At 44.1% G+C, this 45,467-nt stretch carries 50 protein-coding genes and 8 tRNA genes (1 of these 58 only partly in view); 6 read left to right on the forward strand and 52 right to left on the reverse strand.

Annotated elements, in window-relative coordinates; genetic code table 11:
• From JQM81_RS04160 to JQM81_RS04295, 29 genes are all read right to left on the reverse strand, one after another.
• Positions 1-348: the beginning of an aspartate ammonia-lyase gene (locus JQM81_RS04160; RefSeq protein WP_235232282.1), read on the reverse strand. Its footprint begins 906 nt before the window's first position; only the first 348 of its 1,254 coding nucleotides appear in the window; the start codon lies at positions 346-348; the stop codon falls past the left edge of the window.
• A 10-nt stretch (positions 349-358) separates the two neighbouring features.
• Positions 359-1,084 carry an NAD-dependent protein deacylase gene (locus JQM81_RS04165; RefSeq protein WP_235232283.1) on the reverse strand — a complete coding sequence of 242 codons (726 nt, stop codon included), beginning with the start codon at positions 1,082-1,084 and terminating at the stop codon, positions 359-361.
• A gap of 11 nt (positions 1,085-1,095) precedes the next feature.
• Complete coding sequence (locus JQM81_RS04170) at positions 1,096-1,758, reverse strand: HAD family hydrolase (RefSeq protein WP_235232284.1); 663 nt, start codon at positions 1,756-1,758, stop codon at positions 1,096-1,098.
• Between the two features lie 3 nt (positions 1,759-1,761).
• Complete coding sequence (locus tag JQM81_RS04175; RefSeq protein ID WP_235232285.1) at positions 1,762-2,217, reverse strand: MarR family winged helix-turn-helix transcriptional regulator; 456 nt, start codon at positions 2,215-2,217, stop codon at positions 1,762-1,764.
• Between the two features lie 62 nt (positions 2,218-2,279).
• On the reverse strand, positions 2,280-3,353 hold the full coding sequence (locus JQM81_RS04180; protein WP_420370567.1) for an NAD(P)H-dependent flavin oxidoreductase: 1,074 nt from the start codon (positions 3,351-3,353) through the stop codon (positions 2,280-2,282).
• 4 nt (positions 3,354-3,357) lie between these two features.
• On the reverse strand, positions 3,358-5,112 hold the full coding sequence (locus JQM81_RS04185; RefSeq protein ID WP_235232287.1) for an acetyl-CoA carboxylase carboxyltransferase subunit alpha: 1,755 nt from the start codon (positions 5,110-5,112) through the stop codon (positions 3,358-3,360).
• A gap of 12 nt (positions 5,113-5,124) precedes the next feature.
• A complete protein-coding gene (locus JQM81_RS04190) occupies positions 5,125-6,459 on the reverse strand; it encodes an acetyl-CoA carboxylase biotin carboxylase subunit (RefSeq protein ID WP_235232288.1) in 1,335 nt (444 codons plus the stop codon).
• 14 nt (positions 6,460-6,473) lie between these two features.
• Positions 6,474-6,902: a 3-hydroxyacyl-ACP dehydratase FabZ gene (fabZ, locus tag JQM81_RS04195; protein ID WP_235232289.1), complete on the reverse strand. Its 429-nt coding sequence runs from the start codon at positions 6,900-6,902 to the stop codon at positions 6,474-6,476.
• A 92-nt stretch (positions 6,903-6,994) separates the two neighbouring features.
• Entirely contained in the window at positions 6,995-7,537 is a 543-nt protein-coding gene (gene accB, locus JQM81_RS04200) for an acetyl-CoA carboxylase biotin carboxyl carrier protein (RefSeq protein WP_235232331.1), read from the reverse strand.
• Positions 7,538-7,677: 140 nt separating this feature from the next.
• Positions 7,678-8,916, reverse strand: coding sequence for a beta-ketoacyl-ACP synthase II (gene fabF, locus JQM81_RS04205; protein WP_235232290.1), 1,239 nt, complete (start codon positions 8,914-8,916; stop codon positions 7,678-7,680).
• 53 nt (positions 8,917-8,969) lie between these two features.
• Entirely contained in the window at positions 8,970-9,722 is a 753-nt protein-coding gene (gene fabG / locus JQM81_RS04210; protein WP_235232291.1) for a 3-oxoacyl-[acyl-carrier-protein] reductase, read from the reverse strand.
• Positions 9,716-10,636, reverse strand: coding sequence for an ACP S-malonyltransferase (fabD, locus tag JQM81_RS04215; protein ID WP_235232292.1), 921 nt, complete (start codon positions 10,634-10,636; stop codon positions 9,716-9,718). Before fabD ends, fabG begins: the two co-directional genes overlap by 7 nt.
• Positions 10,629-11,567 carry an enoyl-[acyl-carrier-protein] reductase FabK gene (gene fabK / locus JQM81_RS04220; protein ID WP_235232293.1) on the reverse strand — a complete coding sequence of 313 codons (939 nt, stop codon included), beginning with the start codon at positions 11,565-11,567 and terminating at the stop codon, positions 10,629-10,631. Before fabK ends, fabD begins: the two co-directional genes overlap by 8 nt.
• Positions 11,568-11,585: 18 nt before the next feature.
• Positions 11,586-11,813, reverse strand: a complete 228-nt coding sequence (acpP, locus tag JQM81_RS04225; protein WP_268826441.1) for an acyl carrier protein — start codon at positions 11,811-11,813, stop codon at positions 11,586-11,588.
• A gap of 141 nt (positions 11,814-11,954) precedes the next feature.
• Positions 11,955-12,941 carry a beta-ketoacyl-ACP synthase III gene (locus JQM81_RS04230; protein WP_235232294.1) on the reverse strand — a complete coding sequence of 329 codons (987 nt, stop codon included), beginning with the start codon at positions 12,939-12,941 and terminating at the stop codon, positions 11,955-11,957.
• 227 nt (positions 12,942-13,168) lie between these two features.
• Positions 13,169-14,200, reverse strand: coding sequence for a 3-deoxy-7-phosphoheptulonate synthase (locus JQM81_RS04235; protein WP_235232295.1), 1,032 nt, complete (start codon positions 14,198-14,200; stop codon positions 13,169-13,171).
• Positions 14,201-14,220: 20 nt separating this feature from the next.
• Positions 14,221-14,700 (reverse strand): low molecular weight protein-tyrosine-phosphatase, encoded by a 480-nt coding sequence (locus tag JQM81_RS04240; RefSeq protein WP_235232296.1) that lies wholly within the window; start codon positions 14,698-14,700, stop codon positions 14,221-14,223.
• A 314-nt stretch (positions 14,701-15,014) separates the two neighbouring features.
• Positions 15,015-15,572 (reverse strand): M48 family metallopeptidase, encoded by a 558-nt coding sequence (locus JQM81_RS04245; RefSeq protein ID WP_235232297.1) that lies wholly within the window; start codon positions 15,570-15,572, stop codon positions 15,015-15,017.
• 43 nt (positions 15,573-15,615) lie between these two features.
• Entirely contained in the window at positions 15,616-15,939 is a 324-nt protein-coding gene (locus JQM81_RS04250; RefSeq protein WP_235232298.1) for a cupin domain-containing protein, read from the reverse strand.
• A gap of 17 nt (positions 15,940-15,956) precedes the next feature.
• Positions 15,957-16,397: a DUF4186 domain-containing protein gene (locus JQM81_RS04255; RefSeq protein ID WP_235232299.1), complete on the reverse strand. Its 441-nt coding sequence runs from the start codon at positions 16,395-16,397 to the stop codon at positions 15,957-15,959.
• 15 nt (positions 16,398-16,412) lie between these two features.
• A complete protein-coding gene (locus JQM81_RS04260) occupies positions 16,413-16,883 on the reverse strand; it encodes a DUF1653 domain-containing protein (protein WP_235232300.1) in 471 nt (156 codons plus the stop codon).
• A 76-nt stretch (positions 16,884-16,959) separates the two neighbouring features.
• A complete protein-coding gene (locus tag JQM81_RS13575; RefSeq protein ID WP_268826442.1) occupies positions 16,960-17,094 on the reverse strand; it encodes a hypothetical protein in 135 nt (44 codons plus the stop codon).
• Between the two features lie 65 nt (positions 17,095-17,159).
• Positions 17,160-17,825 (reverse strand): hypothetical protein, encoded by a 666-nt coding sequence (locus JQM81_RS04265; RefSeq protein WP_235232301.1) that lies wholly within the window; start codon positions 17,823-17,825, stop codon positions 17,160-17,162.
• A 54-nt stretch (positions 17,826-17,879) separates the two neighbouring features.
• Positions 17,880-18,041 carry a hypothetical protein gene (locus tag JQM81_RS04270; protein WP_235232302.1) on the reverse strand — a complete coding sequence of 54 codons (162 nt, stop codon included), beginning with the start codon at positions 18,039-18,041 and terminating at the stop codon, positions 17,880-17,882.
• A 12-nt stretch (positions 18,042-18,053) separates the two neighbouring features.
• On the reverse strand, positions 18,054-19,022 hold the full coding sequence (locus JQM81_RS04275) for a Gfo/Idh/MocA family protein (protein WP_235232303.1): 969 nt from the start codon (positions 19,020-19,022) through the stop codon (positions 18,054-18,056).
• Positions 19,023-19,025: 3 nt separating this feature from the next.
• Positions 19,026-19,829 carry a pyrroline-5-carboxylate reductase gene (proC, locus tag JQM81_RS04280; RefSeq protein ID WP_235232304.1) on the reverse strand — a complete coding sequence of 268 codons (804 nt, stop codon included), beginning with the start codon at positions 19,827-19,829 and terminating at the stop codon, positions 19,026-19,028.
• A gap of 32 nt (positions 19,830-19,861) precedes the next feature.
• The gene (locus JQM81_RS04285) at positions 19,862-21,418 is read right to left on the reverse strand and encodes an ABC-F family ATP-binding cassette domain-containing protein (protein ID WP_235232305.1); all 1,557 of its coding nucleotides are present in this window, start codon (positions 21,416-21,418) and stop codon (positions 19,862-19,864) included.
• Between the two features lie 9 nt (positions 21,419-21,427).
• Positions 21,428-22,267 carry a serine hydrolase gene (locus JQM81_RS04290; protein ID WP_235232306.1) on the reverse strand — a complete coding sequence of 280 codons (840 nt, stop codon included), beginning with the start codon at positions 22,265-22,267 and terminating at the stop codon, positions 21,428-21,430.
• 19 nt (positions 22,268-22,286) lie between these two features.
• Positions 22,287-23,309 (reverse strand): aldo/keto reductase, encoded by a 1,023-nt coding sequence (locus JQM81_RS04295; protein WP_235232307.1) that lies wholly within the window; start codon positions 23,307-23,309, stop codon positions 22,287-22,289.
• Positions 23,310-23,486: 177 nt separating this feature from the next.
• Here JQM81_RS04295 and JQM81_RS04300 point away from each other — a divergent pair, with 177 nt between their 5' ends.
• A complete protein-coding gene (locus tag JQM81_RS04300; RefSeq protein WP_235232308.1) occupies positions 23,487-23,909 on the forward strand; it encodes a bacteriohemerythrin in 423 nt (140 codons plus the stop codon).
• A 99-nt stretch (positions 23,910-24,008) separates the two neighbouring features.
• On the forward strand, positions 24,009-25,403 hold the full coding sequence (locus JQM81_RS04305) for an alanine/glycine:cation symporter family protein (RefSeq protein ID WP_235232309.1): 1,395 nt from the start codon (positions 24,009-24,011) through the stop codon (positions 25,401-25,403).
• A 10-nt stretch (positions 25,404-25,413) separates the two neighbouring features.
• On the opposite strand, the gene JQM81_RS04310 is transcribed toward JQM81_RS04305, so the two are convergent.
• Genes JQM81_RS04310 through JQM81_RS04330 form a run of 5 tightly spaced genes read right to left on the reverse strand, consistent with a single transcriptional unit; the run spans position 25,414 to position 31,802 of the window.
• Entirely contained in the window at positions 25,414-27,252 is a 1,839-nt protein-coding gene (locus JQM81_RS04310; RefSeq protein ID WP_235232310.1) for an alpha-amylase family protein, read from the reverse strand.
• Positions 27,253-27,304: 52 nt separating this feature from the next.
• Positions 27,305-28,648 carry a glycoside hydrolase family 32 protein gene (locus JQM81_RS04315; RefSeq protein WP_235232311.1) on the reverse strand — a complete coding sequence of 448 codons (1,344 nt, stop codon included), beginning with the start codon at positions 28,646-28,648 and terminating at the stop codon, positions 27,305-27,307.
• Between the two features lie 28 nt (positions 28,649-28,676).
• The gene (locus JQM81_RS04320) at positions 28,677-29,537 is read right to left on the reverse strand and encodes a carbohydrate ABC transporter permease (protein ID WP_235232312.1); all 861 of its coding nucleotides are present in this window, start codon (positions 29,535-29,537) and stop codon (positions 28,677-28,679) included.
• Positions 29,537-30,409 carry a carbohydrate ABC transporter permease gene (locus JQM81_RS04325; RefSeq protein WP_235232313.1) on the reverse strand — a complete coding sequence of 291 codons (873 nt, stop codon included), beginning with the start codon at positions 30,407-30,409 and terminating at the stop codon, positions 29,537-29,539. The genes JQM81_RS04320 and JQM81_RS04325 overlap by 1 nt, the downstream gene beginning before the upstream one ends.
• A 16-nt stretch (positions 30,410-30,425) precedes the next feature.
• On the reverse strand, positions 30,426-31,802 hold the full coding sequence (locus JQM81_RS04330) for an ABC transporter substrate-binding protein (protein ID WP_235232314.1): 1,377 nt from the start codon (positions 31,800-31,802) through the stop codon (positions 30,426-30,428).
• Between the two features lie 277 nt (positions 31,803-32,079).
• On the opposite strand from JQM81_RS04330, the gene JQM81_RS04335 reads away from it, so the two are divergent.
• Complete coding sequence (locus JQM81_RS04335) at positions 32,080-33,126, forward strand: LacI family DNA-binding transcriptional regulator (RefSeq protein WP_235232315.1); 1,047 nt, start codon at positions 32,080-32,082, stop codon at positions 33,124-33,126.
• Between the two features lie 91 nt (positions 33,127-33,217).
• Here JQM81_RS04335 and sdaAA read toward each other — a convergent pair whose 3' ends face one another.
• Together sdaAA and sdaAB are read right to left on the reverse strand one after the other, a co-directional pair.
• The gene (sdaAA, locus tag JQM81_RS04340) at positions 33,218-34,087 is read right to left on the reverse strand and encodes an L-serine ammonia-lyase, iron-sulfur-dependent, subunit alpha (RefSeq protein WP_235232316.1); all 870 of its coding nucleotides are present in this window, start codon (positions 34,085-34,087) and stop codon (positions 33,218-33,220) included.
• A gap of 23 nt (positions 34,088-34,110) precedes the next feature.
• Positions 34,111-34,785, reverse strand: coding sequence for an L-serine ammonia-lyase, iron-sulfur-dependent subunit beta (gene sdaAB, locus JQM81_RS04345; protein ID WP_235232317.1), 675 nt, complete (start codon positions 34,783-34,785; stop codon positions 34,111-34,113).
• A 163-nt stretch (positions 34,786-34,948) separates the two neighbouring features.
• On the opposite strand from sdaAB, the gene JQM81_RS04350 reads away from it, so the two are divergent.
• The 3 genes from JQM81_RS04350 (at position 34,949) to JQM81_RS04360 (ending at position 37,176) form a co-directional block, all read left to right on the forward strand.
• Positions 34,949-36,070 (forward strand): DUF4317 domain-containing protein, encoded by a 1,122-nt coding sequence (locus JQM81_RS04350; protein WP_235232318.1) that lies wholly within the window; start codon positions 34,949-34,951, stop codon positions 36,068-36,070.
• A gap of 76 nt (positions 36,071-36,146) precedes the next feature.
• Positions 36,147-36,229, forward strand: a tRNA-Leu gene (locus JQM81_RS04355).
• 164 nt (positions 36,230-36,393) lie between these two features.
• Entirely contained in the window at positions 36,394-37,176 is a 783-nt protein-coding gene (locus JQM81_RS04360) for a hypothetical protein (RefSeq protein WP_235232319.1), read from the forward strand.
• Here the strand turns inward: JQM81_RS04360 and JQM81_RS04365 are convergent.
• From JQM81_RS04365 to JQM81_RS04440, 16 genes are all read right to left on the reverse strand, one after another.
• Complete coding sequence (locus JQM81_RS04365; protein ID WP_235232320.1) at positions 37,114-38,031, reverse strand: hypothetical protein; 918 nt, start codon at positions 38,029-38,031, stop codon at positions 37,114-37,116. The two genes, JQM81_RS04360 and JQM81_RS04365, sit on opposite strands and share 63 nt — an antisense overlap.
• Positions 38,032-38,056: 25 nt before the next feature.
• On the reverse strand, positions 38,057-38,983 hold the full coding sequence (locus tag JQM81_RS04370) for a SufB/SufD family protein (protein ID WP_235232321.1): 927 nt from the start codon (positions 38,981-38,983) through the stop codon (positions 38,057-38,059).
• A gap of 18 nt (positions 38,984-39,001) precedes the next feature.
• Entirely contained in the window at positions 39,002-39,721 is a 720-nt protein-coding gene (locus tag JQM81_RS04375; RefSeq protein WP_235232322.1) for an ABC transporter ATP-binding protein, read from the reverse strand.
• Positions 39,722-39,900: 179 nt separating this feature from the next.
• Positions 39,901-41,064 carry a MerR family transcriptional regulator gene (locus JQM81_RS04380; RefSeq protein ID WP_235232323.1) on the reverse strand — a complete coding sequence of 388 codons (1,164 nt, stop codon included), beginning with the start codon at positions 41,062-41,064 and terminating at the stop codon, positions 39,901-39,903.
• An 82-nt stretch (positions 41,065-41,146) separates the two neighbouring features.
• Positions 41,147-41,527, reverse strand: coding sequence for a hypothetical protein (locus tag JQM81_RS04385; protein WP_235232324.1), 381 nt, complete (start codon positions 41,525-41,527; stop codon positions 41,147-41,149).
• A gap of 142 nt (positions 41,528-41,669) precedes the next feature.
• Positions 41,670-41,749: transfer RNA gene (locus JQM81_RS04390), tRNA-Leu, on the reverse strand.
• Positions 41,750-41,802: 53 nt separating this feature from the next.
• A tRNA-Lys gene (locus JQM81_RS04395) sits at positions 41,803-41,875 on the reverse strand.
• A 7-nt stretch (positions 41,876-41,882) separates the two neighbouring features.
• A tRNA-Gln gene (locus tag JQM81_RS04400) sits at positions 41,883-41,954 on the reverse strand.
• A 14-nt stretch (positions 41,955-41,968) separates the two neighbouring features.
• Positions 41,969-42,042 (reverse strand) — tRNA-His (locus JQM81_RS04405).
• A 69-nt stretch (positions 42,043-42,111) separates the two neighbouring features.
• Positions 42,112-42,185: transfer RNA gene (locus tag JQM81_RS04410), tRNA-Arg, on the reverse strand.
• 53 nt (positions 42,186-42,238) lie between these two features.
• A tRNA-Gly gene (locus JQM81_RS04415) sits at positions 42,239-42,309 on the reverse strand.
• Positions 42,310-42,317: 8 nt separating this feature from the next.
• Positions 42,318-42,392 (reverse strand) — tRNA-Pro (locus tag JQM81_RS04420).
• 122 nt (positions 42,393-42,514) lie between these two features.
• Positions 42,515-42,994: a metallophosphoesterase family protein gene (locus JQM81_RS04425; protein WP_235232325.1), complete on the reverse strand. Its 480-nt coding sequence runs from the start codon at positions 42,992-42,994 to the stop codon at positions 42,515-42,517.
• A gap of 16 nt (positions 42,995-43,010) precedes the next feature.
• Positions 43,011-43,640, reverse strand: a complete 630-nt coding sequence (rdgB, locus tag JQM81_RS04430) for an RdgB/HAM1 family non-canonical purine NTP pyrophosphatase (RefSeq protein ID WP_235232326.1) — start codon at positions 43,638-43,640, stop codon at positions 43,011-43,013.
• Between the two features lie 17 nt (positions 43,641-43,657).
• A complete protein-coding gene (locus JQM81_RS04435) occupies positions 43,658-44,821 on the reverse strand; it encodes a THUMP domain-containing class I SAM-dependent RNA methyltransferase (protein WP_235232327.1) in 1,164 nt (387 codons plus the stop codon).
• 200 nt (positions 44,822-45,021) lie between these two features.
• Entirely contained in the window at positions 45,022-45,204 is a 183-nt protein-coding gene (locus JQM81_RS04440) for a hypothetical protein (RefSeq protein ID WP_235232328.1), read from the reverse strand.
• Positions 45,205-45,467 lie beyond the last annotated feature (263 nt).

Below are 45,467 nucleotides of genomic sequence, written 5' to 3' on the forward strand. Positions count from 1 at the left end.
CACATCATCCAGTGGATGAATCACATCATAATCTGTGGCATCCTTTCCCAGAGATACCAGCGCACAGCCTGCCACCGTCTCACACACATTCATATTCGTAGAAGTTCCTGCACCGCCTTGAAGTGGATGAATGCAGAAGTTTTCCTGATACTTTTCCTGCTTCAGATCGTCGCATGCCGCCATGATGGCATCTGCTTTCCACCCTTCCATCAGTCCCAGTTCCTTGTGAGACATGGCCGCAGCTTTTTTGACATCCAGCATTGCATAGATTAACGGAAGGCGGGTTCGCTCTGTCCCCAATGCAAAATTCTCACACGCCTTCTTCGTTTCCTTCCCGTATAACACCATGCTCATCCTCCTAGCAGACAATCTGAGCCATAATCTGACCGATCGGAGCCGCAATCGTAAGCTCTGCTCCAACCTCTCTGGCTGTAGCACTCTTATTGATCACGACCAGATGTTTTCCGCGAAAATAATCGATGAATCCGGCAGCCGGATATACCACCAATGAAGTTCCGCCAATGATCAGTGTATCCGCCATACTGATCGCATGAATGCTCTTTTCAATAATGGAAGAATCCAATCCTTCTTCGTACAACACCACATCTGGCTTGATCACACCGCCACAAGAACACTTCGGAATCCCTTCTGCATTCTTTACATAAGCCGCATCATAAAACTGATGACACCGCTGACAGTAATTGCGATGGATACTTCCATGAAGTTCCAGTACATTCTTGCTTCCCGCCGCCTGATGAAGCCCGTCAATATTCTGCGTGATCACCGCCGATAACTTTCCCGCCGCTTCCAATTCCGCCAGCTTCTTGTGTGCCGGATTCGGTTTCGCATCCAGGAACATCATCTTACTTTTGTAGAATTCATAGAATGCTTCCGTATTTCGCACAAAAAAGCTATGGCTGACGATCTGTTCCGGCGAATATTTATATTGTTGCTGATACAATCCATCCGCACTTCGAAAATCCGGAATATTACTTTCTGTAGATACTCCCGCTCCGCCAAAGAATACAATATTCTGGCTGTCATCAATAATGTCCTGCAGTTTCCTTACTTCCTCTTCATACATTGCGCTTCCTCCTATACAGACTGGTTTGCATGTTCTATCCAAGAGATCACTTCCTCCAGACTCTCCATCTCAGCAGTAATTCCTACCTTCACTTCTTCGGGTACTACAATAATATCCGGAATGTGGATGATATATCCACCCGCTCTCTTTCCAGCCTCCACCCCGGCAATACTATCCTCCAGAACCAGGCATTCTTCCATAGGAAGATGCAGTTCTTCTGCCGCTTTCAAGAAAATATCTGGATTCGGTTTGCTCCTTTCGACTCTGTTTCCGTAAACAAATGTATCAAAATAAGCAGATACCTGTGCCATCTCCAGCATCCAATCTGCCAGTTCCTGGTTGGTAGATGTCGCTACCGCCATCTTAATCCGCTTCTCTTTCAAATATTCCAAAAGCACCAAAAGTCCCGGTTTTATCGGGACTCCATTTTCTTCCATATATTGAATTTGCGCCTGTGTCTTATATTTTTCAAAAAGATCAAAGTCAAATTCCGGACCATAGATATCCAGAATCTCCTTCCCGATCGATGCACGATTTCTTCCGCGAAATCCTTCCACCATCTCTTCGGGAATCTCATACCCAATCTTCTCTCCTGCCTGTTTCCAGAATCGAAAGGACAGTCGCTCTGTGTCAAACATCAGACCATCCATATCAAAGATTACACCTTTTATCATAAATTATGGCTCCTTCTTCTCACTGTATCCGGCAAAGAAATCCGACAATGCATCCAGAGTCTTCATCAGTACCGGCAATTCCTTCTTATCTAATTTGTCCAGAATTGCCTGAGTCATCTGTCGGTGATAGTCCTCATGATGATGGTATGCTTTTATTCCCTTAGACGTCAGCTTCACAAATACGACTCTGCGGTCTTCTTCGCTTCTGTGACGCTCAACATATTTCTTGTTTACAAGACTATTCATCGCTGTCGTAAGAGAACCCACGGTAATATTCAACTGTCTGGCAATGGAAGACATATTTTTTCCTTCTCCCAGTCCAATTGCCTCAATCACATGCATATCATTATTCGTAAGATCTTTGAACTCATCGGTTATAATGGCCTTTTCTTCCAATTCCCAGATCTCGTTGATCAACTTGACCAGAACATGATTAATTGTCATATATGCATCTTCCATTACCCGCTACCCCTTCGCTCGGCTATTCTTTCCAACTCGGGACTTATATCCCTTATCATGTATTATACTATTTCCGGCAGCAAGGAATCAATAACTTCTTGCACCGTTTCCAGACAATCCGCCCGATATGCATAAGCACCACAGAATAACAGCGCATCTTCTACTTCTCCCTTGGCCGCATGAATCAATGCGTCCGTGATACAGTATGGAATCTCATTCGGTCTACACCTGTGAAGGCAGTGGTGACAAGGACTGTGAGGAATCTGCTCACCTGCCATGACCTTTTCCATAAATGGATTTCGGATTGCACGTCCCGGCATTCCTACCGGACTTTTTACAATCACAATATCCTCTTCTTTTGCCTTTAGATATGCTTCTTTATAACGGATATCTGCATCACATTCTTCCGTTGTCACAAACCTGGTCGCCACCTGGATTGCATCTACTCCAAGTGAAAATGCATGTTCTGCCTGCCTGCGGTCTGCAATTCCTCCTGCTAACGCGACTGGTATCTTGCGGGAATACTTCGCTTCATATGACCGAACTGTGTCAAGAATTGTCCGTATCTCCTGATCATATGCCTCTGACTGATATTCCTCCAGCTGATCTTTCGTAAACCCAAGATGACCACCGGCTTTCGGTCCTTCAATTACCAGAAGATCCGGCATACGATGATATTTCTTATCCCAGTACTTCAATATCACTTTCGCAGACTTATCTGTGGATACGATAGGTGCCAGTTTCACATCCGTGCCATCTGCAATCTTCGGAAGATCCGTTGGAAGACCTGCCCCGGAGACAATCAAGTCTGCCCCCGCATCGATAGCTTCTCTGACATAATCTTCATAGTCCTGCATTGCCACCATTATATTGAATCCTATGATTCCTTCCGACGCAATCTCTCTTGCTTTCTGATATTCTTTTCTAATGGCTCTTAGATTCGCTGCCTTTGTATTGGTATCAAAATCTGGTTCCTGAAAGCCAATCTGGGCGGCAGAGATGATTCCTATGCCGCCCGCCTTTGCAACCGCTCCTGCAAGGCCTCCCAGACTGATACCTACACCCATGCCGCCTTGTATAATCGGAACTTTTACTTCTTTTTGTCCCAATCTCAATGAATTGATATTCATATGCATTCTCCTACATCTTACGAAATCTGTTATACCGATGTGCAGATAACTCTTCCTGAGTCAAATCCCCGTAATCTCGCAAGAATCGTTCCATTTCTCTTGCTAACATCTGTGTCATCTGCTTCAAATTCTGCACGGTAAAATGTGGCGGTTCTGGGAATACCTTTTCTACAATTCCCATGTGATACAGATCTTCTGCCGTCAGGCGCATGACCTCAGCCGCTTCTTTTGCTTTCGTACTGTCTTTCCACAGAATACTTGCAAATCCTTCCGGCGACAGAATAGAATAAATAGAATTCTCTAACATCCATACTTCATCTGCCACAGCCATAGCTAACGCGCCACCGCTTCCACCTTCTCCAATAATCATAGACAAGACTGGAACCTTTAAGCTGGACATTTCATAGAGATTTCTTGCAATAGCCTCTCCCTGTCCCCGCTCTTCTGCCTCCAGTCCACAGAAAGCTCCCGGGGTATCCACAAAGCAGATAACTGGACGTTGGAACTTTTCAGCCTGTTTCATCAGTCTCAATGCTTTGCGATATCCTTCTGGTGAAGGCATCCCGAAGTTTCGCTCGATATTTTCCTTCGTATTGGTTCCTTTCGCCTGCGCAATCACGGTAACCGGGATGCCATGGAATCTTGCCACACCACCGATGATTGCCTTATCATCCCCATAATAACGATCCCCGTGAAATTCAACAAAGTCTGTAAATAATGCCTGAATATAGTCGCTTCCTACCGGGCGATCATTCATTCGGGAGAGTAAGACACGATCCCATGCTCCCGCCAGATGATTATGAAGCGGAAGATCCTCATCTGTCTTCATTTTGCCAATTTCATTCATATCCTGCGATTTGTTCTCTGCCAGATTCGACTTCATCTTCTCAGGATTCGATGCATCCTCTTTTTCATGCAGCTTCAGAATCTGAGACAAAGTTTCCTTCAACTGTGGACGTTCCACAATGGCATCAATAAATCCATGCTCCAGAAGAAATTCTGAACGCTGAAATCCTTTCGGAAGCTTCTGTCCAATTGTCTGTTCAATCACTCTTGGACCCGCAAATCCGATCAATGCTTTCGGCTCTGCCAGAATCACATCTCCGAGCATCGCAAAACTTGCGGTCACGCCACCAGTCGTCGGATCCGTCAGCACACTGATATACAGAAGGCCGGCATCACTGTGACGCTTTAACGCTGCAGAAGTCTTCGCCATCTGCATCAGGGATACGATTCCTTCCTGCATTCTGGCACCACCAGAACATGCGAATAAGATTACCGGTAGCTTCTCCTGGGTGGCACGCTCTACCATTCTTGCAATCTTCTCGCCCACAACTTCACCCATACTGGCCATCAGAAACCGTCCATCACAGACACCAACAGCCGTCTCTGTTCCGTTGATGCTTATTTTCCCTGTAACCACAGCTTCTTCCAGCCCTGTCTTTTCCTTCAGACCTTCCAACTTCTCTTCATAGCCTTTATAATTCAACGGATTGCGAGTGGTAAGTCCCTGATCCCATTCTTCAAAGGTTCCCTCATCCGCAATCATTTCAACCCTATGATATGCATGTACACGGAAATATCCTCCACATTTTGGACAGATATAATAACCGTTTTTCACATCTTCCGTAATGATTGCTCCGCCACATTTATTACATTTACGCAAAAGTCCTTCTGGAACTTCTGGTCTTGATGCGCCCAGATCAATATAATTTTTCCTTCCTGAATGTAATCTGGTCTTCTTAAACATGTTATCTAACTTCATAGAACGTCACCTTTACATCTTTTCGATAAACTCAATATCTATATTGCCGGCAAGATAATCCGGATGATTCAATATCTCATACTGATAATCCACGTTGGTATCGATTCCTTCAATAATCACTTCTCCTAATGCACACTGCATCTTGCGGATTGCTTCATTACGATTCTTCGCCCATACGATCAGCTTCGCTACCATGGAATCATAATACGGCGGAATGGTGTATCCGCTATATATAGCAGAATCAATACGGATTCCCTTTCCTCCCGGCAGATACATATCCGTGATAGTCCCTGGGGAAGGGCGAAATCCTTTCTCGGGATTCTCTGCATTAATTCGGCATTCAATCGCATGACCGCTCAGGTGGACTTCATCCTGTGTATAAGATAATTTTTTGCCGGACGCGATACGGATCTGCTCTTTGATCAGATCAATTCCCGTCACCCATTCCGTCACCGGATGCTCTACCTGAATTCGTGTATTCATTTCCATAAAGTAAAAATTTCCATTCTTCTCCAGCAAGAATTCTATGGTTCCCGCATTGACATAATTAGCTGCTTTTGCCGCCTTTACTGCCGCCTCGCCCATCCTGGTCCGTAATTCTTCGGTCAGGGCTATGGATGGTGATTCTTCGATCATCTTCTGATGATTACGCTGAATCGAACAGTCACGCTCACCCAGATGAATCACATTTCCATAACTGTCTGCCAGGATCTGGAACTCAATATGCCTCGGATGCTGTACAAAATGTTCGATATACATGGTGTTATCGCCAAAGGCCATCTGCGTTTCCTTCTGTGCTGTCTGGAAACTCTGCTCGAATTCTTCCGGTGTATTCGCAACTCGCATTCCTTTTCCACCGCCGCCAAGAGCCGCTTTGACGATGACTGGATAGCCGATCTTAGCTGCGATTCGAGCTCCTGTCTGGGCATCATAGATTGGTTCTGTACTGCCCGGAATCACTGGGACACCTGCTGCTACCATGGTATTTCTTGCTTCCTGCTTGTTGCCAAGTTTTGCGATGACCTGTGAACCCGGTCCGATAAACGTTATATTGCACTGTTCACACAATTCTGCGAACTTGCTGTTCTCTGATAAGAAACCAAAGCCCGGGTGGATGGCATCTGCCCCCGTCACGATCGTAGCACTTAAGATTCGATCCATGCTCAGATAACTCTCGCTGGATGGAGCAGGCCCGATACAGACCGCCTCATCCGCCAGTTTCGTATGCAAGGCTTCTCTATCCGCCTCCGAATACACCGCCACCGTCTCGATTCCCATCTCTCTGCAGGCACGGATAATGCGCACTGCAATCTCACCTCGGTTAGCAATTAATACTTTCTTGATCATGCTGTCCACCTCGACTATCCAATCATAAATGTCAGTTCCGCACTGACAACCATCTTGCCGTCCACACTGGCAATCGCCTCACCAACACCGACGGGCCCCTTCTGCTTAATAATTCTCGTCTCCAGACGCACCTTGTCCCCAGGGACAATCTTCCCTTTGAACTTACACTTATTAATTCCGCCAAAATACGCGATCTTGCCCTTGTTCTCTTCCATACTCAAGATTGCAACCGCACCAGCCTGTGCCAATGCTTCCACCGTCAGAACCCCCGGCATCACCGGCTCCTGCGGAAAATGCCCCGCAAAAAACTCCTCACGGTAAGATACACATTTATAACCAACCGCATACTGCCCCGGCTCATAATCCTCAATATAATCCAATAATAAAAACGGATGACGATGCGGGATAATTTCCTTGATCTGATTAATATCCAAATGCTTCATACTACCTCCTGGGGACGTAGTAAAATTGAAGTATACTACGTCCCTAATTAAAAAATGTGGTGTACCTATTTGACTTTTGCCCTGTACCCAAATTAACGAATTTTGAAAATTGGCTGGCCATATTCGACTGGCTGGCCGTTTTTGACGAGGATTTCTTCTATGATTCCGTCGTATTCGCTTTCGATTTCGTTCATTAATTTCATTGCTTCTATGATTGCCAATGTCTGGCCTTTTTTGACGCTGTCTCCTACAGCTACGAATGGTGCTGCGTCTTCTGCCGGTGCTGCATAGAAGGTTCCTACCAGTGGAGATTCTACAATTTTTCCTTGTGGTGTTGTCTCTGTCGCAGCTGTTGTGTTTCCAGTGTTTTCTTCGGAAACACCAGATGGATTACCGACTGCTGTCATAGTGGCTGCCAGGGTTGCAGGATCGGTTGCCATCATGGTAGTTGTTACGTTTGCAGCTTCTCCCGTACTGATGGCTGCTGCCGGAATCGTCATTGGCGCGGATATGACCTGTACCTGATCTTTTTTCTTAGTCATATGCAGTTTCATTCCGTTTTCTTCGTATTTTAATCCGGTTAATTCGGACGCAGATACAGCTTCTATGAGTTGAATAAGGTTTTCCAATTCCATAAATCTCAGGCCCTTTCTATCTCTTTCTATGCTTTTCTTCTTCAATTATGCTTCCCTCCACCTATGGCTTTTCGCCAATTTGGATTCTATCGACCTACTATGTTATGCTTCACAAGCTATGATTCTCTTCGTCAGCTTTGTTACCCCTCATATTTTTTCAGCAGAAGGGTTGCATTATGCCCGCCAAATCCCAGGGAGTTGGTCAACACGTAATTCACGTCTTTTTCGACTGGAGCGCCGATTGCGTAATTCAGGTCGCATTCTTCGTCAGCAACTTCCGTGCCTACAGTCTGGTGAATGAATCCATCCTGGATGGATTTGACACAGGTGATAAATTCGGCACCGCCGGCTGCACCGAGCAGATGCCCAATCATAGATTTGGTAGAGTTGATGACTACGTCCTTTGCCGCATCTCCCAACGCCACTTTGATGGCTCTGGTCTCGAACAGGTCGTTGTGGTGCGTACTGGTTCCGTGTGCATTGATGTAATCCACCTGAGATGGTTCAATTCCGCCTTCTTCCATTGCCAACATCATTGCTTTTGCTGCACCGCTGCCGTCTTCTGCAGGGGATGTGATATGGTAAGCATCTCCTGTTGCACCGTAGCCGGCAACTTCTGCATAGATCTTGGCCCCTCTTGCTTTCGCATGTTCCAGTTCTTCCAGCATGACTACGCCAGCACCTTCACCAAGGACAAATCCATCTCTGTCTTTGTCAAATGGAATGGATGCGCGCATCGGATTCTGAGAGGTTGATAATGCAGTCAGGCTAGTGAATCCAGCAACTCCTGTCGGGCAGATACAACTCTCTGTTCCTCCTGCCAACATCACATCCGCATCCCCATACTGAATGGCACGGAATGCATCCCCGATACAGTTTGTTCCAGACGCACATGCAGTCACGACATTCGTGCATTTTCCTCGGAACCCTAACTGAATAGAAATATTTCCGGCTGCCATGTTGGATATCATCAACGGCACCATCAGAGGATTCACTCTTCCCGGTCCCTTAGTCAATATCTTCTCATACTCGCGCTCTACCGTCTGCAGGCTTCCGATACCAGAACCAACGATCACACCCGCGCAAAACGGGTCTTCCTTCTCAATCTCCAGGCCGGAATCTTCATAAGCCTCCTTTGCGGCTGCGACTGCATACTGGGAGAATAATTCCATACGCTTTGCAGCTTTGAAATCCATACGCTCTTTTGCCACAAATCCTTTGACTTCTGCTGCCAGTTTCACTTTATAATCGGTCGTATCGAATTTGGTAATCTCCCCAATTCCCACTTTTCCTTCTTTGATACCTGTCCAGAACTCTTCCACCGTATTTCCGATTGGTGTCACAGCTCCAAGCCCAGTCACTACAACTCTTCTCTTCATACTCTCTGTCTCCTTCTATCCTGAAACACAACATTCTAGCTAACTGTTGACTGCTACATTACCATGCCACCGTCTACGTGTAGCACCTGTCCGGTGATATATGCCGCATCTTCTGATGCAAGAAATGCAGCTGCTGCCGCTACCTGTTCTGGTTTTCCAAACTTTCCTAACGGAATCTGCGCAACAGATGCTTCTTTCACTTTTTCCGGCAATACTTGTGTCATATCTGTCTCAATAAATCCCGGAGCAATCGCATTGACCGTAACTCCACGAGATGCCAGCTCTTTTGCTGCTGCCTTTGTAAGGCCGATCACACCGGCCTTAGATGCCGCATAATTTGCCTGACCGGCATTTCCTGCCACACCGACAACCGAAGATAGATTGATAATTCGTCCGCTTCTCTGCTTCAACATCTGGCGGCTGGCAAAACGAATGGTGTTAAATGCGCCTTTCAGATTCGTATTTATCACTTGATCAAAATCTTCTTCTGACATCTTCATCAAGAGACCATCACGAGTAATTCCTGCGTTATTAACCAGAATATCCAGATGACCATATTCTTTGATCACATTTTGGATAAATGTCTCACATGCCTCATAATCAGACACGTCACACTGGCAGATTTCTGCCTTTCCCTGTGCTGCCTCAATTTCGGCTTTCACTTCTTCGGCCCTTTCTCTGGAACCGTTATAATTTACGATGACCATAGCTCCCAGAGATGCAAGCTTCTCTGCGATTGCCTTGCCAATTCCACGGGAAGCGCCCGTTACAACAGCAACCTTCTTTTCCAATCCATTTTCTAACATAATTCACCTACTACTTTTTCAACGTCATCCCAGGACGCGATATTGTAAACTTTCACATTACGGTTAATCTTTTTCATAAAGCCTGCCAGTGTTCTTCCCGGTCCAATCTCTACAAATGTATCGACGCCATCTTCTATCATAGCCTCCATACTCTGCATCCAGCGTACCGGAGAACTTACCTGCTCTGCCAAAAGTGCTTTGGTCAGTGTAATATCTTCTACTCTGGAAGCAGTCACATTGGTCACATATGGCACTTTCAGCGGATACACTTCTGTGCGCTCCAGTTCTTTTGCAAGTTCTTCTCCTGCAGGAACCAGAAGGGGTGAATGAAACGGACCGCTGACATTCAACATGACGGTACGTTTCGCCCCTGCCTCTTTCAATCGTTCTGCCGCTTCTTCAACGGCTTCTTTCTTGCCTGTAATTACAATCTGTCCCGGGCAGTTATAATTGGCAATGGTCACTCCGTCTATGTCTTCAATGACACGTTCAATCTCTTCTGCATCCATTGCCATGACCGCACACATTGCTCCCACCCCAGCAGGGACAGTATTCTGCATCAGGATTCCTCGCTTACGCACCAGGCGGATGGCATTCAGATCCTTCATCCCGCCTGCTACAGCGATTGCACAATACTCTCCCAGGCTTAAGCCTGCGGTGCAATCCGGTGTAAGTCCTCTCTTTTCCACAACTCTGGTCATCGCAAGGCAAGTGGTAACCAGCGCTGCCTGTGTATATTCTGTAATGTCAAGCTTCTCATTTTCTTCAAAGCAAAGTGCCTTCATATCCAGATTCAACGCATCACTTGCCTGATCAAAGATCTCTCTTGCAATCTCGCTCTTCTCATAAAAATCTGCACCCATTCCAGCTTTCTGGGCACCCTGTCCTGGATAGATAAATGCAATCTTACTCATAAAAACCTGCTCCTTTTATCATTGCATCTGTCTCGCTTACCAACTTAGTAATCAATTCCTCACAAGACATTCTTTCTTTTACCATACCGGCAATCTGTCCTGCCATGACACTTCCGTTCTCCACATCTCCATCTACTACAGCTCTTCGAAGTCCGCCCAGTGTCAGCTGCTCCAGTTCTTCAAAGCTTGCTCCTTTATTTTCCAATTCCAGATACTTCTTCGTCATGTCGTTGCGAAGGGCACGGACCGGATGTCCTGTGGTTCTTCCAGTTACCCTGGAATCGATATCCTTCGCCTTGATAATCCTCTCTTTATAATTCTCGTGAACCTGTGATTCATCTGTCACGACAAAGTGAGTTCCCATCTGAACTCCCTTCGCACCCAGCATAAATGCTGCTGCGATTCCTCTTCCATCAGCGATACCACCAGCTGCAATGACCGGAATATTTACCGCATCCACGATCTGCGGAACCAGGACCATAGTCGTATTCTCTCCGATATGTCCTCCTGCCTCACATCCTTCTGCCACTACCGCATCGGCACCACAACGCTCCATACGCTTTGCCAACGCAACAGAAGCAACCACAGGAATCACCTTTACTCCTGCCTCTTTCCACATCTTCATATATTTCTCAGGATTACCAGCTCCGGTAGTCACAACTTTAACGCCCTCTTCTACGATTACCTGTGCCACTTCGTCTGCATAAGGACTCATAAGCATAATGTTGACGCCAAAAGGCTTATCCGTTAACTTCTTCGCTTCCTGTACCTGCTCTCTTACCCATTCTGCCGGAGCACTGGCAGCTCCAATTAAGCCAAGTCCTCCTGCTTCCGATACGGCTGCCGCCAGATGATATTCTGCGACCCATGCCATACCTCCCTGAATAATTGGATATTCGATTCCTAATAATCTGGTTACTTCTGTCTGCATATTAAAACCCCACTTCTATTATTCTTTGTGTTCGTTGATATATTCCATAACATCCCCTACAGTTGCAATCTGTTCCAGATCTTCTGTTGGGATCTCAATTCCATACTCATCCTCCAAAGCCATTACCAATTCAAACAGATCCAGAGAATCTGCTCCAAGATCTTCTTTAAATGAAGACTCTTCTGTAATATCAGCTTCGTCTACTCCCAGATTTTCTGCCACTAATTTTTTGATTGTTTCCAACATACAATTAATCTCCTTTTCTTGATTTGTTCTTTGCAGAAAAGTAGCCACTGGCATTTTCTGCATCTTATAATATGATATCTATATAAACTGGAACTTGCCAGTTTATCTCCGCTTTATCATCGCTATGATGCCATTCCTCTTCTAAGAATGCCACTCAATGATCGTCGATCCCCAGGTAAGTCCTGCACCGAATCCTGCCATCATGATCTTCTGTCCAGCCTTCAGCTTACCGGTACGGTTCATTTCATCCAACAGAATCGGAATACTTGCCGATGAAGTATTGCCATACTCCTGCAGATTCATCGGAAACTTTTCGATTGGTTCCTCCAGGCGCTTTGCCACGGCTTCTACAATCCTTCGGTTCGCCTGATGTAAGATATACCAGTCAATTTCTTTCTGAGTCATCTCATTTCTTTTCAATGCTTCGCGAATGACTTCCGGTACTTTTTTTACCGCAAACTTAAAGACCGCCTGCCCATCCATTTGCATAAAATGTGCTTCATCCACCAGGGACTCTGCAGCTATCTCTGAAGTCAGACCATTACAGTCATGTCTGCTCTTACAAGTAAGTGCCACTCCCTTTAATCCATCGGAATGAGTGACTGGCAGATAAAACTTCTGATCTTCTGCCTTCAACACTGCAGCTCCAGCACCGTCTCCAAATAAGATACAGGTTCCTCTGTCCTTCCAATTGGTCAGATTTGAAAGGCTCTCACTTCCGATAATCAATGCCGTCTTATATATTCCCCCGGCAAGATATGCTGCTGCGGTATTATAAGCCAACACAAACCCCGTACACGCCGCACTCAAGTCAAAGCAGGTGGCATTCATTGCCCCGAGTTCCTTCTGCACTTCACATGCAACACAGGGAAGAATCACATTCGAAGAGATGGTCGATACCAGAATCAGATCTATCTCTTCTGGCGTTACTTCTGCATTATCCAACGCACGTTTCGCCGCTTCACAGGCCATAGAAACCGTTGTTTCTCCCTGAATGATGTGTCTTCTTACCACACCCGTTCTTTCCTGAATCCATTCATCACTGGTCTCCACCAGCTTCGCAATATCGTTGTTATCCATTGTATACGACGGTGCGTATGACCCCGTCCCACATATTATTCCTGTCATATGCATTCCTCTGATTTATTTTGACTTTAAATTATTTTGACTTTCAAAGTATATATCTGGTAAGCGTATTTGTCAAGTACTTTGATATTCAAAGTATTATTTTTCTATAAAAAGATATGTCAGAAATCAACATTTGCTATCGATTTCTGACATATCTTTTCATATTATACACGTCATATCTTATCTTCTATTCTTATATGCCAACTTCACTTCTCTATCCTCTGTGATTAGCATTTCTCCGCGATATCGTAGATCAATCGTTCCGTATCTTCCCATCCAAGGCACGGATCTGTGATAGATTGCCCATAAGTCAGATTGTCACAGATATCCTGTCTGCCTTCCACCAGATAGCTCTCAATCATAATCCCCTTGACCAGTTTCTTAAGTTCCGGATTATAATTTCTGCTGTGAAGGACTTCACTGGTAATCCGGATCTGCTCCTTGAACTTCTTCCCTGAGTTTGAATGGTTCACATCTACGATGACCGCCGGATTTTTCAAATCCTTCTTTGCATACATATCTGCCAGACGTGCAAGGTCTTCATAGTGATAATTCGGGATGGTTGTGCCGTATTTGTCAACGCCGCCTCTTAAAATCGTGTGCGCCAGTTCATTTCCGCTGGTGGTCACATCATTTCCGCGATAAATAAAACGATGTGGATGCTGTGCTGCAGTTACGGAATTCAACATCACTGCCAGGTCTCCACTGGTCGGATTCTTCATTCCCACCGGAATGTCCATGCCGCTGGCTGTCAGACGGTGCTGCTGATTCTCAACGGAACGGGCACCGACTGCCTCATAAGACAATACATCATCCAAGTAACTTCTATTCTCTGGATACAGCATCTCATCTGCAGAAGAAAGCCCCGTCTCTTCCATAACACGGATATGCATCTTGCGGATTGCCACGATACCAGCCAACAGATCCGGCTCCTTCTCCGGGTCAGGCTGGTGCAGCATTCCTTTGTACCCATCTCCCGTGGTACGCGGTTTATTCGTATATACTCTCGGAATAATCATTAATTTATCGGATACTTTATCTGCAACCTTTTTTAGACGATTGACATATTCACACACCGACTCTTCATTGTCTGCAGAACAAGGTCCTACCAGTACAACAAACTTATCAGATTCTCCGGTAAATATCTTACGGATCTCATCATCTCGTATCTTCTTAATCTTCGTTACCTCTTCCGGTACCGGGTACTGAGCCTTCAACACATCCGGCAGCGGTAATTCATGGTTCAATCTCATTGACATCTCTCTATCTCCTCCTGTTTTCACCTTATCTGCTCTGACACAAGTCCTTTTCCAATCAGATCATTCAGGAAACCTTCGCATCCTTCTACAATGTCATCGTATGTCCGGTCAAAATTCCCGGTATACCAGGGGTCTGCGATATCTCTTGGATTCTCTGAGAAGTCCAGAAGCTTGCATACCTTGTGCTCCGGGTCGGAACCAATGATCCTGTCTATGTTACGAATATTACGGTATTCCATCCCAATCAGATAGTCATACTTCTGATAATCCTTCTTCTGAAGCTTCACGGAATATTTCCCTGAGGTACTGATTCCATATTGTTTTAATTTATTCACCGTTCCATAGTGAACCGGATTGCCAAGCTCTTCTGAACTTGTAGCAGCAGAGGCGATATGAAACTGGTCACCCAAGCCACGTTTCTCTACCATGTCACGAAAGACGAACTCCGCCATCGGGGAACGGCATATGTTTCCATGGCAGATGAATAATACATGAATCATATAGTCAAACTCCTTTGATGATCATCTCCTCTGGAGACTGTATCTAGTATAACACCACCGCCCCAAAACTTCAACACTTTAAAGTGTTGATATTTTCTTGTCAATTTTCTGAACAGAGCGATACTCAATCCTCCCCGCCTGCCACCGTATGTCAACAGCTGTATAAAACTGAACCTATCATATCCATTCGGAAGCTTTCCGGCAAATAAAGTAGAGATACCTATACTTGAAAATCGACCAATCAGATTAAAAAGGGATTCTCCTTCCATCAACAAAATTTATACGTGAAACTTCTTTTCCAGTAATATCAATTTTCATACGCATCTCTGCATCAGCTGACCGCCATTCTCCTTCAGCCACCTGTTCCATTTCCAATAATCTGGGAATACCCGAAGCACCTCTGCATAGAATCTGTCTGAATGATTCATCTCTTTTCGATGGCAAAGCTCATGAACCACAACACTATCAATGACTTCCGACGGCGTCAGCATCAGAAGACAGTTGAAATTCAGATTCCCATTCGCGCTGCAGCTTCCCCACCTGGTCTTTTGATTACGGATTGTGATTCTCCCATAATCGACACCTATCTTTGGCGCATAATATGCCACCCTCTGTGGAATCACTTTCACTGCCTGATCCGCAAGTTCCTGAATCTCTTGCATGGTAAGCTTCTCAACCGGCGGTCGTTCTTCTAATCTTTGTCTGGCAATCTCCTGGTGCTTCTGAATCCATTCTTCATGCTTATGCACAAACTTACAAATTTCTGAATCAGGAAGTCTTATGGGTACACGGACAATCACCTGCCCATCTGGTTTTACTTCCAATCCTATCGTTCTTCTATTGCTCCTGATCACGGTATACTCTAACTTCATATTGCCTGCCCCATTAGTTCAATCAATAGGATAGATTCCCAAATTAAAATGACACGATTAATTGCATTTTAAATCGTTCTTCTCCATAAACCGCATGCGGGATTCCCTTTGGCATGATTAGTGTATCGCCCTCCTCAAGGTAGAACACATCATCCGCCACCGTAAAGCGACCTTTTCCTTCAAGCACCGTCACCATTGCATCTCCACCGGAAGAATGAGTGGAAATCTCTTCCCCTTTGTCAAAGGAAAATAAAGTCATGCTGACAGAATTGTTCTGAACAAGCGTCTTGCTGACAACCTGCCCCTCCAAATACTCTACCTGATCCTTTAATGCTAACTTTACTTGCTTCTCAATGTTCTTATACATCTTTCTTTTCCTCCTAATTATAAAAACGGCAGTGTCATCTGTTCATACTTTTCTTCCATCTCTATTTCAGAGACTTCGTACCCCTCCATCTGACGACCGACCCATTCCATCAGCACATCTACCACATAATCCTGCTGCTCTTCGGTAAGTTCCTTTCCTCTGGGAAAATGATGCCATTTCTCCAGACAGCCTCTGCAGCAGCAAGCCGTAGCATGCTGCGCAATGAAAATCGGATGGCCTTTCATCGGTGTTTGTTTACCATCATTAGGAATCACCGCTGGCGCCAGACGCTGACTGACAAAGTCCTTGGCATGCTCCCGAATCTTGTCACCGCCTTTATCAAGCACATATTTCTTATCCTTTTCTTTTAGATGAAACCCACTGCGAAACTTCGACTGGGATAAACGTTCAAACAAATCTTCCAGATTCCTTTTCTCACCATCACACAATCTTCTCACTCTTCTTATCCATCGTTAATCTTCCACCTTCTCAAACCGATACTTCTGCTTCACATCTGGATACTTCTGTCTGTCCACTTCACTCATGAACATCGCATACGGTCTGGCACACACCTTAAATGGTGCATACAACGCCTGATAAATCACTAGTCTCTCGCCTGTCTCTGTATGTGACGCAAACGCAAGCACCTTATACAGATACTCCGAAGTATCCGCAGATACCCACTCACGCTTAAAATGCTGCACGATATCACCCACACGGATATCCCCGTTCATTACCTCTGCCGGCTGTTCCTCTTCAGGTTCTGAGGCAATCGGTTCTGACTCTAATTCCTCATATTCGTCCTTGTCAAGAGAGACCGGAACACCGGTTTTGCCTGTGATATGAACACCGCCATACCAGGTACCCTCGATAGTAAAAATGTCACCAATGTCGTATTCCGAAGAATAATCATTATTTTTCTTTATAATCTTAATTTTATTCATTGGAGTCACCTCAATTTCCCTATTGCTTTTTCAATTTGCCTATAATCATTTATTTTCTCTCGTAGCGAGAGCTTCATCAAGACTTCCCGCCAACATGCTCAGATAAGATGTTCTCACCGTATCCTTCATAGAAAGTCCCAGTTCCACCATTTTCTTTTATTTCTTCTAGATTATTAACCGGCAGTTTAACTTCGATTTCATAATGATTCAATAAATATCCCCTCCCCGGTCATTACAATCTCTCTACCTTCAACTATAATTCAACTATCGCGTTATCTATTCCTCTGCTTCATCCAACGCCACTCCTTCGCCCCATTCCTTCAGATACCTGAGATATTCTGCTTCTGTATTCAGGAAATTCTCTGCATTCTCGGGCAGTACGATGGGTTCCAATGTACCTGCGATATAATTGCACACATATATCACTTTGCTGCAATTCAGGAATACCCAGTCGAATTGTACTTTTTCATTTTTCTGGCGTTGTTCCATGTATTCGAATAGAGATTGTGCATCAATCGTTGTCTCGTCTGTCGGATGTAAGAACAGATACAATCCATTATAGCGTTTGTTCTTGTAGTTGGCATTTAGTTTTTCCAACTTCCTGTCGAATCGATACTCTGCTTTTTTCAGATAATCCTGCTCTAGTTCCGGATCGGGTAACACAGCCCAGAATCTTCCGTTGTAAAAGTACAGCCGATCTCCGTACCGTTCGATTGCCGATTCTGGGAGTTCTTCTTTCCGGCATCCCAGATATTGTTCAATGAAGGATTCTGTCTTTCCATCGTCTGGCATGAGTGCCTGACTGACTTCCAGTCCAAAGTCCATGGTCTCATTGATCCAGTCCGGAGATTCACTTTTGATGAAGACAGGCTTATATTCTGCCCACAGATACTTTAATGAAACTGCTGCGTATATCTCATTTAACAGCTTTTCATATGCCATCTTTCTACCTCCCGTCTCTGACCTTTTGGTAACTTAGTACAGAGTATGGCAGTTTTATTCAGACTCGCCCCACTCTAATATTTCCTTCAGACTCCTTGGTTCATAATCCATATGCATCTCCTCTAATGATTGATATGGCCTTCCATCGTAATTTCTCCCGCCATTGTCAATCTGACTACAGCAGAATAGATGCAGGTCACTAATATAATAATTCATTGATTGCCCTCTCTACTCAAATGGATACCGTACTCCCCAGTCTTCTCGAAGTGCATCCATCTGTTCCATAATCTTCACGGTCTCGCTGTGTGGCATTTCTTCACATTCCAATTGTCCAGCTTCCAACGCTCTCTTGCAGGCCTCGACTTCATACTCGTATCCGGTGATCTGCTTTGGTACTTCTATGGTGCGGACTAATGTTCTGTCCTTTGTAAACACTTCGATCTTGTCAATATTATTGATATTATATGCGATCAGATAGCCCTTGGTGCCGTAGATGATGCCGTACTGCTCTGTTGCGGCCATCATTCCTGCGTGCAATGTTGCAATACGTCCATCTTTGTAACTGAAGATCATCGCATCTTCTGCATCCATGCCGGAATCTATTTTTACACAAGTTGAAGTGATTTTCTCGATATCATTTCCAAAGAACATACTGGCGAAATTGATTGGATATACACCCACATCCAGCAGTGCTCCGCCGGCAAGTTCCGGCTTGATCAGACGTTCTACTCCAGACAGTTCATACCCCAGATTCGCACTCAGCATTTGTAGTTCTCCAAGTTCTCCACCTTCCAGAATATCTGTGATAATCTTTCGAGACGGCATATAGCGGGTCCAGATCGCCTCTGTGATAAATACGTGCTTTTCTTTTGCATAATCAAGAAGCTCTCTTGCCTGTTTCGCATTTGCAGTAAACGCTTTTTCACACAATACCGGCTTTCCATAGGTAATACATAATTTTGCATGTTCCAGATGATGAGAATGTGGGGTCGCGATATAAACCAGATCTACGTTCTCATCAGCCAGCATCTCCTCATAAGAGCCATAGGCTTTCTCAACATGCTCATCCTCTGCAAATCTTTGCGCCTTCTGCAGATTCCGGGAAGCAACTGCATATGCATCAGCCCCTTCCATACCGTTCAATGTAAGTGCCATCTTGCGAGCAATACCGCCTGCGCCTAATATTCCAACCTTCATTTCTCATTCTCCTTTTCTATCATCCAGATTTTCTGTGCAGGCTCCCATTGCCTCCATTACTGCATTGCGGAAGCCGCATTCTTCCAACTTCTTGACCATCTCAATCGTAATTCCTCCAGGGGTACATACTTGATTCTGCAGCTCTGCCGGATGCTTTCCTGACTTCAGGACCATCTCCGCACTTCCTTTTACAGCCTGTGCACTCAGACGGATTGCCTGATCCCATGGAAATCCTTCTCTTGCGGCTCCATTTGCCATTGCGTCTATCAACATAAAGATCATCGCCGGAGATGAACCTGTAACCGGAATAATTCCATTCAGCAGTCTCTCTGGCATCCGTTCTGCTGCCCCGAATCCTCCGATCAATCTTGTAAGTTCTTCCACCTCTTCTTCTGTAACGTTATCGTTCGGCGCTACTGCGGTTACCGCTGCACCAACCGTAGCACAGGTATTCGGCATAGTACGAACAATCTTCTGATCAGCGCCGATGTGTGACTGAATCTCATCCAGTGTAACACCTGCTGCCACAGACCATACGATGGTTCCATTTTCCTGGACAGTCTCGGCAATTTCATCGAACACATCCGGACAGAATCTTGGATGAATTGCAATCAATACAATATCTGCTTTTGCTGCTTCTTTATTATCCTGTGTAATATTAACTCCCAAAGTATCCTTGATCTTTTCAAGGCTTGGCAGATAGATATCCGACACCAGAATCTCAGCCGGATTAATCAATTTGTTATTCACAATTCCTCCAAGAATTGCATTTGCGATAAGTCCACATCCAATGGTTCCTAACTTCATCTTCTCTTCCTCCTCGTAAGTTTTGAACATATTTATACCAGTCTCGTGGTCCATTTCGTACAATCCCATACGTCTGTCGCAATTCCATCATAAAATTCTGGTTCGTGGCACACCATAAGAATACTTCCTTTATAATCAATCAGTGCTCTTTTCAGCTCATCTTTTGCCATTACGTCCAGATGATTCGTCGGCTCATCCAACACCAGAATATTGGACGGGCGGTTGATCAGCCTACACAGCCGAACCTTCGCCTGTTCGCCTCCTGAAAGCACCTTTACTTTACTTTCGATATGATTCGTGGTCAGACCACATTTTGCAAGGGCAGAACGTGCTTCGTATTGGGTGAATCCTGGGAATTCGTTCCAGATCTCTTCCAGACAAGTAGTCTCGATATCCGGCGGCATCTCCTGCTCGAAGTATCCGATTTCCAGATAATCTCCCTGCTCTACCGAACCTTCAAGCGGATCGATCAGTCCCAGAATACTCTTAAGAAGCGTGGTCTTTCCGATTCCATTTGCACCGGTCAATACAATCTTACTTCCTCTTTCCATCTCCAGATTCAGAGGTGAAGACAGGGGATCATCATATCCAATCACCAGGTCTTTGGTTGTGAAGATATATCTGCCCGGCGTCCTTGCGACCTTAAAGTTGAATTCTGGTTTCGGCTTCTCGGCTGCAAGTTCAATGATGTCCATCTTATCCAGCTTTTTCTGACGGGACATTGCCATATTTCTGGTCGCGACACGTGCCTTATTTCTTGCCACAAAGTCTTTAAGCTCCGCAATCTCTTTCTGCTGACGGTTATAGGCTGCCTCAAGCTGTGCTTTCTTCATTGCGTAGACTTCCTGAAATTTATCATAATCTCCTACATAACGTGTAAGCTGCAGATTATCCATATGGTAGATGAGATTAATGACGCTGTTCAAAAAAGGAATATCATGAGATATCAGAATAAATGCGTTCTCATAGTCCTGCAGATATCGCTTCAACCAGGTGATATGTTCCACATCCAGATAATTGGTGGGCTCATCCAACAATAAGATATCTGGCTTTTCAAGAAGTAATTTGCCCAGAAGAACTTTGGTTCGCTGCCCGCCTGAAAGATCAGTTACATCCCGCTCCAGTCCGAGTTCCAGAAGTCCCAGCGCTCTTGCAACTTCTTCTACTTTCGAATCTATCAGATAGAAGTCCCGATTAGTGAGCAGATCCTGAATGACTCCCAGTTCCTCCATATAGGCTTCCATCTGCTGTTCATCTGCATCTCCCATCTTATCACAGATCTCATTCATCCGCGCTTCCATATCGAACAAAGAATCAAAGGCACTTCTGAGAACGGATCCTATGGTCATGCCTTCTGTAAGGACTGCGTGCTGATCCAGATACCCGACCTTCACGTTCTTCGCCCATTCAATCTTGCCTTCATCCGGCATAAGCTTCCCGGTGATAATGTTCATAAAGGTAGATTTCCCCTCGCCATTTGCTCCAACCAGACCGATGTGCTCTCCCTTTAACAAGCGGAAAGAGACATCTTCAAAAATCGCACGATTACCAAAACCGTGCGATAAATGTTCCACATTCAGAATACTCATATAACCTCCTCAATCATTTACCATATATGTATGTATATCATCCAATGTATCGATCAATGGATCCAACAAGTCTATACGCTCACATGCATTACTCAATACGACCATTACATATGGATGTTCATCTGCCATCACAATTCCCGCATCATTCTGTACCATATAATAATCACTGGAATTGATCCAGCCTGCCTTGGAATATACCGTATACGTATCTCCTAATGTGTCATAGATACATGAATTCAAAGTATCTGTAAAAACAGATGCAAGCCACCGGGAATCTTCCGTATCACTCATAAAGTAATCATACATTTGCACCCACAAAAGTCCCAATTCTCTCGCTGTGATATCTGCCCACTTATCGATGAACTCTATATCACTACACCCGGCTTTTTCCATCCATTTTTGAAACACTTCTTTTCCATAAGTATTCCACAGCACTTTATATCCATCATTACTGGATATATGAATGGTCTCCTCTATCACAGAGCGCTGCTCATCCAGGCAAGACGGCACTTCCTGTGCCAGACAGACTATATAAGGCCCTTTGATGGTGCTGGCAGAATAATAGGTCTTTGTCTCGCGATAACTAAAACCCTGACCACTGTTCAGATCATACATCCAGAAGCTGACATTATAACCTTCTGCTTCAATTGCCTCCGTTTTATCTTCTAATTCCTTCTTTAATCTTGGTTCCGGTTCATGAACAACCATATCTATTGCCGATGAGACCACACTGGCTCCAACTGCATGCGAATATGTACTTGATTCAGCCGCCTTTCCTGTCATGGTGCAAAAGCTGATCAGAGTCATAAGGAAAGCACACACAATAAGAACCGATCTTCCCTTTTTCATAGCCTACCTCTTTCGTACTTTAGATTGCCTTTCCGGCCAGAACCTCCTGATAATCTTTGTAATTCTTCTTCAGAAGTTCCGGTGTATTCAGTCCATACGGGCATTTGGACTTGCACTGTCCACACTCCAGACACCCTTCAATCTTCTTCATCTTCTCCTGTGTCTCCTCTCCCAGATATGCAGCCGATGGCGCGCGCCGAAGAAGAAGTGACATTCTTGCACAGTTATTGATCTCGATTCCTGCCGGACATGGCATACAATATCCGCAGCCCCGGCAGAATTCCCCCTGCAGCTCCTGCTTATCTCTTGCAATCCTCTCTGCAATCTCTCCTTCCATCTTCGGTGGATTGTCCTGGTAGGATAAGAACTCATCCAATTCACGTTCTCTCTGGATTCCCCAGATTGGAAGGACGTTATCATATTGATTCATATATGCATAAGCCATCTCTGAATGATTGATCAGCCCTCCAGCCAGAGCTTTCATCGCCAGAAATCCCATATCCTTCTCTTTACACTGCTCTACAAGATTCAGTTCCTGTTCTGAACTCAGATAGCTGAACGGAAACTGCAATGTGTCATAGAGCCCACTGTCTATTGCTTCCTGGGCCACCGCAAGACGATGGTTCGTAATTCCGATGAATCGGATCTTTCCCTGCTTTTTCGCTTCCAGCATTGCATCATATAACCCATCTTCTCCACCCGGTTTCGGACAGAATGCCGGATTATGAAACTGATATACATCTATATAATCAGTCTGCAGCTGTTTCAAAGATTCCTCAAGATCCTTCCAGAAGCCTTCCGCATCCTTAGCCATTGTTTTGGTCGTAATAAAGATATCTTTCCGCACATCCGACAGTGCATACCCAATCTTCTCTTCACTGTCGGTATACATCCGAGCGGTGTCAAACAGCCGCACTCCGTTCTCATACGCTTTTTGCAAAATCTTCGCTGCATCTTCCTTACTGATCCGCTGAATCGGCAGCGCCCCAAATCCATTCTTATTTACCACAATATTCGTTCTTCCTAATCTGACAGTATCCATAATTCTCCTCCTTCGTCTTATGTATTATCTTAGCACATCCTTTCACCTCTGACCAGAGGACAACACTGGATGAAATGTTGATAAAAATATAAATTTGGTTTTTCTTTCTGATAGCGTTGTTAATTGTTCCTTATCATGTTATAATTTTATCAAATGATTAGACAGGAGGCGTGCATTATGTATGCAGAATTTAGTGACAACCTAATAACCGGTAATGAGATGATCGATTCTCAGCACAAAGAACTGATCTCTAAGATTAATGACGTTCTGAAAAGTTGCGAACAGAGCAATGATAAATTAGTCGCAGTAAAGACTCTGGACTTCTTGGAAGAATATACAGAATATCATTTCTCCGCAGAGGAAGCACTTCAGAGAGAGATTGAATATCCAGGCTACGATAAGCATAAAGCTCAGCATGACGCTTTCAAGCAGACGATCGCTGATCTTCAGGATATGCTTCAGGAAGAGGAAGGTCCATCTCCAGCTTTTGTAGCAAAGGTTCAGGAAAAGGTCGTTGAATGGCTTTATGTACATATCGAAGGCTTTGATCGTTCTGTTGCAGAATACAAATTTATGCGCGAGAACAATGCAAGACTTTAACAGCGATATCAGATTTTGATTCATAATCATAGCGCCCAGCTATAAGCTGGGCACTATTTCTTATACATTTTATTATATTATTAACAAAGGAGACCTATTATGGCAATGACCATCTTCCATTCCATCTATCAACTTTTATGGGGCGATCTCATTACCATTCCATTACCCGGCGGCAGTTCCGTGGGGATTTCCCTGTTAGTACTGATATTGATTCCATCCGGCATCTACTTTACCATCCGGACCCGGTTTCTTCCTGTCCGCCTTTTCCCGGATATGATGAAAGTTACAATTGAAAAAAAGGCATCTTCTCAGAAGGATTCCATCTCTGGACTGCAGGCATTGATTATCTCCACTGCGACCCGTGTCGGTATGGGGAATCTGGTCGGTGTGGTAGCTGCAATATCCGCAGGTGGCGCCGGTGCCGTCTTCTGGATGTGGGTGACAGCTCTTCTGGGTTCCTCTACAGCATTCGTTGAGGCGACCCTGGCACAGCTTTACAAAGAAAAGGATCCCTTATATGGCGGATATCGCGGTGGTCCTGCCTACTATATCCACCATTTATTTATCAAAAAAGACAGCACCCGCAGGCATTCTGTTATCGCCATTTTATTCGCAATCTCTGGTCTGATCTGCTGGTGTGGCATCAGCCAGGTCATTGGGAATTCCGTTTCTTCGGCGTTTGAAAATGCCTTTCATATTCCACCACTCTATACGACGATTCTACTCGTCCTTATTGCCGCAATTATTGTACTTCGCAAAAACGCGACCGTAAAAGTGCTGGATATTATCGTACCGATTATGGCAGGGCTCTATTTCTTCGTTACGATATTTATTATCGCAAAAAATATAACCCTGCTTCCTTCCGTTTTCCAGCAGATATTCTCAGAAGCATTCGGATTGCGTCAAGTCGCAGCCGGAGGTTTCGGTGCTGTGTTGATGAACGGTGTAAAGCGCGGACTGTTCTCCAATGAAGCAGGTTCTGGATCAGCGCCATGCGCGGCCGCCGCTGCTGATATCAACCATCCTGTCAAGGAAGGACTCTTGCAGGCATTCGGTGTCTTTATCGACACCATCGTTATCTGCAGCTGTTCCGCAATGATCATGCTTCTGACTCCATCCGCACTCACCGAAGGGCTTGTGGGCATGGATCTTCTTCAGGAGGCAATGCGCTATCATCTTGGAGAATTCGGAGTGATATTCATTGCTGCCACTCTGTGGCTCTTCAGTTTCTCGACTTTTATCGGTGTACTGTTCTATGCCAGATCAAATGTTGCCTACCTGTTTGGCGATAACTGGCTGTCACAGACATTGTATAAAGTCCTTGCACTGATCATGCTGTTCATCGGCGGACTGGCTGCATACACCTTCGTCTGGGATCTGGGAGATGTTGGAATCGGGATGATGACCATCTTTAATATGATTGCATTGATTCCATTATCACGCCAGGCAATTGACGCTTTAAAAGAATACGAACGCACAAAAAAACCTAGATAGCTACTTCCCTTTATTCACTTTTTCTGACACACCAGCGATACTGGTAAGGTGCCATCCATACTGACTGCATGCTCACTCTTTCTTTACGAAAGAGGTCTTCATACTGTGCATCAAGAGTCGGAAGACATGCCATCTTACCTTCCCCTGAAAAATTGGCAATACAGATCAGTTCTTTTTCTTTGAAAGTTCTCCGTATGGCAAATACCGACATCTGACAGGTATCCCACGTTGTCACATTAGCTTCATTGCGAAAGCATGGATTCTGTCTTCGTATCTGCTCCATCTTCTTAAGCCCTCTCCAGATCTCATTCTGGACAGTTCCCTTTTTCCTGCGAAGTTCTGCATTCTCCCAGTTAAAAGGGCTTCTATGCAGATAACGACTGTCTGCGGCAACATCCGGATTATTCTTATATCCATAATCGTTGACCTGGCCAATCTCATCTCCGGATGAGAGCATCATAAATCCCTTCAGGCTCATACATGCTGCATGCATCATCAAGACCCTCTGAATGCCTTGCTCTTTCTGCCAGTCATCCCCTTCGAATCCGCCCTTTTCGATTCCGCACAGACTTGCAGTTGTCCCACAACTTCTGGCATCTAGGCTAATCGGATCATAATTATACAGTTCACCTCTTGCAAAACTATCTGGGAACGTCCCTTCGAAGAACCGGTACAGATACTCCTTATGTCTTAATGGATCAATCTGGAGATTTCTTTCCTGTTCTTCATCCAGTCCCCATCCGATATCATCATGACAGCGCAGATAATTGACGAAATAACAATTATCAGGGAGACTGTGAATGACATCCATCTGATGTTTCAAAAGTCTGGTGTCCTGTGTAGCCAGGGCCGCCCACAGATTGACCATACTGGATACTCCATACAGCATATGGCATTCCGGTTCTTCCTTCGTACCGAAGTATACCGGCAACTCTTTCGGCGCCATAACGACCTCACCTTTTAGGATAACTCCCGGACATACAATCTCCAGAATCATTCGAATCATCCGCACAATGGTATGCACCTGTGGCAGATTCCTGCAGTTTGTTCCAAGTTCTTTCCAGATATACGGGACTGCATCGATTCGAAAGATCTCCACACCCATATTCGCCAGATACAGGATATTTCCCACCATCTCATTAAACACTTTTGGATTGTGGTAATTCAGATCCCACTGATATGGGTAAAATGTAGTCAGTACAAATCTTCGCATCTCTTCACACCAGGTAAAATTCCCCGGTGCCGTAGTCGGAAATACCTGAGGCATCGTCTGCTCGAATCTTGATGGAATATCATAGTTGTCATAACACTGATAACGTTGCATATATTCCCATTCTCCTGCCTTGGCGCGCATTGCCCACTCATGTGTATCCGCCGTATGATTCATGACAAAGTCAAGACAAAGACTGATTCCCCTCTCCCGCAATGCTTTTGTAAGTTCTTCCAGGTCCTCATTCGTACCAATCTCCGGGTCAACCGTTCGAAAGTCTTCTATTGCATATCCTCCGTCGTTATACGGATGTGGCATCTTCAAAAGCGGCATCAGATGCAGATATGTAATCTTCTGCTCTGACAGATAATCCAGGTTCTGGATCAGTCCCTTCAGATTACCTGCAAATAGATTCGGATACATGGTCATTCCCAGCATATTTTTATCTCTGAACCAAAACGGATTCTTTTCTCTTTTGCTATCCAGTTCCTTCAATTCTGGGGATCTGTTTTTAAAAAATGACTCCATCGATAGAAACAACTCTTCATAGCTACGGTCATCCTGGTACAACGACATGTATTTTTCATATAGCTCCTGTCCATGGAGCTGCATTCTTCGTTTATAATCTTTATCTTCCATTTTATTTCCTGCTTACATTTCGTTCCATCATATCTAACACCATAGTGACTCCTTATCTGTCAGAATTATGGCGCAGATATGTAATATTATTTTTATCGGTTTCTACTTCTATAATGTCTGTCAGGCCATATACTACCTGGCTGATAACATATTCCCCATCGTTGATATATATTTCAACCAGATTCCTATCCACGAAGATCTCCAGCCTACATTCACCAGAAACTTTTGGACTCTTTGCTGTCAATGCATACTCTTTCAGATCTGCAAAGACTTTACTCCGATCCGTCAGAATACGCCTGTCACACCTTTGAATCTGATAACCACCAATGTTGAGCTTCTCTCCTTCTTCCAGACATACTTTTATGCAAAATGGCTCCAACGGATTCCACTCTTGTGAAGATGCTGCCACTTCGTTAAAATACTTCCTTACTTCAGGGTGCACCCTGTAACAGACATGCCCGTTCTCCACTTCAACCACACGTGGCAGACACATCATACCATTCCATTTAATTCCTTCAGCCTCTGTAACCGGCTGCGGCATACGCATCCAGGCAATCATGACTCTTCGGCCTTCGTGATCCAGATTCGTCTGTGGTGCATAGAGATCCATTCCATAGTCTACATACTGTACTTCTCCAGTCAATCGAAGATTGCACTGTTCCCGGTCGAATTCTGCCGTAGCACAGATTGCATGGTTCTCATAACCACAGGACCCATCTGCTATATACATGGCAGATCCTTCAAACACATGCACTCCATCTACCTCGAATATATCCGGGCATTCCAGAATCCTGCCAAAGCGTTTATCCTGAACCTGATTTTTAAACTTCCAGTTGATGCCGTCATGGCTCGTATAAAAGACTGCTCTTCCAACCTCTTCCCGATAAGTGCTTCCAAGTACCATGTAATAGGTATCGCCATCTTTCCACACCTTTGGGTCTCTGGTATGCGTCGGATGTGCCTGATCTTCATTCTGGTTCACCGGAATAATCTGCTTTTTATTTTTCCAGTTGTCAAAATGTATCCCATCCTTCGAGATCACCATCGCCTGGCTGGTTTCAAAGCGGTTATCCTTCGCCATATGAATATTCTCACGGTCTGATTCCAGATATTTTACTGCCGAATAATACAGGTACATCTCTCCGTCTTTCTCAAGCGCGCTTCCCGAAAAGACACCATTCTGGTCATAATCCTTCGTCGGAAATAATGCTACACCCAGATGCTCCCAATGAATCAGGTCATCGCTCACCGCATGCCCCCAGTGCATGGTCCCCCATACCGGAGCATACGGAAAAAATTGATAGAACAGATGATATCTGCCTTTAGAATAGATGAATCCATTCGGATCATTGATCCAGTTACCCGGAGCTCTTAAATGCAATTCTTGTTTTGTCATATTTATTCAGTCCTTTATTCTGTCAATTCTATTTTACTGCACCCGCAACTACACCACCGATAATCTGCTTCTGAAGCGCTACATACAGAATCAGAATCGGAATTACGCACAGTAACAATCCAGCCATAATTGTACCATAGTCTGCAGAATAGGTTCCATAGAAACTATAAGTAGACAACGGCAATGTCAATAATTTCTTATCTGTCAATACCAGTGACGGAAGCAGGAAGTCGTTCCAGAACGCCAGTGAATTCAAGATTACCATTGTTGAGATGATCGGCTTCAACAGCGGCAGCACAATCTTAAAAAATGTCTGAGAGTGTGTACAGCCATCGATATAGGCTGCTTCTTCCAGTGCAATCGGAACATTTCCTTTGATAAATCCATGGAACATAAACACGGACATCGCCATGGAGAATCCTGTATGCAGGAAGATCAAAGTAATTCTGTGATTCAGAACGTTCAGTGTACCTCCATAGATACTTACCAATGGAATCATCAATGCCTGGAATGGGATAATCATGGATGCCACCATCAGTGCAAATGTAATCTTAGAGATTCCATTATTGTGTCGAACAATATAATATGCAAGCATTGCTGCCAGCAGAGTTACCAGCACCGTTGCGGAAGCCGTTACGATCAGCGAATTCTTGAATGCATTCAGGAAATCCATCTGTGTAAACGCTTTGACAAAGTTATCAAAAGACAATCCCTTGATTGTAAAAAGCCATGAAAATGGGCTCTTAATGATATCTCGCTTCTGTTTCAGCGAATTGATCACCACCATAAGAAAGGGGAACATATAAGCAATAAAGATAATGATCAGGCCTGTCATTGCGAGAATGTTGGTTACTCTTTTCTTATTTCCACCAATTGTTGTACGGCTCATTATGCTTCTACCTCCTGTTTCTTTGTCAGATATACCTGAATACCACTAATACATGCTACAATGATAAATAAGATCAATGCCTCTGCCTGGCCGACACCAAACTGTCTGGATGTAAATGCCTTTTCATATACATGCATCGCTGCCATCTCTGTCGTTCCGTATGGTGCACCGGCAGTTAATGATAAGTTCAGATCATATACCATGAATGCGCGGGACAATGTCAGGAACAGGCAGATCGTCACAGACGACATCATCAGCGGCATAACAATATTCTTCATCTTGACCCATCCGGATGCTCCATCAATGCTTGCTGCTTCCATAACATCTTCATTCAGTCCCATAAAGCCAGCCACATAGATCAGGATCATATAGCCGGACAGCTGCCATACCGATACCAATACCAGTGCCGCAAATGCTTTCGTTGGGTCTGACAGCCAGGATACCTCGAACAATTTCCAGCCTGTGGTCTCTCCGATACTTACGAATACTCTGGAAAATACGAACTGCCATATGTAACCTAATACAATACCACCAATCAAGTTCGGTGTGAAGAATCCTGCACGGAAGAAGTTCTGTCCTTTGATTCCTCTTGTCAATAAATATGCAATTGCAAATGCGATCACATTGACCAGCACAACTACCAGAATCACATACTTGAATGTCAGAAGCAGTGATGTCCAGAACTGTGTATCCTTCATAACACCTGCAAAGTTCTTAAGTCCGATAAAATGCTTTTCGCTTGACACGCCATTCCAGTCCGTCAAAGTCAGATAGATACCATAGATAAACGGAACCATTACGACTGCAAAGAAGCAGAACATTCCCGGCAATGCAAACATACAGAAATCTTTTCCATTATTTTTTGATCTCATCTCTTATCCCTCTCTTCTATTCCTGTTCATCCCAATAGTCTTCAACAGACTCGATAAATTCTTCCCTGTCACTTCTGCCAGCCAGATATTTCTGCATTGCAGCTCCCAGCACAGACCAATGGTCATTCGGTACGATTGCCGCTGCATTGAATGCTCTGTCATTGTGAACCTTCTCATAGATATCACGTGCCAGCGGGTCACTTGGCTCATACGGATTATTCTGGAATGCCGGAATAATACTACAGGTCTTCACCAGCATCTGCTGCCCGATCTCACTGTATACAATCCAGTTCAGGAATTCCTTAGCTGCAGCCTGCTCCGTCTCAGACGCCTGCTGTCCATCCACCATCACCTGCTTTGACGGAGAAGCCTGAATCTTCTGATTTACAAAGTCATCTTCATCATTGTTCATAAAATACGGAAGAAATCCATATTCGTCGTCTTCTTCTGCTCCTGCTTCTTCCATATTCGGCCATGCCCAGTTTCCATTGAGCCAGATAGCCGTCTTGCCATCCACCAGATCGATTGCCATCTCATCGTAATCTGCTCCCAGCGGATCACCTTTTGCTACATTGTATTTCTTCAGTACATCGAACATATCCAGGAATTCTGCCATGCGGTCATATTTGGTCAGATTGATCTCTCCATCCTTGATCTGTTCAATACATTCCTGCGCCCCCTCAGAGGTTCCGTCATAAGTCTCATAGATATATTGCAGGTGGTGAGCACCCAGCGACCAGTCTTCCTTTGCAAGAGATACCGGCTTTTCAATTCCACCCTCGACCAGTCTATCCAACAACTCCTCAAATTCGTCCAGCGTTGTAATGGAATCTGGATCGAATGCCTCGCCCAGTGCATCTTCTATGATTGCTTTGTTGTAGATCAATCCACGTCCCTCAATACACAACGGGAAGCTATAGATCTTATCATTGACTCTTGTCACATAATCTTCAGCTTCAGCGACCCACGGCTCGTTCGTCAGATCTGCCGCCTTCTCTTCCGCCAGTGCAATTACATCTGTGGTGTCCAGAATTGCCAGTGTCGGAGCACTTCCTGCATTATACATGCTTACCACCTTCGTATACGGAGAATCTCCATCCGTAACCGGCATTACTTCTACATGCACACCAGACTTTTCTTCGAAGACTTCTCCCATCTTCTCTAATGCTTCCTGAATCTCGGCTTTCGTATTCAACAGCGTAATCTCCGTTCCTTCCAAAGAAGCATCATACGTAAACGTATCCACCGACATATCAATCGGTTCTTCTTCCTCCACCTCATTCGGGTCATCCGGATCACTGGCGAATCCGAATCTGCATCCGGTCAGTGTTGTTGTCATCAACGCTGTCACTAGCCCGAATGCAATGACTCTTGTAATAAGATTCTTTCTCATGACTATTCCTCCTAGAATTCTTATATTTCTTAGTTTCTTTGCATAAATAACCGGTAAAGTAACCGGTTACTTTGTAGTTTCATAATAACACCACACCATAGAGTCGTCAATGGTGAAAAATATCTTTCTAAAATTTTTGTTAAATATCCACGATTCCTGTCTTCTTTCATTGTACACTCTTCACATAACCGGTTACTTTACCGCTTACTCATTGCTCTTTTTTTTCGATTTTGCTATACTGATATTATTAGATTTTCAAAGGACAGGAAGCGGTTTTATGGCACCAAAAAAGAATGTAACATTTGATGACATTGCAAAATACACACATTTTTCCAAGACGACCATCTCCAGATATTTCAACAATCCAGACTCTCTGACTCTGGAAAATCAACAGATTATCTCAGATGCGCTTGTTAAATTAAATTACAAGGAAAATAAAGTAGCCAAGATTCTTGCAAACGGGAATACTGAGTTCATTGGTATCATTATTCCCAACCTATATCTCAACTACTATTCAGAGATGCTCAATCAGATTCTGTCTACTTATGAAACATTTGGTTATAAGTTTCTGGTTTTTGTTGGAAACGAATCGGAAGAAGCCGAGCGAAAATATATCCAAGAGCTTCTCGCCTACAAAATTGAGGGCCTAATTGTCCTAAGCCACACCATTCCTTCTAAGGAACTGGCCGACTTACAGATTCCACTCGTATCCATTGAGCGTGAGAATCAATATATCAGCAGTATTAACACGGACAACTACATGGGGGCTATTCAGGCTACCAGTCTGCTGGCTAAGCATGATTGTGATGTCCTGATCCATGTCAATTCTCCAACTCCAGAGTCGATCCCTGCTTACCGACGAATTCAGGGATTTCTTGACATCTGTGAACAGAAAGGACTGGAACACCGCATCTATATCAGGGATCTTGGCAACCAATATGAACAAGACCAACAATATCTCATGGAAATCATCGATGAACTGGAGCGCGACTACGCCGGGAAGAAAAAAGGAGTATTTATCTCCAATGATACGCACGCCAATGGTTTTCTGAATCTTCTTTTTCGCAGATACGGAACTCTGCCGGAAGATTATCTCCTTGTCGGCTTCGATAATTCTCCGATCTCCCGGGAGGCGATTATTCCAATCAGTACAGTCGGTCAGCAGATCGATAAGATCGCCTTTGAAGCAGTGAAACTATTAGACGGGCAGATCAAAGAAAGAAAGAAAAGAAAACCTGCACCGATTGGCGAACCAGTCCATAAAGTAATCACTCCGATCCTGTGCCGAAGAGAAACTACGGAAGGCTTCTCTTCATTCAAATAATACGACGAGAAATGCTCATGTTCCCAAAAGGTCCATGAGCCTTTCTCTAATTTCTGTCAAATATTCTCTTCCCAGTATATTTCCTCAGGCTCTACATATTCAGTCGTTCCACAACTTCTACTGCCTTCGGACTTCCTGCGACTCCGCCGACTCCAGTTTCGCGGAGACTTACATCCATCTTATCTCCTACTTCTTTCATAGCGTCAATGACCTGATCCACCGGAATCTGGCTCTCGATACCTGCCAGAGCCATGTCTGCTGCCGCCATGGCATTGACCGCACCGCCGACATTTCTCTTCACACATGGAACCTCTACCAGACCGCCTACCGGATCACATACCAGACCCATCAGGTTCTTCAGCGCCATTGCACAGGCATGTCCCTGTTGCTCTGTGTTGCCGCCTTTTACATAACAGATAGCCGCTGCGGCCATTCCCGAACCAGAGCCAATCTCAGCCTGACATCCTCCGGAAGCGCCTGCCAGATATGCTCGATTTGCAATAATCTGTCCCACACCCGCTGCCACATACATAGCTTCGATCATCTTCTCTTCCGGAACATCATATTCCCGATAATAAGTAACAAGAACAGCCGGAAGTACACCGCAGGCTCCTGCAGTCGGTGCTGCAACGATTCGCTTCATACATGCATTATTGCAACCCATCTTCAAAGCATTGGACATTACCTTTGCCATGTAATCGCCACACAGGGTATCCCCTTTTTCACGGTAGGCATCCATAAGCCCACCTTCTCTTCCAACCATGCGGCTTCTGGACAATTCATCCGGTTCATAGGCATCCAGCCCATCCAGCATTGCCTGCCACATGTGTTTCATTTGTTTCCAGGAATCTTCTTCCGTAACGCCTCTTTCTTCTGCATCTTCTAACTGAACCGCTTTCCAGAATTCAATTCCTTCCTTTTCGCATCTAACGCGCGCCTCTTCCATAGATTGATATGACATACGCTTTCTAATCCTTTCTTTCCCTATTCCGTCTCTCCATTTGCATTCAGGAACTTCACACGGATAATTCCCTGCTTGCTCTCCAGATCATCGATTGCCTCTTTTGGTACAACCTGATCCGTCTCAACTACCATAACAGCAAAACCACCACGCTTATCACGGAACACCTGCATCGTTGCGATATTAATCTCTGCATTGCTTAATGCCGATGCAACTTCCTTAATTCGTCCCGGCTCGTCCACATTGCGAATGATCAGCGTATTACTCTCTCCACTGAAGTTCACATCGATTCCATCCAGCTTACATACACGGATTCTTCCACCACCGATAGAATATGCCTGAATCTTCATGGTATTCACACCTTCTGCTTCCATAATAATCTGAGCAGTATTCGGATGTGCTTCTTTAATATCCTTATTCTCGATGGTAAATTCCATGCCTTCTTCTCTTGCAATCTCAAAGCTATTTGGAATCCTCATATCGTCAGGCTTCATTCCCAACAAGCCTGCAATCAGTGCCCGGTCCGTTCCATGCCCTTTCCCCGTAGCGGCAAACGATCCATGCAGATATACGGTAGCCTTCTTGGGCTGCCTTCCGAAAAGCTGTCTGGCAATCAGGCCAATCCTCGCTGCTCCTGCTGTGTGAGAACTGGACGGACCTACCATTACCGGTCCCAAAATGTCAAATATACTTCCCATTTCTTTTCCCTCTCTTTTTCTTATTTTGACATATATCTACTTTTATTATACTTGGGATTTCTATGGTTTACAACGACCAATTTCCCCACTCGCGTAATCTTGTAAATTTTCCTCGAATATGCTAAGATTGGGTACAGTCTGTATATAAGGGAGAGTGTAACTTATGAATAAGAAAGAAGTACTGGAAATCCGCAAGCAATTCACCCCGGAAAACTGCGCAATCACGCGAATCTGTGGCTGCTATGTGGACCATGAGAAAGAGAAAAAAGTCGAACTAAAAAAAGCTTTCTTATCCCTTCCAGAAGAAGAAGCTTTCAAATACTTTGATATTTTTAAACATACCTTGTCCGGAACCCTTGGGAAAAATCTCATTAATATGGAATTCCCACTGGAGCAGGAGCTAGGCGGAGGTACACAGGAATTCCTTCTTAAGCTGCGTGACAGTAAGCTGGAAGACGACCTTCTGGTAGAAGAATTCTATGATAAGATTATTGAAAATTATATCTACGCTGAGAATTATTACATCATTCTGATTCATGCAGTCTACGATGTTCCCGGCAAATCCACCGATGGTTCCGAGATGTTCGATGCCTCTGATACAGTCTACGAACATATTCTGTGCAGCATCTGTCCGGTCAACCTCACAAAAGCAGGTCTTACCTACAACGCATTGACCAATAATATCGAAGACCGCATCCGTGACTGGATCGTAGAAGCCCCAGTTAAGGGCTTCCTGTTCCCGGCCTTCCAGGATCGTGCCAGTGATGTACATAATATCCTTTATTATACCAAGAAACCAGAAGATCTCCAGCCAGAACTGATCAGCAATGTACTGGGGAGCACCATTCCTCTGACCGCCGGCGATCAGAAGACCACCTTCCAGACTATCATCAGTGATACACTAGGTGATGAATGCGATTATGAAGTCGTTCGCAACATCCACGACAATCTCAACGAGATGCTGGAAGGAAGCAAAGAAAACCCAGATCCTCTGGAACTGTCCAAACCAGATGTTAAGAATCTGCTCACCAGAAGCGGTGTTCCAGAAGAAAAGCTGGAATCCTTCGACGAAGAATTCCAGGAGATGGTCGGTGACAAGAACACCTTACTCGCATCCAACATCGCCAGTGTCAAGACCTTCCAGATTGAGACACCCGACGTGGTCGTAAAAGTCAATCCAGAGCGCTCCGACCTGGTAGAGACCCGCGAGATTGATGGCCGGATGTGCCTGGTCATTGCAATCGATGACCACCTGGAAGTCAACGGAATTGAAGTTCGAAAATAGTTCTGCCAATTTTTTTCAAAAAAACACAAAAAGTATTTGCCAAATGATGTTTTATGTGATAGAATATCTTTTGTTAGCGGAGATGGCGGAATGGCAGACGCGCTAGATTCAGGTTCTAGTGGGAGCAATCCTGTGAGGGTTCAAGTCCCTTTCTCCGCATCTATTATTTTTATAAAAAAACCGAAAACTTCACTGTTTTCGGTTTTTTTCTTTTCTACAATTCTAAAGAAAACCTTATGTCTTCGTGAACTTTTTGTGATATCCCTTGAGACTTTTGACTAAACATACTACAATAAGAAATCGTTTAAGGAGGGTTTGAGTATATGAGTATAAATGGTAACACAGTAAGGAAAGATACCGAGGATTTTTTTGGTGATGATTTCGAAGTCATATATCAGGAAGATTTCCCCGACCTAAACTTTTTTGAAGATGAAGATGACGATTACAGGGATGTTCTGTCGAATCTCTCAGAATTAGATGACGATGATGACATTGACTATCTGGAAGAAAATTATGATTATGATAAATATGAAGATGAGGAGGAAAACTCTTCTGAAGAAGATAAGAAGAAGCGCAAAAAGCGCCGCAGAGTACCGAATCTGCTCTCCCCTGCAGGAAAAGCTGCTAAAACCGGTGGAAAAATAATCTATAAAGCCGTTAATCTTTTGCTTCGCGGAGCAACTTTAATTTTAATCGCGATAATCACATATACACTGACTGTAAATTTCTGGAATAATTACAGTGCCTACGGAGATATTTTCCATGCTATTACAGACAAAAATTATATCTTAGGCGCTTATGCGGGGATTGCGTTATTCTTACTGCTTTTTGAGGTTATCACTTTTCTGATGGTGTTATTTGGCAGTAAAAAAAGCGGCCGCAAGGGCCGCTGTCAGGATACAGGACGAGGCCTGTTCTCTTTTGTATTTATCTTCGTAGGTTCTTACCTGGCTTACTTATTTCACGGATTCGTTCCGACATCTCTGAATCCACTCCAGGGAGTGCAAGGCGCACTTGCGGTATATGGTACTTTACACACAACATTACTTCCGCTTTGCGCCGCTGGCATTATCAGCTGTCTGATTCGGAAATTCCTGATCCGATAAGCGATTTTTTTCATACTCTTCGTCTTCCGTCTCTACCTGCTTCAGGAAATCAGCATCCTGAGACTTGAGCCGGGGGATGAAGCGTTTCGCGAATCTGCCCTTTCCACGATTCTTCACATAAAAATAACCAATCGTGGAAAATACAACTGCGCCAATAAAGTTAACGAACAGATCTTTCATAGTATCCAGAAGTCCGATATCCAGATAACCGCCAAGGCCCAGACTCTGTCCATTGACTACCACATCCGTGATATTGTCAATTTCAACTGGGGTGTTTGCTCCCGCCGGATCCAACATCACAGAGTGAATACTATGTACGATCGTATCTTTCTGCATGTCCAATCCAAAGAAAAGATCCATACTACATTCAAAGAATTCCCACAACACGCCGATCGTCATGGAAAAGCAGAATGCTACAATTGCCACGAACACTGGCGATAATTGTATTGAGAATTTTTTACTTCGGTTCAGGATATCTACCAGTGCGAACCCAATTGCCGCTGCCAGGAATCCGTTGATCGTATGCAGCGCGGTATCCCAGAACGGAAACCTGATATAATAAGCTTGGATCTCTCCAAGGATTTCTGCTGCAAATATAAAGATTAATATCGTAATTTCCAATGCAGTAGGCAGTTCTATTTTCAGATTAATCTGTATAAAGCTTGGAACAAAAAGCAGTAATAATGTCAGAATACACAAGAATACATTTTCATAATTCTTATTAAATATCTGAAGCACCATCATCAATATTACCAGCATACGAAGAACCACATACACAACAAATGAGCTTCTGTGCTCTCTTAGTTCCATATGCATTGCTTTTTTCCATACTTTCAGTCTTTTTTTAATCTTCATCTGATGTCCTTTCTCTGCACATCTCCTAATTCAGGAAATTTTCAATAATAATGGATTCTGCTTCCTCCTCCGTCATACCCAATGTACGCAGTTTCACAAGTTGTTCATCATTAATTCTTCCGATTGCCGCTTCATGGATAATTGCCGCATCCAGATGTCTTGCATTGATCTCCGGAATGGAGCTTACTTCTGCATGATCCATGATGATGGAATCACACTGTACATGAGCATGGCACTTGGCATTCCCTACCGCCTTCGGGTGAAATACCTGCTTAGACTCGCCTTTTGCAACAGATCTGGAGATAATCTGCGCGGAGCTTCCCTCTCCATTCATCTGCACTTCCATATTGGATTCTGCAGTCTGACTGTCATGCGTCATTAATTTTTCAATCACATATAACTTGGAATTTGCTCCCATCTCAACATCCGTCTCACGAACTGTAGAATCTACACCTTTAATCTGTGCTGTATCCAGTGTAAATACAGCATCCTCTTCCAGATAAATCTTTGTGACTGGATTCAGCACTCTGGCACCTGTGCCTTCCCCTTCCCCATAATGCTTCTCCTCATAACGGACATTCGCACCCTTTCCCACATGGAAAGAGTGGATTCCATCATGACGGCTTTCGTTACAGCCACTGTTGTGAATTCCGCAGCCGGCTACAATCGTTACATCCGCACCTTCTGCAACATAGAAATCATTATATACTACATCTGTCATACCGGAAGCATCTACCACGACCGGGATATGTACCTGCTCTCCTCTAGTCTCTCCGTCAATATAGATGTCAATTCCTGACTTTTCTTCCTTTTTCTTAATCTTAATATGCTCGCTGTCTCCGTGACAAAGAGCAACTCCATTATGGCGCAAATTAAAAGCTCCTTTTTGCTGGAAACCAGATCCATCGATCTGCTCTAATATCTTTTTTGTAATCTCATCTAATGTGGCCATCTCTAACACTCCTCTCTCTTAGCAGTTCATGCAGGCGCAGCTGTCACCCTTATCCAACAATGTCGGAAGAATCTCATCTTTTGGTCCGATTGCGCCAATATTGCCATCCTCAATTACCATAATCCGGTCTGCCATCTGGATAATACGCTCCTGATGAGAGATAAGGATCAGGCTTTCTTCCTTTTTACTGTGAATCTTTTCAAACTGCTGAATCAACATAGAAAAACTCCAGAGATCAATCCCCGCCTCCGGCTCATCAAAGATACATAACTTATGCTGCTTTGCAAGCACAGTCGCAATCTCCAGGCGTTTCATCTCTCCGCCGGAAAGAGTTGCATCTACTTCTCTTTTCAGATATTCCTGTGCACACAGCCCGACACTGCTTAGCAATGCACAGCATTCCGGCTCTGACAGCTTATGTCCTGCCGCCAGAGACAATAACTTATCCACCGTCATACCCTTGAATCTTGGCGGCTGCTGGAATGCGAAACCAATTCCCGCATTGGCGCGATGATTAATATCATAAGAAGTAATATCCTCTCCGTCCAGTATGATCTGGCCTTCATCTGCCTGTTCAATTCCCATCAACACCTTGGCAAGTGTTGATTTTCCACCACCATTCGGTCCAGTAATGACAAGCATCTCACCATCTTTAACATCAAAACTGATACCCTTGACGATGCTTCTCTCTATTCCATTTTCATTCACCTTGAATGTCAGATTTTTTACTTCCAGCATATCTGCTTACGCTCCTTTTCCAACTGTATTTTCCAATATATTCTCCTATTATTAATATACACATACTTCACATTATAATCGGTTTTTTCTTTTGTTGCAACATATGGTTTTCCGGACACACATAAAATAGCCTTAATAAAAAGAGCCCGCACGCGAGCTCTTTTATCCAGATTCTCTGATTATCTTAAGATCGTTGTTCCTCTTGACTTGCCCTGCATTGTAAATGCCGCACCGGCGATATTCATCATCTTCGTTGCACTTACGATTGCATAATACCGGCCTCCTCCGCTCTTCGGAGCATCTCCGATTACATGGAACCAGCTAAGTCCAATATATATCGTAAATATAAATGACATCACCGCTGCCGGTATCCACAGGTCACTTAGAATTCCTGCCAACACAGTCAGGATGATTGCATACACAACGGCCATCCCCAGAACATATCTTGCTTTTGAGAAAAATGCTTGTTTTTTCCCTGATAACAGGAAGAGCAGAAGTACATATAGCACCATCGCCAGCCAGAAAATCGCAAGATACATTCCACTTATGGTCTGATTCTTCACTTCTTCTGTACTAAACACACTGCGTACAGCCAATGATATTCCCGCAATAAACGGTGTCAGAACCAAAGCCTCCAAGTGGAAGAATACCGTCAGAGCTTTGACATTTGCGGTAAAATACATACCAATATAGCATATCAAACAGACAATTACCGCCAGAATCAGCCATTTCCACTGGTCAAAGAACAAGGTCTGGCGATTCAAGATCTCTCCCGGATTACTTTTTATCGCTGCAATTCTCTTACTCCATGACATTCCTTCATATCTCAAAAAGAAATCCCCAAATAACAGTGCAATAACTGCATTCATGAAATATCCCCACACAAGCATCCATGTCAGATTCTTGTTCAGCTGTCCCAGCGTCAGTATCTCCTTGGTAATATCTTCTTTCCAGATCTTCTCAAACTGCTCTTCCCAGATATCCTTTTCCTCACCCAATATCTGTTCATCCACTTCTTCAAAGGAAATATCCAGCTGTCGGATTGTTCTGCACACCTTTTCAATCTCTCGCAGATTCTTCTCTTCCTCACTGATCCGCTCCAGGCGCTTCTCCATAACCTCATCCAGCGAAAGGGCCCCCGCATTCAACATCTTAACATCCGATATCGGAATTCCCAGCGCCCTCAAGACTTTGATTCGTTCCAGATTCTTTACATCCTCTTCTGAATACTCACGGTAATTGTTCTCCCGATTTCTGACTGGATTCAAAAGGCCTTCCTCTTCATAATAACGGATGTTCGCTCTGGTAATCCCCACCCTTTGTTCTACTTCCTTAATCTTCATACGAATCCCTTCCTTTCGTTCTTATATGATGCGATTGTAGGGTATCAAGTTCCCTGAAGGTCAATATATTTCCTGAAATAATTTATTTCCACACAATATCTGCCAAATGTATTTTCTCTATATGAGAATTCCAATCTTCTTTACTATATATCTTCTTATAGAAATTATCTACTTTTATCGTTTCTTTTCCAAATAATCCCCTCTTCTTCTTACAATAATAAACCGTTACTTTCCCATAATATTCCTGGCTTACTCCTGTTGACCGGAAAGTTCCTGACATTGGAGGTATGCCCAGGGTCCTTTTGTCAAAACTAACCAGTAATAAATGATCTTCCGGAACAGGATTGCCAGAAATTATCGAAACGCAGAATTGATTGACACTATCTTTTCTATCATAAAATTCTAAGTCTATTTCTTCCACTATAGCCTTTCTAATCTCATCTATTTCTTTATCATATTTCATATCGATCCCTCCTCTTTCTTTATTTCTTATAGCAATTGTAAAGTATCAAGTTCCTTGAAGGTCAATACTATCCCTGTAAAAAGATGTCTATACGGACAAAAAAAGCCCCAACCCCCTGAAATCGAAAGGCTGAGACTTTCACTGCGGATGACAGGAATCGAACCTGCACGGTCTCCCACTAGATCCTAAGTCTAGCGCGTCTGCCAGTTCCGCCACATCCGCATAATCCATATAAATGATATCAAAAGGGACCAGCATTCTGATCCCTTTTTTAGTGAGCGTGCGGGGATTCGAACCCCGGACAACTTGATTAAAAGTCAAGTGCTCTACCACCTGAGCTACACGCCCATAATAACTGGGCTAGTTGGATTCGAACCAACGAATGCAGGAGTCAAAGTCCTGTGCCTTACCGCTTGGCGATAGCCCAATAAAAAGAAAAAAGGTGGGTAAAGGGACTCGAACCCTTGATATCCAGAACCACAATCTGGCGCGCTAACCAACTGCACCATACCCACCATATATATTACTTATCGAACTATTGATGTCCAACTAAGTACCACCTTATTCAATTTTTGTGGTTCTAACGAGCCTGGGGGGATTCGAACCCTCGACCTACGGCTTAGAAGGCCGTTGCTCTATCCAGCTGAGCTACAGACTCATAAGACTAGCTCCTTAGAACTATACTTCTTAAATCCCTTATGGCTTTAAGAAAGCGGGTGATGGGAATCGAACCCACGTATCCAGCTTGGAAGGCTGGTGTTCTACCATTGAACTACACCCGCAAAGTCTATCGGGGTGACAGGATTCGAACCTGCGACCTCCTGGTCCCAAACCAGGCGCTCTAGCCAAGCTGAGCCACACCCCGATATTTTATTTTCGTGTCATTTATGTCTTCATCTCCGTGACACAATAGTTATTATATAGCAAGGCTCTCAGCTTGTCAACAACTTTTTTCACTTTTTTACAGTACTTTTTACAACGCACTTTTTACAGATATCGTAATGAGAATTCTATCCTGTCTCCGCCCCCAATTTCCATCACCATATAACTGGGCCTGCGACCTTCTTGCCTTGGATACGCAATGCTTCCCGGATTCAATGTAATAAGATCTTCTTCTCGAGTCAATGTCGGTTTGTGTGTATGACCATACATCACAATATCCGCTCCTCGTGCTCTTGCTTCTTCTTTTAATCGTTCTTCTCCCATAGAGACATAGTAATAATGTCCATGGGAAATAAACATATGATAACCACCCATCATAAACTCTTCTTCACCCGGAAGATCGGAAAAGAAGTCATTATTTCCTCTTACAATATGTGTAGGGCAGTCTGCCAACGCTGTGATATAATCTTCTCCACCCTCGACATCTCCGAGATGAATCAACATATCCATTGGCTTTTCTTCCTCCAGTACCTTTTCCAGATTCCTGTGCGAACCGTGTGTATCGCTTACAATCACTACCTTCATAAGTATCCTCGCAATCTTATCTTTCTCTGGATTCCAGTTTTTTCTCCAGAATCTTTCTCATCTTTCTTAAGCCTTCTCCTCTGTGACTGAGTTCATTCTTCTTCTCCGGTGCAAGCTGCGCACTGGTACATCCATACTCCGGAAGATAGAATATCGGATCATATCCGAACCCATTTTCCCCCGCAATCTCATACCCGATGATTCCTTCCATCGTTCCTCTGACCACTTCACTGCTTCCATCCGGGAACGCAGCCGCAATGGCACAGACGAATCTGGCAGTTCTTTTTTCATCCGGCACGCCATCTAATCGGTCAATAAGGTTCTGATTCTTGATATCGTAAGAAGTATCTTCTCCCATATATCTTGCTGAATAGATTCCCGGCTCTTTGTTCAGATAATCAATTTCCAGGCCTGAATCATCTGCCAGAACCACCGCATTTTTGTATTTCGGCATATTCGCCGCTGCTTCTGCTATTTTGGTCGCTTTTATCAAGGCGTTTTCCTCAAATGTCTTTCCATCCTCTACCACATCTGCCGTAATTCCCGCTTCCTTCTGGGACAGAATCCCCATTCCCAGATCTTCGAGAATCATACGAATCTCTATCATCTTATGTGCATTGCCTGTTGCAAATATAATCTTTTCCATCTGTTTCCTCCCCTTTATTATTTCTCCTGTTGTTCTCTGGGCCGTCTGGGCGGTTTTGGCCCCAGGAACTGGTAAAAGTATGTTTTTAACATGCCATTATAAATCTTACGGTTCTTATCCGCCTTTCTTCCAAAATACCTCTCTGCTTCTTCATAAGAAGTAATCATGTATGCAGACCAGGAATCCAGTCGTTTGAAACTGTCGCCAAATGCTCTGTATAATTGCGGCAAGTCTTTCTTGTCTTCCAGACGCTCTCCATAAGGTGGATTCGTAATGATAAATCCATACTTCTTCGGATGGCTTAAGTCTTTGACGTCTCTTTCCTGAAAATGAATCAGATGTCCAACGCCTGCTTCTTCTGCATTTCTTCTGGCTATCTTAACAACTGAACCATCCAGATCATATCCCTGAATATCCACATCAACCTCGTCATCAATCAAGTCATTGGCCTCATTGACTGCATCGTACCATAACTTCCTCGGAATCAGATTCGTCCATTCTTCCGCCGTGAAAGACCGGTTCATTCCTGGCGCAATATTTGCCGCCATCATAGCCGCTTCAATCGGAAATGTTCCGCTTCCGCAGAATGGATCTACCAGAATCCGGTCTTTCCTCCATGGTGTCAGCATGATCAATGCCGCTGCTAACGTCTCCGTAATCGGTGCTTTTCCTGAAACTTCACGATATCCACGCTTATGGAGGGATATTCCTGATGTGTCAATTCCAATAGTAACCACATCTTTCATCAAAAATACCCTCACCGGATAGGATGCCCCATCTTCCGGGAACCATTCCATATGATAATGCTCCTGCAGCCGCCTTACCATAGCCTTTTTCATAATCGACTGTATATCAGAAATGCTGAAAAGCTTACTCTTCACAGAAGCAGCCTTCGCAACCCAGAACTTTCCATCTTTCGGAATATAATCTTCCCAGGGAAGACTCTTCGTCTTTTCGAACAGCTCATCAAACGTCACCGCCGTGAAGCTCCCGACTTTCCACAATATTCTCTCCGCTGTACGCAAAAATATATTAGCACGGCAGACTGCGTCCGCATCCCCATAGAAAGTGACCCTTCCGTCTTCGACTTCTGAGATCTCATATCCCAGATCAAGAATTTCTCTTTTTAATACCGCTTCCAATCCAAAATGACAGGGCGCGATCAATTCAACTTTCTTCATATAATAATCTCTCTGTTCTCCAATTCTGTCTATTTACTTTTCCATCTTACTTTCTTTCTATAGCACTTGTCAACTCACACCGAAAACTTTCTGTTATCCTGTTAAAATCGGAAATATTTTTATACAAAAAACACCGCCTGCGGTAATCATTTTCCACAGACGGTGCTTTCGTTCTTCAGTTTCTATTCTGTCAGATCAGATTAGTATTTATCACCGAAGTTTGTGCTGTTCGCATTCTTGTTCTTTGAAGTTGTACTCTGTGTAGATGCATTTCTGTTAGATGCATTCTTATCAGATGCGTTTCTGTTAGATGTGTTCTTGTCAGATGCATTTCTGTCAGATGTATTCTGACTGTTGTTAGATGAACTATAATTCTTAGCCATGTTAATTCCTCCTAATCTTTTTGGTTACGAGGTTATTATGTCCACGCTCTCAGATTTTATGTATCTTTTTCACAAAAATGCTCTTGCAAATATATTAAGTTTTTTTTAATTTTTAACTTGCTTTTTGAACCACCCTATATCCTGACTTTTGCAAGAAAATAAGTATAAAATACCCGTCAAGCCCAATAAATACAGGGCCTGGCGGGTTTGCCATTTTGTCATATTTTCATGGCGTTTTTTCCTTTGGAATGAAAAAAGTGAAA

Origin of the sequence: Faecalicatena contorta (assembly GCF_021531895.1) — a bacterium.
GTDB lineage: Bacteria > Bacillota > Clostridia > Lachnospirales > Lachnospiraceae > JAFBIX01.

Excerpts from the sequence above, each read along its gene's own strand:
- JQM81_RS04165 (WP_235232283.1), bottom strand. The coding sequence starts at position 1,084 with ATGTATGAAGAGGAAGTAAGGAAACTGCAGGACATTATTGATGACAGC.
- JQM81_RS04170 (WP_235232284.1), bottom strand. The coding sequence starts at position 1,758 with ATGATAAAAGGTGTAATCTTTGATATGGATGGTCTGATGTTTGACACA.
- JQM81_RS04175 (WP_235232285.1), bottom strand. The coding sequence starts at position 2,217 with ATGGAAGATGCATATATGACAATTAATCATGTTCTGGTCAAGTTGATC.
- JQM81_RS04180 (WP_420370567.1), bottom strand. The coding sequence starts at position 3,353 with ATGCATATGAATATCAATTCATTGAGATTGGGACAAAAAGAAGTAAAA.
- JQM81_RS04185 (WP_235232287.1), bottom strand. The coding sequence starts at position 5,112 with ATGAAGTTAGATAACATGTTTAAGAAGACCAGATTACATTCAGGAAGG.
- JQM81_RS04190 (WP_235232288.1), bottom strand. The coding sequence starts at position 6,459 with ATGATCAAGAAAGTATTAATTGCTAACCGAGGTGAGATTGCAGTGCGC.
- fabZ (WP_235232289.1), bottom strand. The coding sequence starts at position 6,902 with ATGAAGCATTTGGATATTAATCAGATCAAGGAAATTATCCCGCATCGT.
- accB (WP_235232331.1), bottom strand. The coding sequence starts at position 7,537 with ATGGAATTGGAAAACCTTATTCAACTCATAGAAGCTGTATCTGCGTCC.
- fabF (WP_235232290.1), bottom strand. The coding sequence starts at position 8,916 with ATGAAGAGAAGAGTTGTAGTGACTGGGCTTGGAGCTGTGACACCAATC.
- fabG (WP_235232291.1), bottom strand. The coding sequence starts at position 9,722 with ATGTTAGAAAATGGATTGGAAAAGAAGGTTGCTGTTGTAACGGGCGCT.
- fabD (WP_235232292.1), bottom strand. The coding sequence starts at position 10,636 with ATGAGTAAGATTGCATTTATCTATCCAGGACAGGGTGCCCAGAAAGCT.
- fabK (WP_235232293.1), bottom strand. The coding sequence starts at position 11,567 with ATGCAGACAGAAGTAACCAGATTATTAGGAATCGAATATCCAATTATT.
- acpP (WP_268826441.1), bottom strand. The coding sequence starts at position 11,813 with ATGTTGGAAACAATCAAAAAATTAGTGGCAGAAAATCTGGGAGTAGAC.
- JQM81_RS04230 (WP_235232294.1), bottom strand. The coding sequence starts at position 12,941 with ATGACAGGAATAATATGTGGGACGGGGTCATACGCACCGTCGTATACA.
- JQM81_RS04235 (WP_235232295.1), bottom strand. The coding sequence starts at position 14,200 with ATGTCAATGAGATTGAACCATGAATTACCGCTGCCGGATGTGTTGAAG.
- JQM81_RS04240 (WP_235232296.1), bottom strand. The coding sequence starts at position 14,700 with ATGATTCATGTATTATTCATCTGCCATGGAAACATATGCCGTTCCCCG.
- JQM81_RS04245 (WP_235232297.1), bottom strand. The coding sequence starts at position 15,572 with ATGAAGTTAGAGTATACCGTGATCAGGAGCAATAGAAGAACGATAGGA.
- JQM81_RS04250 (WP_235232298.1), bottom strand. The coding sequence starts at position 15,939 with ATGTATAAGAACATTGAGAAGCAAGTAAAGTTAGCATTAAAGGATCAG.
- JQM81_RS04260 (WP_235232300.1), bottom strand. The coding sequence starts at position 16,883 with ATGAATAAAATTAAGATTATAAAGAAAAATAATGATTATTCTTCGGAA.
- JQM81_RS04265 (WP_235232301.1), bottom strand. The coding sequence starts at position 17,825 with ATGGCATATGAAAAGCTGTTAAATGAGATATACGCAGCAGTTTCATTA.
- JQM81_RS04270 (WP_235232302.1), bottom strand. The coding sequence starts at position 18,041 with ATGAATTATTATATTAGTGACCTGCATCTATTCTGCTGTAGTCAGATT.
- JQM81_RS04275 (WP_235232303.1), bottom strand. The coding sequence starts at position 19,022 with ATGAAGGTTGGAATATTAGGCGCAGGCGGTATTGCTCGCAAGATGGCA.
- proC (WP_235232304.1), bottom strand. The coding sequence starts at position 19,829 with ATGAAGTTAGGAACCATTGGATGTGGACTTATCGCAAATGCAATTCTT.
- JQM81_RS04285 (WP_235232305.1), bottom strand. The coding sequence starts at position 21,418 with ATGAGTATTCTGAATGTGGAACATTTATCGCACGGTTTTGGTAATCGT.
- JQM81_RS04290 (WP_235232306.1), bottom strand. The coding sequence starts at position 22,267 with ATGAAAAAGGGAAGATCGGTTCTTATTGTGTGTGCTTTCCTTATGACT.
- JQM81_RS04295 (WP_235232307.1), bottom strand. The coding sequence starts at position 23,309 with ATGGATACTGTCAGATTAGGAAGAACGAATATTGTGGTAAATAAGAAT.
- JQM81_RS04300 (WP_235232308.1), top strand. The coding sequence starts at position 23,487 with ATGTATGCAGAATTTAGTGACAACCTAATAACCGGTAATGAGATGATC.
- JQM81_RS04305 (WP_235232309.1), top strand. The coding sequence starts at position 24,009 with ATGGCAATGACCATCTTCCATTCCATCTATCAACTTTTATGGGGCGAT.
- JQM81_RS04310 (WP_235232310.1), bottom strand. The coding sequence starts at position 27,252 with ATGGAAGATAAAGATTATAAACGAAGAATGCAGCTCCATGGACAGGAG.
- JQM81_RS04315 (WP_235232311.1), bottom strand. The coding sequence starts at position 28,648 with ATGACAAAACAAGAATTGCATTTAAGAGCTCCGGGTAACTGGATCAAT.
- JQM81_RS04320 (WP_235232312.1), bottom strand. The coding sequence starts at position 29,537 with ATGAGCCGTACAACAATTGGTGGAAATAAGAAAAGAGTAACCAACATT.
- JQM81_RS04325 (WP_235232313.1), bottom strand. The coding sequence starts at position 30,409 with ATGAGATCAAAAAATAATGGAAAAGATTTCTGTATGTTTGCATTGCCG.
- JQM81_RS04330 (WP_235232314.1), bottom strand. The coding sequence starts at position 31,802 with ATGAGAAAGAATCTTATTACAAGAGTCATTGCATTCGGGCTAGTGACA.
- JQM81_RS04335 (WP_235232315.1), top strand. The coding sequence starts at position 32,080 with ATGGCACCAAAAAAGAATGTAACATTTGATGACATTGCAAAATACACA.
- sdaAA (WP_235232316.1), bottom strand. The coding sequence starts at position 34,087 with ATGTCATATCAATCTATGGAAGAGGCGCGCGTTAGATGCGAAAAGGAA.
- sdaAB (WP_235232317.1), bottom strand. The coding sequence starts at position 34,785 with ATGGGAAGTATATTTGACATTTTGGGACCGGTAATGGTAGGTCCGTCC.
- JQM81_RS04350 (WP_235232318.1), top strand. The coding sequence starts at position 34,949 with ATGAATAAGAAAGAAGTACTGGAAATCCGCAAGCAATTCACCCCGGAA.
- JQM81_RS04360 (WP_235232319.1), top strand. The coding sequence starts at position 36,394 with ATGAGTATAAATGGTAACACAGTAAGGAAAGATACCGAGGATTTTTTT.
- JQM81_RS04365 (WP_235232320.1), bottom strand. The coding sequence starts at position 38,031 with ATGAAGATTAAAAAAAGACTGAAAGTATGGAAAAAAGCAATGCATATG.
- JQM81_RS04370 (WP_235232321.1), bottom strand. The coding sequence starts at position 38,983 with ATGGCCACATTAGATGAGATTACAAAAAAGATATTAGAGCAGATCGAT.
- JQM81_RS04375 (WP_235232322.1), bottom strand. The coding sequence starts at position 39,721 with ATGCTGGAAGTAAAAAATCTGACATTCAAGGTGAATGAAAATGGAATA.
- JQM81_RS04380 (WP_235232323.1), bottom strand. The coding sequence starts at position 41,064 with ATGAAGATTAAGGAAGTAGAACAAAGGGTGGGGATTACCAGAGCGAAC.
- JQM81_RS04385 (WP_235232324.1), bottom strand. The coding sequence starts at position 41,527 with ATGAAATATGATAAAGAAATAGATGAGATTAGAAAGGCTATAGTGGAA.
- JQM81_RS04425 (WP_235232325.1), bottom strand. The coding sequence starts at position 42,994 with ATGAAGGTAGTGATTGTAAGCGATACACACGGTTCGCACAGGAATCTG.
- rdgB (WP_235232326.1), bottom strand. The coding sequence starts at position 43,640 with ATGGAAAAGATTATATTTGCAACAGGCAATGCACATAAGATGATAGAG.
- JQM81_RS04435 (WP_235232327.1), bottom strand. The coding sequence starts at position 44,821 with ATGAAGAAAGTTGAATTGATCGCGCCCTGTCATTTTGGATTGGAAGCG.
- JQM81_RS04440 (WP_235232328.1), bottom strand. The coding sequence starts at position 45,204 with ATGGCTAAGAATTATAGTTCATCTAACAACAGTCAGAATACATCTGAC.